Below are 57,166 nucleotides of genomic sequence, written 5' to 3'. Positions count from 1 at the left end.
GGCCGACCTCTACGGCACGGACAGCGCCGAGTACAAGTCCGTCACCGACGCCTGGGCGGCCATCAACGTGGGCGCCCGCCCCGGCGGCGGCGGCAACACGGGCACGGTCTTCTCCAGCAACACCGTGGTCGCCATCCCGGACAACGGCCCGGCGGTCACCTCGCCGCTCGCGGTCTCCGGCATCACGGGCAACGCCCCGGCCTCCCTCCAGGTCGACGTGGACATCACGCACACCTGGCGCGGTGACCTGGTCGTGGACCTGGTGGGGCCGAGCGGTACGTCCTACCGGCTGAAGAGTTCCAGCGGCGGGGACTCCGCGCAGGACGTGGTGGAGACGTACTTCGTGAACGCGTCGTCGGAGACGGCGAACGGCACCTGGCAGCTGAAGGTGCAGGATGTCGCGTCCCGGGACACCGGCCGGATCAACGGCTACAAGCTCACCTTCTGAGCGCGGGCAGCCCCTGCCGCACCGCACACCCGAGCCGTCCGGGGCGTCACACCGCCCCGGACGGCTCCGCCGCGTGGATGAGCTTGCGCAGCGCGTCGTAGTACACCTCGTGGTCCACGGTGGCGGGCAGCAGCGCGGCGATGTGCCCGGTGAGCACCGGGAAATCCGCCGGATCCAGGGCCGCCAGGGCGGTACGGGTCAGGGCGACGGCCGCCCCGGGGTCCCGGTGGTCGACGAAGGTGGCGCTGCCGAGGGTGAGCAGATAGAGCTGGCGGTAGACCACCATGGCCTGCGCGGGCGTCATCCCGGCCGCGACGCTCTGCGCGAGCTGCGGCTCCACCAGCTTCGCCAGCAGTTCCGGCCCCAGCCACGGCCGCCCGCCGCGCAGGGCGAGCAGCCCGGGGCGGGCAGTCAGCGCCGCGTACAGCCCGCAGAAGCGCGCCTCGGTGGCCGAGGCCCAGTCGCTGCCGGGCGGGATGCCGGGCAGTTCGGCGGCCAGCTGGTCGGCGCAGAGGTCCAGCAGCCCCGCGAGGTCGCCGCAGCGGCGCTGCACCGTGGCGTGCGCGACACCGAGGCGGGCCGCGACGGTACGGAAGCTGAGCGCGCCGGGGCCGTCCTCGTCGAGGAGCGAGAGCGCGGCGGCGGCGATGCGCGCGGGGGCCGCGGCGTCGGGGGAAGCGGATTGCCCGGTCATGCGAGCCATCGTACGATACAGCGTATCGGAGACCGGGACGGCACCAGGGAGCGAGCGCGGACATGTCCGAACTGACCTACGGGGAGATCAAGCGGGCGGTGGACCGCACGGCGGGCCGGGTGCGCGCGGTGACGGTGACACCGGCCGAGCCGGTGGACGGCGCGAGCGGTGTCCGGGCCCATCTGGCGCTGGAGTATCTCCAGCACACGGGGTGTTTCAAGGCGCGTGGCGCGGTGAACTTCCTGCGCGCGCACGCGGAGTCGGGCACGCTGCCGGACGCCGGGGTCACGATCGCCTCGGGCGGCAACGCCGGACTGGCCTGCGCGTGGGCCGCGCGCGGTACGGGGACGCGGGCGACGGTGTTCCTGCCGGCGACGGCCCCGGAGGTGAAGGTCGCGCGGCTGCGTTCGTACGGCGCCGAGGTACGTCTCGTGGGCACGGCGTACGCCGAAGCGCTGGCCGCGTGCGAGGAGTTCGCCGCCACGACGGGCGCGCTCGCCTCCCACGCGTACGACAACCCGCTGATCGCCGCCGGGGCCGGCACGCTGATGGAGGAGATCCACGAGCGGCTCCCGGACCTGGACACCGTGGTGGTCGCGGTGGGCGGCGGCGGTCTGTTCGCGGGCGTGGCCACGGCCGCGCGGCAGCACGGCGTGCGGATGGTGGCGGTCGAGCCGGAGAACAGCCGCGCGCTCCACGCGGCCGTCGAGGCGGGCGCCGTGGTGGACGTCGCGGTCGCATCGGTCGCGGCCGACTCCCTGGGCGCCCGGCGCGCCTCGGCCGCCGCGCTGGACGCGGCCCGGCGGGACGGCGTGCGCGCCGTCCTGGTCCCGGACGAGGAGATCGTCCGCGCCCGCCGGCTCCTCTGGGACGACCGCCGTATCGCGGTCGAGCACGGCGCGGCGACGGCGCTGGCGGCGCTGAACGGCGGGGCGTACCGGCCGGCCCCGGACGAGAAGGTGTGCGTGGTGCTGTGCGGCGCGAACACGGATCCGGGGACGCTGGCCTAGGAGGGCTGAGGGCGCTCCCCGCGACCGGCGGCGAGCGTCAGGACCCGGCTCGCGGCGCGTGGTCCCCGCCGTGCAGATGAGCCATCTCGCCCTCGTGGTTGAGGATGGTGAGGATCTCCACCGGCCCGTCGTGGGCGCCGATGACGTGCGGGACCATGGTCGAGAACTGGGCCGCCTCGCCGGTGGGGACGAGGACGGTCCGCTCCCCCAGCTCCAGGCGGGCCGTCCCGGAGAGCACGGTGAACCACTCGCGGCCGGGGTGCACACCCCGGTGGCCGGGTCCGGTCGGCCGGTCACCGGTGATGCGCATCTTGGCGACGGTCACCCCGTGGAGGGAGTCCTCCCGGGACAGGAGCCAGGTCGTGAGCCCTCGCGAGTGCTGGGGCTGCGGCCGGATCACCACGTCCTCGTCGTCGGCGGACTCGACGAGCTGGTCGAGTGTCGTGTCGAGCGCCCGGGCGATGGGCACCAGCTGGTCCAGCGCGATCCTGCGGTGCCCGGTCTCGATCCGGCTCAGATTGGAGGGGCTGAGATGACAGCGGGCGGCGAGCGTGTCCAGTGACCAGCCCCTGGCCAGCCGCAGACCCCGGATGCGCTGCCGGATCACACTGTCCAGGTCCGATTCTTGCGTCATGAGCAAGAGTGTATGCCGTCACAGCATGCCCCGCTTAGCGTGGAGGGCATGGCTCATGACACGCACCACCACCAGCAGCAGCACGGACACGGCCACGGACCCGGCCATCAGGACGGGGACGCGCCCCACGACGAGGCGCGGATGGCGGAGATGCTCGACCTGGACGCCGAGGTGCTCGGCACGTACCTGGACGAGCTGACCGCATGGGTCGGGCGGCACGCGCCCGACGCGGTACGGACCGTCCTGGACATCGGCGCGGGGACGGGCACCGGCAGCCTGGCGCTGGCCCGGCGCTTCCCGGCGGCCGAGGTGATCGCGGTCGACCGCTCCCCGCTGATGCTCGAACGCCTCCGGGCGACGGCCGACCGGCAGGGGCTGGGCGGACGGCTGCGGGCCCTGGCGGCGGACGTCGACACCGCGTGGCCGCGGACCGGGCCGGTCGACGTGGCATGGGCGGCCCTGTCGATGCACCACTTCGCCGACCCGGACCGGGTGCTGTCCGACGTCCACGCCGCGCTGAACCCCGGCGGCCTGCTGACGGTCGTCGAGATGGACAGCCTGCCGCGCTTCCTGCCCGACGACCTCGGCCTCGGCCGGCCGGGGCTGGAGTCCCGCTGCCACCGGGCGATGCCCGAGGCGCCCTGGAGCCAACACCCGGACTGGCGCGGCCCGTTGGAGCGGGCGGGCTTCGAGATCGTCGAGCAGCGCGTCATGCCCGTCGCGCTGGATCCGGCGCCGGCGGGCGCCGGCCGCTACGCGCGCGCCTTCCTCAGCGGTGTACGCGGGGCGCTCACGGACCGGCTGGGCGCCGACGATCTCGCCACCCTCGACCGCCTCCTGGCCGACGACGGTCCCGACGCGCTGGTGCGCCGCACCGATCTGGCCGTACGGGGAAGCCGCACCGCGTGGGCGGCCCGGCGCCGCCCGGACCGGCCCTCGGCGTAGGGGGCGGCGGTCCGTCGTCCCGGCGGAGCCGGGCGGCCTTCGGCCGGTGGCCCCCGACCGTCTTGCTGTTCCGGCAACAATAATTGCCTCCCGCGCGGCTCCAAGCGCACCATCGGCCATGAAACGGAGGTACCGCGCATGGCTACGCGAGAAGAATCGAGCACACGAGGACCGCGGACCGCGGACCGGTACGACGCCGTGGTCATCGGCGGCGGGGCGGCCGGGCTCAGCGGGGCGCTGACGCTGGCCAGGGCCCGGCGTTCGGTGCTGGTGATCGACGAGGGGCGGCCCCGGAACGCGCCCGCGTCGGGGATCCACGGCTATCTGGGGCTGGACGGCACCCCGCCCGGGGAGCTGCTGGCCGCCGGGCGCCGGGAGGTGACCGGGTACGGCGGCGAAATCGTCGCCGGGACGGTGGTGGCGGCGGAGCGCCGCGCGGACGACGCGGGGTTCCGGGTCGCGCTGGCGGACGGGTCCTCGGTCACGGCGGCCCGGCTGCTGGTGACGACCGGGCTGGTGGACGAACTGCCCGACGTGCCGGGGCTGGCCGGGCGGTGGGGGCGCGAGGTGCTGCACTGCCCGTACTGCCACGGCTGGGAGGTACGCGACGAGCCGATCGGCGTCGTGGCGAGCGGGCCGCTCGGGGTGCGTCAGGCGCTGATGTGGCGGCAGTGGAGCAAGGACGTCACCCTCTGCCTGCACACCGGGCCCGAACCGACCGACGAGGAGTACGAGCAGCTCGCCGCCCGGGAGATCGCCGTGGTGGACGGCGAGGTGACCGGCGTCGAGGTGTCCGGCGACCGGCTCTCCGGGCTCCGTCTGGCCGGCGGCCGGACGCAGCCCTGCCGGGCCGTGGTGGTCGGCCCCCGGTTGACCACCCGCGCGGGCTTCCTCGGTGACCTGGGACTCGACGTCACCGACCAGGAGATGTCGGGCCAGGTCATCGCCACCTACATCGCCGCCGACCCCGTCGGCGCCACCGAGGTGCCGGGCGTATGGGTGGCGGGCAATATCGCCAACCCCACCGCCCAGGTCAACGCGGCGGCCACCGGCGGCACGCTCGCCGCCGCGGCGATCAACGCCGATCTGACGGCCGAGGAGACCCGCCGGGCCGTCGCCGAGCGCAGGGCCCCCTTCTCCGCCCGGCAGGAACGGGAGGCGGCCGAACAGCGCGCGCGCACCCGCCCGTACGACCACCGACCGGGAGGAACCCGATGACCACCGAGACCACCACCCACGAGCAGGAGTGGGACGACCGTTACAACGAGAGCGAGCGGATCTGGAGCGGCGAGCCCAACCCCACTCTGGTCAAGGAGGTCGCGGGGCTGAAGCCGGGCACCGCGCTGGAACTGGGCTGCGGCGAGGGCGGTGACACGGTCTGGCTCGCGCGGCGGGGCTGGCACGTCACCGCGACCGACATCTCCGGCGTCGCCCTCGGCCGCACCGCCGAGCACGCGGCGCGTGCCGGCGTCGCGGACCGGGTCGTCCCGGAGCGTCACGACCTCGCCGAGTCGTTCCCGGCCGGCTCCTTCGACCTGGTCTGCGCGCACTTCCTGCACTCGTACCGGGACATGCCCCGCGAGCGGATCCTGCGGACGGCGGCCTCGGCCGTGGCGCCCGGCGGGGTGCTGCTCGTCGTCGGCCACTCCGGCTTCCCCAGCTGGATGGAGGAGCCGCCGGCCGATGTGTCGCTGCCGAGCGCGCGGGAGGTTCTCGCCTCCCTCGAACTGCGGCCCGACGCGTGGGAGGTCCTGGTCACCGAGGAGCACCGGGCGCCCTCGACCGGTCCCGAGGGGCAGCGGGGCTTCCACGCCAACAACACCGTCAAGGCGCGGCGCCTGGCGTAGCGTCCGGGCGGCGCACCGCGCCCGGCGGCCGTGAGCGGGCCGCCGGGCGCGGTGGCGTCAGCGCATCAGCACGCCCGCGCCCTCCCCCGTCGCCTCCGTGGGCAGCGCGACCAGTCCCAGGTCGGCGCCGGTGGCGAGCCGCGGATGGGCGGGCAGGACGCGGACGGTGTAGCCGTAGGGGCCCGTGCGGTCGAGGGCGAGCGGGCCCTCGTACACCCAGCGGCCCTCCAGGTCGGCGCCGCCGGCCGGTTTGAGCGGGAAGGTCCGGGCGTCGGCGATCGTGTCGTCCGGGCCGACCCGGCCCGCGACGGCCTGGACCTCCACCGCCTCCGGGCGCAGCTCGCCGAGTCCGACGCGCACCCGCAGGGTGAGCGTGGAGCCCAGCTCGGCGCCGCCGCCGTCCCCGCCGTCGGCGCCGCTCGCGGCGACCGCCTCCACGTGGTCCACCGAGACGTGCGGCCAGAGCGTGCGCGTCCGGTACTTCCAGGCCGCCAGCTCCGTCGCGGTGTCCGCGTCCAGCGCGCGATGGGCTTGCGCCGCCGGGGCGTACAGCCGCTCCACGTACTCCCGCACCATCCGGTCGGCCAGCACCTTGGGTCCGAGCGTGACCAGGGTGCGCCGGACCATCTCGATCCAGCGGTCCGGGAGTCCGGCCTCGCCCCGGTCGTAGAAGCGGGGCGCGATACGGTCCTCCAGCAGCTCGTAGAGCGCGTTGGCCTCCAGTTCGTCGCGCCGGTTCTCGTCGGCGGACGAGCCGTCGGCGGTCGGGATGGCCCAGCCGAAGTCGGGCTCGTACCACTCGTCCCACCAGCCGTCCAGCACCGACAGGTTGAGACAGCCGTTGAGCGCGGCCTTCATCCCGCTGGTGCCGCACGCCTCCAGCGGGCGCAGCGGGTTGTTGAGCCAGACGTCGCAGCCCGGGTAGAGCGTCTGCGCCATCCCCATCCCGTAGTCGGGCAGGAAGACGATGCGGTGGCGCACCCGCGGGTCGTCGGCGAACCGCACCAGCTCCCGCACCAGCCGCTTGCCGCCGTCGTCCGCCGGATGGGCCTTGCCCGCGACGACGATCTGGACGGGCCGCTCCGGGTCGAGCAGCAGGTTCGTCAGCCGCTCGCGGTCGCGCAGCATGAGGGTGAGGCGTTTGTACGAGGGGACGCGGCGGGCGAAGCCGATGGTGAGGACGTCGGGGTCGAGGACACCGTCGATCCAGCCGAGTTCGGCGGCTTCGGCGCCGCGCTCCCGCCAGGACGCGTGGAGCCGGGTGCGCACCTCGCCGACCAGCCGCTCGCGGAGCGCGCGCCGCACGTCCCAGAGCCCGGCGGCGGGGACCTCGTCGGCCGGTCCGAGCCGGGTGACCTCGGGCGCGGTCCAGGTCGGCGCGTGCACGCCGTTGGTGACGGAGGTGATGGGCACCTCGTCCGGGTCGAAGTCCGGCCAGAGTCCGGCGAACATCCGGCGGCTGACCGCGCCGTGCAGGGTGGAGACGCCGTTGGCGCGCTGGGCGAGCCGCAGGCCCATCACGGCCATGTTGAACAGGTGGGGCTCGCCGCCGGGGTAGGTCTCCACGCCGAGGCCGATGACGCGCTCGGCTGGCACGCCGGGCAGCTCGCCGTCGTCGCCGAAGTGGCGGGCGATCAGGTCGCGGTCGAAGCGGTCGATGCCGGCCGGGACGGGGGTGTGGGTGGTGAAGACCGTTCCGGCGCGTACCGCCTCCAGCGCGGCCTCGAAGCCGAGTCCGCCGTGGCCGTCCGGTTCCGGTCCGCCCGCCATGAGTTCGCGGACGCGCTCCAGGCCGAGGAACCCGGCGTGGCCCTCGTTGGTGTGGAACACCTCGGGCGCGGGATGGCCGGTGAGCCGGCAGTACGCGCGTACCGCCCGGACGCCGCCGATGCCGAGCAGCATCTCCTGGAGCAGCCGGTGTTCGCTGCCGCCGCCGTAGAGCCGGTCGGTGACATCGCGCTCGCCGGGCCCGTTCTCCTCGACGTCGGAGTCGAGGAGCAGCAGCGGGACGCGGCCGACCCTGGCCTGCCAGACACAGGCGCGCAGCGAGCGGTGGCCCGGCAGGGTGAGGGTGACGCGGACGGGTGTGCCGTCGTTCTCGCGGAGCCGGGTCAGGGGCAGTTCGTCGGGGTCGAGGACCGGGTAGCGCTCCTGCTGCCAGCCGTCGCGGGAGAGCGACTGGCGGAAGTAGCCGTGCCGGTAGAGCAGTCCGACGCCGATGAGCGGCACGCCGAGGTCGCTGGCGGCCTTGAGGTGGTCGCCGGCGAGGATGCCGAGGCCGCCCGAGTACTGCGGCAGGGCCGCCGTCACCCCGAACTCGGGGGAGAAGTAGCCGACGGCGGCGGGCAGCCGCGCGCCCTCGGCGTCGCGTTCCTGGTACCAGCGGTCGCCGTGCAGGTAGGTGTCGAGGTCGGCGGCGACGGCGGTGAGCCGGTCGAGGAAGGCGCGGTCACCGGCCAGCTCGGTGAGGCGCGTGGCGGAGACGGCTCCGAGCAGCCGTACGGGGTCGGCGCCGGAGGCCCGCCAGCCGCCCGGGTCGACGGCCTCGAAGAGTTCGCGGGTCCCCGGGTGCCAGGACCAGCGGAGGTTGCGGGCCAGTTCGCCGAGCGGTCGGAGCGGTTCCGGCAGAACGGGGCGGACGGTGAACCGACGGATTGCCTTCACGTTGTTCCACCTTCGCAGGGGGCATACGGGCCAAGAGGGGCGCACCACGCTGTGCGGCCCGCCGTCCCTGACGACGGTAGCCTCACGGCGCCCTCCACGACCACGGCGCACACGCGCACTCACCCGTGCGCCTCCGCGCCGCGCCGGAGTGCGGAGGCGGACGATGGCACGACAGATGTCGTACGTGTTGCGGGCGGTGTCCGCGCGCCGGGGCGGTTCTCCGTACGCCCCAGTAGTTAACAATCCGCCGGATTGCCCACCCGAAGAGAGTGGGAAGGCTCATGCGGTACGCACGACCCGTACGCACGACCTGTGCTCATGGCACTCGCACGGCACGTACTTACCGCACACGAGCGCGTCTCCACATGATTCCAGCGCTATTCGAGTGAACGCGGACAGGAGCGGCCATGCTCGCAGCCTCCCAGTCGTCCTCAGAGCAGCTACAAAGAACGTTCGAACCGTCACAATTCGGTAAAAGCATCCGAAACCTAACCGCTTCATCCGATCGTTCCGGTCACTCCGGCCGGAACGGCCGGCCTGCCCTGCCTGTCACGCCCGCACAGCCTCATCAGGTGATCCAGTGAAACCGCTGATTGGTCGTATCCCCGTCCTGGACGTACAACCGCTCGTCGATTGCGGCAGACGCCCCACGAAGGCGGTGGCCGGTGAGTCCTTCCAGGTCACCGCCGTTGTCTTCCGCGAGGGCCACGACGCCGTCGCGGCCAATGTCGTCCTCTTGGACCCCGGTGGCCGGCCGGGCCCCTGGACCCCCATGGCAGAACTCGCCCCCGGCACCGACCGCTGGGGCGCCGAGGTGACCCCCACCGAGGAAGGCCGCTGGACCTACACCGTCGAGGCGTGGAGCGATCCGGTCGCCACCTGGCGCCACGCCGCCTCCGTCAAGATCCCGGCGGACGACGACCCGAGGGACATCGCGCTGGTCCTCGCGGAGGGCGCGCAGCTCTACGACCGGGCCGCCGCCGGGGTGCCCAAGCGCGACGGCAGGGAAGCGGTGCTGGCCGCCGCCGACGCCCTGCGCGACACCTCGCTGCCCGCCCGCGCCCGGCTGGACGCGGCGCTCGCCCCCGAGGTGGACGCGGCGCTCGCCGGCCATCCGCTGCGCGACCTGGTCACCGCCTCGCGCCCGGTCCCGCTGCTGGTGGAGCGCAGACGCGCGCTGTACGGGTCGTGGTACGAGCTGTTCCCGCGCTCGGAGGGCGCCGTCGTCAAGAAGGGCGAGCCGCCGGTCAGCGGCACCTTCAGAACCGCGGCGAAGCGGCTGCCCGCCGTCGCGGCGATGGGCTTCGACGTCGTGTACCTGCCGCCGGTCCACCCCATCGGCACCACGCACCGCAAGGGCGCGAACAACAGCCTGACCCCCGGCCCCGACGATGTCGGCGTGCCCTGGGCGATCGGCTCGGCCGACGGCGGCCACGACGCGATCCACCCGGAGCTGGGCACCATCGAGGACTTCGACCACTTCGTGGAGACGGCCCGCGACCTGCGGATGGAGGTGGCGCTCGACTTCGCGCTCCAGTGCTCCCCGGACCATCCCTGGGTCACCAAGCACCCCGAGTGGTTCCACCACCGCGCGGACGGCTCGATCGCCTACGCGGAGAACCCGCCGAAGAAGTACCAGGACATCTACCCGATCGCCTTCGACAGCGATCTGCGCGGGCTGGTCCGGGAGACCACCCGGGTGCTGCGCCACTGGATGTCCCACGGGGTACGGATCTTCCGCGTGGACAATCCGCACACGAAGCCGGTGGTCTTCTGGGAGAAGGTCATCGCGAACATCAACCGCACCGATCCCGACGTGATCTTCCTGGCCGAGGCGTTCACCCGGCCCGCGATGATGCGCACGCTCGGCGCGGTCGGCTTCCAGCAGTCGTATACGTATTTCACCTGGCGGAACACCAAGCGGGAGCTGACGGAGTACCTGACGGAGCTGTCGGGCGAGTCCGCCGCGTCCATGCGGCCGAACTTCTTCGTGAACACGCCGGACATCCTGCACGCCTACCTCCAGGAGGGCGGCCGTCCGGCGTTCGAGGTGCGGGCGGTGCTGGCGGCGACGATGGCGCCGTCGTGGGGTGTGTACGCGGGATATGAACTCTGCGAGAACACCCCCGTCAGGCCCGGCAGCGAGGAGTACCTTGACTCCGAGAAGTACCAGCTGAGGCCCCGGGACTGGGAAGCGGCCGAGCGCGAGGGCCGCACCCTCGCTCCCCTGATCACCCGGCTGAACCGGATCCGACGGCGGCATCCCGCCCTCCAGCAGCTGCGTGACATCCTCTTCCACCACGCCGACAACGACGCGGTCATCGCGTACAGCAAGAGGTCGGGCACGGACATCGTTCTGGTGGTCGTCAACCTCGACCCCCACCACACCCAGGAGGCGACGGTCTCGTTGGACATGGAGCGGCTCGGCCTCTCGTGGCACGAGACCGTTCCGGTACGCGACGAGCTGACCGGCCAGACCTATCACTGGGGCAGCTCCAACTATGTGCGCCTAGAGCCGGGCGCCACGCCCGCGCACATCGTGGTGCTGCGACCGTCCCCGCCGATCGGAGGGTCACCCACATCATGATCGTCAACGAGCCCGTCCACGACACGTTCGAGGACACCCCGGTCAAGGACCGGCATCCCGACTGGTTCAAACGAGCCGTCTTCTACGAGGTCCTGGTGCGTTCGTTCCAGGACAGCAACGGCGACGGCATCGGCGACCTCAAGGGAATCACCGCCAAGCTGGACTATCTCCAGTGGCTCGGCGTCGACTGCCTCTGGCTGCCGCCCTTCTTCAAGTCGCCGCTGCGCGACGGCGGCTACGACGTGTCCGACTACACCGCCGTGCTCCCCGAATTCGGTGACCTCGCCGACTTCGTGGAGTTCGTGGACGCCGCCCACCAGCGCGGCATGCGGGTGGTCATCGACTTCGTCATGAACCACACGAGCGATCAGCACGACTGGTTCCAGGAGTCCCGCAAGGACCCCGAGGGCCCGTACGGCGACTACTACGTCTGGGCCGACGACGACAAGCAGTACCAGGACGCCCGGATCATCTTCGTCGACACGGAGACGTCCAACTGGACCTTCGACCCGGTGCGCAAGCAGTACTACTGGCACCGCTTCTTCACCCACCAGCCGGATCTCAACTACGAGAACCCGAAGGTGCAGGAGGAGATCATCTCCGCGCTGCGCTTCTGGCTGGACCTGGGCATCGACGGCTTCCGGCTGGACGCCGTGCCGTACCTCTACCAGCGCGAGAACACCAACTGCGAGAACCTTCCGGCCACGCACTCCTTCCTCAAGCGGGTACGCCAGGAGATCGACGCGCACTACCCCGACACGGTGCTGCTCGCCGAGGCCAACCAGTGGCCGGAGGACGTCGTCGACTACTTCGGCGACTTCCAGAAGGGGGGCGACGAATGCCACATGGCGTTCCACTTCCCGGTGATGCCGCGCATCTTCATGGCCGTACGGCGCGAGTCCCGCTATCCGGTCTCGGAGATCCTGGCGAAGACCCCGGCGATCCCGACCGGCTGCCAGTGGGGGATCTTCCTGCGCAACCATGACGAGCTGACCCTCGAAATGGTCACGGACGAAGAGCGCGACTACATGTACGCGGAGTACGCGAAGGACCCCCGGATGCGCGCCAACATCGGCATCCGGCGCCGGCTCGCACCGCTGCTGGACAACGACCGCAACCAGATCGAGCTGTTCACCGCGCTGCTGCTGTCGCTGCCCGGCTCCCCGATCCTCTACTACGGGGACGAGATCGGGATGGGCGACAACATCTGGCTGGGCGACCGGGACGCGGTGCGCACCCCGATGCAGTGGACGCCCGACCGCAACGCGGGCTTCTCCTCCAGCGATCCCGGCCGGCTCTATCTGCCGACGATCATGGACCCGGTCTATGGCTACCAGGTCACCAATGTGGAGGCGTCGATGGCGTCGCCGTCCTCACTGCTGCACTGGACCCGGCGGATGATCGAGATCCGCAAGCAGAACCCGGCCTTCGGACTCGGCTCGTACACCGAGCTGCCCTCCTCCAACCCGGCGGTGCTCGCGTTTCTGCGCGAGGCCCCCTCGGAGCAGGGGGACGGCGACGACCTGGTGCTGTGCGTGCACAATTTCTCCCGGTTCGCGCAGCCGACCGAGCTGGATCTGAAGACCTTCAACGGGCGTCACCCGGTGGAGCTGATCGGCGGGGTGCGGTTCCCCGCCATCGGGGAGTGGCCCTATCTGCTGACGCTGGCGGGGCACGGCTTCTACTGGTTCCGGCTCAGGAAGGACAGCGCGCCCGTGTGACGCGACGCTGATCGGCGGCCCCGTGCGCGGCGGTTTCTTCCGCACCGCACGGGGCACCCTTCTCCACATCCCGTTCGATTCCATACCTAGTTCGATCGATTCGATCAAACTCGTATCAGATTCGTACGACAAAGATCCGTACGGATCATCCTCACCCGACACGTCCCGCACAGCCGGACAGCCATCGCCGCAATCCGGGACACTCTGCGCATCCTGTGGTGTGCCCGGGGAAAGGACGCGCTGCCATGTCGAAGGCTGCATCCACCCGGATCACCCCGCGCCTTCTCGATGCTTCGCCCGCCGACCTGCCCGCCGTGTCGCCCGCTCTGTCGCCCGCCGACGCCAGGGCACTGATCGGCTCGCTCGCGCCGCTGCTCCACGACTGGCTGCCACGTCAGCGCTGGTTCGCGGGCAAGGGCCGCCCGGTCACCGGATTCCTGCCGGTCGCGGTCACGGAGCTGCTGCCGATGGCCGGGGGTGGTCCGGGGTTGCTGCATCTGCTCGTACGGGTCGAACAGCGCGGTGGCTCCGGCCCCGCGCCGTCGATCCCGCCCTCCACCGCCTCCTCGCCCCCCGCGACGGCCGGTGACTGCTACCAACTGCTGCTCGGCGTACGGAAGGCGCTGCCGCCGCACCTGGCGTCCGCGCTGATCGGCCACGCCACCCAGGGGCCGCTGACCGGCCTCACCGTCTACGAGGGCCTGCACGACCCGCTCCTTGCCGAACTGCTGCTGGAGCGGCTGCGCTCACCCGGTGGTCCGGGACCGCTGCGCTTCGACCGGGCGGACGCGATCCCGGCCGGACTCGCGGGCCGGCTGCTGGACGCCGAACAGTCGAACAGCTCCCTCGTATACGGAGACGGGGCCGCCGGAGACGGGGCCGCCGGGGGCGGGACCGCCGGGGGCGGGACCGCCGGGGACGCCTACATCCTCAAGATCCTGCGCCGGGTCTTCCCGGGGCCGCACCCGGATCTGGAGCTGCCGCTCGCGCTGGCGGCCGAGGGGTGCGAGCGGGTGCCGGCGCCGGTCGCCTGGTTCGAGGCGGCCGACCCCGCCGGCGGCGGCGACACCCTCACGCTCGGGGTGCTCCAGCCGTATCTGCGCGGTTCGCGGGACGGGTGGCAGCTGGCGCTGGCCTCGCTGGCGCGGGGCCGGGAGTTCACCGTCGAGGCCCACGCGCTGGGCCGGGCCACCGCCGAGGTGCACACCGCGCTGGCCGCGGCGCTGCCCACGGTGACCCTCGGCCGGCGCCAGACCGCGCAGTTGGCGACGGCCATGGCCGAGCGCCTGGAGGCGGCGGCCCGGGCGGTGCCCGCGCTGCTGCCGTACGCCCCCGGGCTGCGCACCGCCTTCGACGCGCTCGCCGGGCTCGACGAGGCGGGGCGCGGGCGGCCCGCGCAGCGGGTCCACGGGGATCTGCATCTGGGCCAGACCCTGCGCACCCCGGACGGCCGCTGGTCGGTGATCGACTTCGAGGGCGAGCCGGCGAGGCCGCTCGCCGAGCGCCGCCGCCCGCAGCCACCGGTCCGCGATGTCGCGGGCATGCTCAGGTCCTTCGACTACGTGGCCCGCTCGCACGAACCGTGGCGCCCCGACTGGTCGGCGCGCTGCCGGGACGCGTACTGCGACGGGTACGCGACGGCCTCGGGCACCGACCCGCGCGCGGAGCCGGAGCTGCTGCGCGCGTACGAGACGGACAAGGCGGTCTACGAGGTGCTGTACGAGGCCAGACACCGCCCCGACTGGCTCCCGGTGCCGATGGCGGCGATCCGCCGGCTGGCCGGCGGCGCCTGACCCGGCCGCCCCGGTCCCGGCCGCCGCGCCGCCCTTCCTCCCGCCGACCGGCCCGGCGCCCGAAGCGGTCGCGCTCCCCCGTCCGGCGTACCCCGTGCACGTCTCTTCCCCGCTCCCGCCCCCTGCTGCCCCACCCGTACCGACCGACCGTCCAGCCAAGCCCCGCGCCGAGGAGGCACCCCCGTGACCGCCCGCACGCCGTCCGACCGTCCGTCCGGTTCGCCGTCCCCGCCCGTGACGCCCGTCGCCGCCCGCCAGGTCCCGGCACCCGCCGCGGCCGTGGAGAAGCCCACGGGCAGAAAGGGGGCCAGGAGCCCCAAGGGAAAGAAACCCGCGCCCGGTACGGCCGAACGGGGGCAGGCACCGGCCGCCGCCACCCCTCCCCCCGCCGGACCCGTCCCCCCTGCCTCCCCCGCAGGGACCGACGCGCCCGCCGCGCCCACGGCGCCCCGGCCGCGCGAGGGGGCCGCGACCGGCGGCGGGCCCGCGCCGTCCGCGGATGGGACTCCCGCCGTGCCGCCGCTGGCCGACGGTGACCGCGAGCGGCTGCTCAGCGGCGCGCACCACGACCCGCACGGGGTGCTGGGGGCGCACCCGGTCGCGGGCGGGGTGCTCGTGCGGGTGCTGCGCCCGTACGCCCGCGCCGTCACCGTGGTCAGCGGGGGGAAGCGGACGGGGCTGGCCGACGACGGGGACGGCTTCTTCTCCGGGGTGCTGCCGCTGGACGCCGTACCCGAGTACACCCTGCTGGTCCGGTACGGCGACACCGCCGAGAACCCGGACGAGCTGGAGGTACGGGACCCGTACCGCTTTCTGCCCGCCCTCGGCGAACTCGATCTGCATCTGATCGGGGAGGGCCGGCACGAGGAGCTGTGGAAGGCCCTCGGCGCGCTGCCCATGGTCCATCAGGGCATCACCGGCACCCGCTTCACCGTCTGGGCCCCCAACGCCCGGGGCGTGCGGATCGCGGGGGACTTCAACTACTGGGACGGTACGAGCCTGCCGATGCGCTCGCTCGGCTCCACCGGGGTGTGGGAGCTGTTCGTCCCGGGGATCGGTGACGGCGCGCTCTACAAGTTCGACATCACCAGGCCCGACGGCACCCACACACTGCGCGCCGACCCGATGGCCCGGCGTACCGAGGTGCCGCCCGCGACCGCGTCGATCGTCACCGAGTCGCACCATGTGTGGCGCGACGGAGAGTGGCTCGCGCACCGCGCCGACCGGCCGGTGCACGAGGCGCCCTTCTCCGTGTACGAGGTCCATCTCGGCTCCTGGCGACCGGGCCTGACGTACCGTCAACTCGCCGCGCAACTGCCCGCTTACGTCAAGGATCTCGGCTTCACCCATGTCGAGCTGATGCCGGTCGCCGAGCATCCCTTCGGCGGCTCCTGGGGTTACCAGGTCACCGGCTTCTACGCGCCGACCTCCCGCATGGGCACCCCGGACGACTTCCGGTATCTGGTGGACGCGCTGCACCGGGCCGGTATCGGGGTGCTGGTGGACTGGGTGCCGGCGCACTTCCCGAAGGACGAGTGGGCGCTGGCCCGCTTCGACGGCCGTCCGCTCTACGAGCACGCCGACCCGCGGCGGGCGGAGCATCCCGACTGGGGCACGCTGGAGTTCGACTACGGGCGCACGGAGGTGCGCAACTTCCTGGTCGCCAACGCGGTGTACTGGTGCCAGGAGTTCCACATCGACGGGCTGCGGGTCGACGCGGTCGCCTCGATGCTCTACCTCGACTACTCGCGCGAGGAGGGCCAGTGGTCGCCCAACGAGCACGGCGGCCGGGAGAATCTGGACGCGGTGGCCTTCCTCCAGGAGATGAACGCGACCGTCTACCGGCGCTGCCCGGGCGTGGTGACCGTCGCCGAGGAGTCCACCGCCTGGAGCGGCGTCACCCGCGCCACCCACCATGTCGGGCCCGACGGCTTCGGCGGTCTGGGCTTCGGGCTGAAGTGGAACATGGGGTGGATGCACGACTCGCTGGAGTACGTCGCCAAGGAGCCGGTGCACCGCAAGTACCACCACGGCGAGATGACCTTCTCCATGGTGTACGCGTACAGCGAGAACTACGTCCTGCCGATCTCGCACGACGAGGTCGTGCACGGCAAGCGGGCGCTGGTCTCCAAGATGCCCGGCGACTGGTGGCAGCAGCGTGCGAACGAGCGGGCCTATCTCGGCTTCATGTGGGCCCATCCCGGCAAGCAACTCCTCTTCATGGGGCAGGAGTTCGCCCAGGGCGCCGAGTGGTCCGAGAGCCACGGCCCGGACTGGTGGCTGCTCGACCCGTCCTACGAGGCGGAGCCCGACCACCGAGGGGTACGGGACCTGGTCCGCGACCTCAACAGGGTCTACGGCGCGACGCCCGCGCTCTGGCAGCGCGACACCGTGCCCGAGGGGTTCGCGTGGGTGGACGGGGACGCGGGCGAGGACAACGTCTTCGCGTTCCTGCGCTTCGACGCGGCGGGCGCGCCCCTGCTGGCGGTCTCGCACTTCTCGCCGGTGGTCCGCGAGGGGTACCGGCTCGGGGTGCCGGAGGAGTGCGCGGAGTGGACCGAGGTGCTCAACACCGACGCGGCGCGCTACGGCGGCGGGGACGTGCGCAACGCGGAGCCGCTGAAGACGGAACCGGTCGGCGCGCACGGCCGCCCGGTCTCCCTGCGGCTGACCCTGCCGCCGTTGGCGACGGTCTGGCTGCGGCCCGCCTGACGCACTGACGTACCATCAGTTCAGGCGCGGTCAGCGCCGGTCGAGGCCCTGCCGGATCCGCTCCGGCGGGGCCTCGCGCACGCGAGGCCGCGGGCCGGGCGGCGGCCGGAACGAGCGGGAGTCCGGATACGGGCAGCGGTGTTCGGTCGGCGCTCAGGCGCCGGCCGTGACGGCTTTCAGTTCGGTGAGCGACTCGCGCATGAGGCGCGGGAGACCGCGCTCCTCGCCGTCGGCGATCCAGCGCTCGAACGCGACCTTGAAGACGGCGATGCCCGCCTCGGCGGCCAGGCTCGCGGCCGGGTCCGGCACTCCGCGGGCGCGCAGGGCGCCGGCCGTTCCCGCGGCCAGTGACGCGAGCTTGATCAGCTCGCGCTCCCGCAGCTCAGCGGTGGCCACGATGATGGCGTGCCGCTGCCGGGCGAAGTCGCGGCGCCCCTCGAAGAGGACGGTGACGGCCTCCAGGGCTTCGGCTATCGCGTCCATCGGCGAGGCAGCGCCGGGGGCGTCCGCGACACCGGCCACGAAGACGTCCTGAAGCGTGTCGGAACCCCCGAACAGCACTTCGCGCTTGTCGGCGAAGTGCCGGAAGAACGTCCGCTCCGTGAGCCCCGCCCGCCGGGCGATCTCGGCGACCGCCGTCCGCTCGAAACCCCGCTCGCCGTACAGCTCCATGGCCGCCTGCGCCAGCCGCCCGCGCGCGTTGGGCTCCCATCTGCTCATATGCCCGATCCTACGTGACGGCAGTCGCTGACATGGAGTGCTACGGTCGATGACAGCAACTGACATCGACTGTGCCGCGCGGCGCTCCCCTCGCGCGACGACGCGGACGGTCGGCTCACCGGGAGGTCCCTCATGCGTGTTTTCGTCACCGGAGCATCCGGCTGGATCGGCTCCGCCGTCGTTCCCGAACTGATCGGCGCGGGCCATCAGGTCGTCGGGCTCGCCCGCTCGGACGCCTCGGCGGACGCCCTCGCCGCCGCCGGGGCCGAAGTGCACCGCGGCTCGCTCGACGATCTGGACGCCCTGCGGGAGGCCGCCGCCGCCTCGGACGGTGTGATCCACCTCGCCTTCAAGCACGACATCGCGTTCACCGGGGACTTCCAGGGCGCCTCCGACGCGGACCGCCGCGCCATCGACGCCTTCGGCGAGGTGCTCGCCGGCTCCGACCGGCCGCTCGTCATCGCCTCCGGGACGCTCGGGCTCAGTCCGGGACATGTGGCGACCGAGAAGGACACCGCCGCTGCGGGCTCGCCCCGGGCCGCCAACGCCGAGGCGGCGCTCGGCCTCGCCGCCGACGGCGTGCGCTCGTCCGTCGTCCGCCTGTCGCCGACGGTCCACGGCGACGGGGACAAGGGTTTCCTCGCGAGCCTGGTCTCCATCGCCCGCGACAAGGGCGTCTCCGGGTACATCGGCGACGGCGCCAACCGCTGGACGGCGGTGCACCGCCTCGACGCCGCCACACTCTTCCGGCTGGCCGTGGAGAAGGCCCCGGCGGGGTCGGTGCTGCACGGGGTCGCGGAGGAGGGCGTACCGCTGCGCGCGATCGCCGAGGCGATCGGCCGCCACCTCGGCCTGCCGGTGGTCCCGGTCGCTCCCGAGGACGCGGCCGGGCACTTCACCTGGATGGCCGACTTCCTCGCACTCGACAGCCCGGCCTCGAACACGCTGACCCGCGAGCTGCTCGGCTGGCGGCCGACGCACCCCGGCCTCATCGCCGACCTCGACGCGGGGCATTACTTCGACGGGTCGTGACAAGCCGGTCCGCCGAACGCGCGGCGGACCGCGCGTTCGGCGACGGCGCGCGACCCGGCCTACGGCGCCAGCGACTTGAGCCGGGACGGGACCTCCGCGTCCCGTACCACCGCGAGCCTCTGGGTCGCCCGGGTCAGGGCCACGTACAGGTCGTTGGTGCCGCGCGGCGAGCCGTCCATGATGGCCTCGGGATCGACGACCACGACCGTGTCGAACTCCAGCCCCTTCGCCCGCCGGGCGTCGAGCAGGACCACCGGACGGGTGAGGTCGGGGGTGTCCCCGCCCGCAGCGTCGGGGAGTTCGGCGGCGAGGGCGGGCAGCAGCGGGGTGGGCGCGATGATCGCGAGCCGCCCCTCCCCCGGTTGGTCCGAGGCCAGTGAGGTCGCCATCTCCCCAGCCCTGCGCGCGAGTTCGGCGGTCAGAGCCGACCGTACGACGGGCCCCTCGCCCGTCGACCGCACCGAGGCGGGGGGCTCGAAGAGCGGGTCCGCCGTACGCCGCACCTCGGCCGCGACCTCCATGATCTCGGCGGGCGTACGGTAGTTGACACCGAGCCTGGTCAGCTCCCAGCGGTCCTGCACGTACGGCTCCAGGATCTGGCTCCAGGAGTCGCAACCCGCCGCGTCACCGGTCTGGGCGGGGTCACCGACCAGCGTCATGGAGCGGTTCGGGGAGCGGCGCATCAGCAACCGCCAGGCCATGGCGGACAGTTCCTGCGCCTCGTCCACCACGATATGACCGAAGGCCCAGGTGCGGTCGGCGGCGGCCCGCTCGGCCGCGGTGCGGGTGTCGGCCTCCTCATGCCGGTCGGCGAAGCGGTCGGCGTCGATGATGTCGTGGGCGGCGAGCACCTCGGACTCGTCGTCGTCCTTGTCCTCGAACTCCTGGGTACGGGAGCCGTACGACAGCTCCAGCACCCCCCGCGCGTAGTCGATCCGCTCCTGGCGCTCGCGTGCCGCCACCGCGCGGGCCGCCGAGTCGTCCTCGCCGAGGAGTTCGGCCGCCTCGTCCAGCAGCGGCACATCGGCGGGCGTCCAGTCGTCCGTACCGTCCGCGCCGGTGCGCGGACCGGCCCGGCGCACGGCGGCGGCGTCGGCGGGGGCGAGCCGGCCGGGGTCGGCCAGGAAGTCACCGACGAGCTGCCGCGGGGTGAGCGTGGGCCAGAGCGAGTCGATGGCGGCCTGCACATCGCCGCTGGTGGCGATGGACTTGCCCAGCTCGGCGATGTCGGAGGGGTCGAGGAGGTTGGGGCCGCCCAGAGGGTCGGCGCCGATCCGCTCCGTGAGCTGTTCGGTCAGCGCGTCGATGATCCGGAAGGCGAAGACCGGCCGGGCCTCATTGTGCGGCAGGCCGGTGTCCCGGGCGCGCCGGCGGGCCTCGTCCGCCGTGTCCCGGTCGAGCGTCAGCGTGCCGTGGTCCTCGTGCCGGATCTCCAGTACGGGGTCGGGCAGGGTCTGCCGGCCGCGCACCTCCTCGGCCAGCACCCGCGCCATGTCGGCCCGCCCCTTGACCTCGGCCGCCCCGGGGGTGTCCGTACCGGTGGCGACCACTCCGGGGAACAGCTCCCCGACCGTCGCCAGCAGCACCCCGCTCTCGCCGAGCGAGGGCAGCACCTCGCCGATGTAGCCCAGGAAGGCCGGGTTGGGCCCGACGATCAGCACCGCCCGGCGGGCGAGCTGCTCGCGGTGGGCGTAGAGCAGATACGCGGCCCGGTGCAGCGCGACGGCGGTCTTGCCGGTGCCGGGCCCGCCCTCGACCACCAGGACTCCCTGGTACGGGGCCCGGATGACGCGGTCCTGCTCGGCCTGGATGGTCTGCACGATGTCGCTCATCCGGCCCGTGCGCGCGGAGTTGAGCGCGGACAGCAGCACGGCGTCGGCGTCCCGGTTCTCGTGACCGGTGCGGGTGGTGTCGTCGAGATCCATGATCTCGTCGTGCAGCGCGGTGACCTCGCGCCCCCGGGTCGTGATGTGGCGCCGTCTGCGCAGCCCCATCGGAGTGTGGCCGGTGGCCAGATAGAAGGGGCGCGCCACCGGGGCCCGCCAGTCGATCAGCAGCGGGGTGCGTTCGCGGTCGTCCCGGCGCATGCCGATGCGGCCGATATGCCGGACCGCGCCCCTGCCCGTACCGTCGTCCGCCTCCGTACCGTCGGCCGCGAAATCGAGCCGGCCGAAACAGAGGCCGGATTCCACCGCGTTCAGCCGCGCCACCAGGCCGGACTGTTCCGCGACGCTGATGTCGCGCTCGACCCTGGCCTGGCGCACCGTGGTGACCTGGCCCGTCGCGGACTCGACGGCGGCCTCCGCCCGCTCCCTGAGAACATCGAGCCGCTCATGGAGAAGGGAGACGAATTGCTGCTCGTTCCGCAATTCCTCGGTTGACAATTCAGCCCCTGTTCGATACGCTGTTGCACAGAGAAGTGAATCCTTTTGACCTGATTCATTTCATGGAAACAAACAATATAGCCAGCAGCGCACCCCGGCCGTCAATTCGGTTCCGGGGTTTTTTGTGCGCGCGCGACGGCGGAGCGGTGCCGGGGCGCTTCGGTATACTCGCTGTATGCAAGCCCCGGAAGCCAGGGGCGGGTCGACTCAGGGGGGCCGTGGTGACGTCGGGCCGGGAGAAGGCGTACGCGTACCTGAAGGAGAACGTCCTCACCGACCCGGACCGTCAGGACGAATTCCTCTCCGAGCAGGAGCTGGCGGACCGCCTCGGGCTCTCCCGCACCCCCATCCGCGAGGCTCTGCTGCTGCTCGCCGCCGAGGATCTGGTGCGGCTGGTGCCCCGGCGCGGCGCGCAGATCGTCCCGCTGTCGGGGCGTGAGATCACCGAGCTGATGGAGCTGCGCGGGATCGTGGAGCGATACGCGGCGGAGCAGATCATCCCCGGCGGCCGGGCCCCCCTCGCCGAGCTGACCGAACTGCTCGACCGCCAGCGCGCCTTGAGCGGGCCCGAGCACGCCAAGGAGTTCATCGCGGTGGATCATCTGTTCCACGCGACGATGGTCGCCGCCGCGGGCAACACCCTCCTCAGCCGCCACTACGACGGCCTGCGCAGCCGGCAGATCCGGGCCGGGGTGGTCGCGCTGTACAACCAGCACGGCCGCCAGCAGTCCGTACTGACCGAGCATCAGGCGATCGTGGCGGCCATCGCGGCCGACGACCGGCAGGCCGCCCGCACCGCGATCGACACCCATCTGGAGACGACGCTCAAGGTGCTGCTCGCCGGTTAGCCCCTGCCTTCCCGGGTCGGGTCCTCCGGGTCGGGTCCCTCGGGTTCAGGCCGACGGCAGCCGGCGGTTGGCCAGGACCGGGATCGTGCGGCGGACCGAGTCGACCTCGTCCAGGTCCAGGTCGGCGAGGAGCATCCCCGGTCCGTCCGCCAGGCTCTGCCGTACCGTTCCGTCCGGTCCGACGACCGCGCTGCGGCCGATCCCGGTCGGCGCGTTCGACGTGACGGGGATACCGGAGGCCGCGGGATCGGCCTGGCCCACGGCGGCGAGCCAGAGCGTCGCGTCGAGTGCCCTGGCGCGGGTCAGCAGCTCCCACTGCTCCCGCTTGCCGGGGCCGGCGCCCCAGGAGGCGAGCAGCAGGGAGAGCCGGGCGCCCGCGTCGGCGTGGGCCCGGAAGAGTTCGGGGAACCGCACGTCGTAGCAGGTGGCGAGGCCGATGCGGGCACCGTCGACCTCGATGGTGACGATCTGCGAGCCCGGCTCCACGGAGTCCGACTCGGCATAGCCGAAGGCGTCGAAGAGGTGGATCTTGTCGTAGGCCGCTTCCACCCCGGGGCCGGTGGCGAGCAGGGTGTTGGCCACCTTTCCGGCCGGGGCCGGGGTGAACATGCCGGCCACCACGACCAGTCCGGTCTCCTCGGCGATCCGCCGGACGCCGGTCGCCCAGGGTCCGTCGAGGGGCTGTGCCAGGGGGGCCAGGGGGGTGCCGAAGCAGGCCATCGCCGCTTCGGGGAAGACGACGACGCGGGCGTCCCCGTCCGCCGCGCGGCGGGCCTTTTCCCGCAGGAGGGTGAGGTTGTGCTCGGGGTCGGGGCCGGTGGTGATCTGGCTCAGGGCGATACGCATGGGCTGGTCGGTTCCTTGTCCCACGCCGCCCATGACCGCGCCTGCGGGTGCGGCCGGGGGGCGTGACGGGTGCGGGTGACGGGTCGCGGGTAGCGGGTCCGGGTCAGGCGGTGGTGGCGGTCGACGAGGGGACGGAGGGCCGGCCCGCGGCGCCCCCGGTCCCGGTCACGTCGTCGTCCTCGCGGCCGTCCCGGCCCAGACACAGGCCGGTGACCGTCAGCACTGCGGTGACCGCGACGTACAGGGCCAGCGGGATCCACGAGTCGTAGGAGTCCAGCAGCGCGGTGAACAGCAGGGGCGCGATGGCGCCGCCCACCACACCGGCCAGGGTGTACGCGAGGGACGAGCCGGTGTAGCGCAGCCTCGGGGAGAACTGCTCGGCGATGAAGGCCGCCTGCGGCCCGTACATCAGCGAGTGGATGGCCAGCGCGACCACCACCCCGACCGCGAGCAGCGGCCAGCTCCCGCCGCTCGTCATGGGGAAGAACAGGAACGGCCACACGCCCGCCGCGACGGCCGAAACCCCGTACAGCAGGCGCCGGTTGATCCGGTCGGAGAGCGCCCCGGCGAGCGGGATGAGGAAGATCTGGAGCGAGGAGCCGATGAGTACGGCGGCCAGGGCCGAGCCGCGTGACATGCCGAGTTCGCCCGTCGCGTAGGTCAGTACGAAGACGGTGAACAGCGCGTACAGCACGTCGGGAGCGATCCGGCTGAGGATCGCGGCCACCAGCGCGCGGGGGTGCGTGGTGAAGACCTCGCGCAGCGGCGCCTCGGGCCGGGTCTTCTCGGCCTCCATCGTCTGGAAGACGGGGGTCTCCTCCAGCTTCGCGCGGATCCACAGGCCGAAGAAGACCAGCACCCCGGAGAGCAGGAACGCCACGCGCCAGCCCCAGGAGATGAACTGACTTTCCGTCAGGAGAGCGCCGAGGAGGGCCAGTACGCCGTTGGCCATGAGGTTGCCGGCCGGCGGGCCGATCTGGGCGGCCGAGGCGTAGAAGCCGCGCCTGCGCGGATCGCCGAACTCGCTGGAGAGCAGTACGGCCCCGCCCCACTCGCCGCCGACCCCGACGCCCTGCGCGAAGCGGAGGATCACCAGGGCGACGGGCGCCGCCACGCCGATCGTGGCGTACGAGGGCAGCACACCGATCAGGAGGGTGGCGACCCCGATCAGCACGAGTGTCGCGATGAGGACCTTCTTGCGGCCGATCTTGTCGCCGAGCCGGCCGAAGACGAATCCGCCCAGCGGCCGGGACACATAACCGACGGCGTATGTGGAGAAGGCCAGCAGCGTGCCGGTGGCGGGGTCCTCGGAGGGGAAGAAGACATCGCCGAAGACCAGTGCGGCGGCCACGGAGTAGATGGCGAAGTCGTACCACTCCAGGGCCGTCCCGGTCAGGCTGGCGAAGAAGGCGCGGCGGACAGCGGACGCCCCGGGCGCCCGCTTGCCCCCGTCCGGGTTCTCGTTCATGCCCGCATCCGTACCCACATCTGTGCCTGTGCTGTTCTTCACGATGTCCGTCCTTCGGGAGGCGCACTGTCGACCTTCCGGCATACTTCTTGTATACAGGTCGTATGCGCAAGTCTTTCGCGCAAAGTTAAACCGACCGTCACAGGGAGGGGGTGGGCGACTCCGCCCCCTTGCCGGTCGGTTCGGCCCTCCCCGATACCGCGACCGATGTGGAGAAACCCATGGCGCTCCTGACCTTCGAACTTCCCGACGGCTCCACCAGGTCCGTCGATGTCGTCCAGGTGCTCAACGCCGGCTACGCCGGGCGCAGCCAGGACGATGTGGCCGCGCACGTCGCCGAGTTGGCCGAGCTGGGGGTGCCCGCGCCGTCCGTGACGCCCGCGCTCTACCCGGTGTCGCCCTACCTCGCCCAGCACACGGACCGGGTCAGCGTGCAGCACGGGCGTACGTCGGGCGAGGCCGAATGGGCGCTGGTGGTGGACGGCGGGGGCGAGCTGCTGCTGACGGCCGCCTGCGACCACACCGACCGCGAGCTGGAGGTGCACGGGGTGGCGTGGAGCAAGAACGCGAGCCCGGACGTGCTGGCCCGGCGCGCCTGGCCGCTGGCCGATGTGCAGGAGCGGCTGGACGAGCTGACGCTGCGGGCCTGGGTGACCCACGACGGCGAGGAGAGCGTCATCCAGGACGGCACCCTGGCGGAGCTGCTCACCCCGGCCTACTGGGCCGAGGTGCTGCGGGAGCGCGGTGACCTGGTGCCGGGGACGGTGCTGATCTCGGGCACGATCCCGATGGCGGAGGGCGTCGACCAGTTCGCCGACCGGTGGCGGGTGGAGCTGGCCGACCCGGCCACCGGGGACACGATCGGCCTCGCCTACGACGTGGTGCGGATGCCCGTGCCGATCGGCTGATCCGGGCCTGCGGCCGGGCGCGGCCCGTACCGTCCGCCCCGCGACGGCGCCCACCGCCGATCCCGTACCGCCGGGGCGACGTGGTCGGCCGTTCCCGGTACGGCGTCACCGCGTTCCCGACTGTCGCTTCCCGATTTGTTTCCCTGTCGGTTGTTCCCTGCCGCACCGTCACCCTGGGCGCGCATTCCTGGCGGGAAACGGAAAGAGGGGCCGGCGGCACCAGCCGCCGGCCCCTCTCCCCCTGTCGCGCGATCCGTCCTCACAGGCCGATACGGACCGGCCCGCCCTTCGGATCGACGTCGCGCAGCACGTTCCACGGCACCCGGAACACCCGGCCGGGAGCCGCCGGCCACGGCACCGTCCTGCGGTTGAGCGTCCGGGCCCCCTGCCGCACCGTCACCCTGGGCGCGCGCACCAGCCGGTCCGTCCAGAGCAGCAGCCGGCCGCGCGGCGGCGCGGGGTCGCCCGCCCGCAGCAGGCCGGGGGCCACCCAGCGGAACGGGGCGTCGGCGACGATCGGTACGGCGGTCTCGTGGGCCGTGTGCCCGTCCAGCCACAGCTGTACCTGACGGGCGGCGTGCCGGCCGTCCAGCGCGGCGATATCGGCCGTGTCCACCGCGTGCAGCAGGTTCCCGGCGGCGAAGACGCCCGGGCGGCTGGTCCGCAGCGCGGTGTCGACCAGCGGCCCCTTCGTGCCCGGGTCGAGGTCGAGCCCGGCCGCGCGCACCAGTTCGTGGTCCGGGATCCAGTCGCCGGTGAGGATCAGCGTGTCGCACTCGACGGTGCGGCGCCGTCCGGTGGCGATCTCCTCGACCTCCACGGCCCGCAGCCTGCCGCGGCCGATGATCCGGGTGATCCGGGTGCCGGTCGCCACCGGCCCGTCGAGCAGGGCGCGGCCCGGCAGCCGGAAGGCCGCGTACGCGTCGGGGGTCTCGTACTCGGTGGTCATGAGCACCGTCCGGCACCCCGCCTCGCGCAGGGTGAGCACGGCCGACCAGCTGACCAGCTCCGCGCCGACGACGACGGCCCGCCGGCCGACCTCGCGGTGGTGGAGGTGGACGAGGTTCTGGAGCTGCCCCGTCGTGTACACCCCGGCGGGCCGGTCGCCGGGGATGAGCCGGGCGGAGCGCGGGCGCTCCCTGGCCCCGGTGGCGAGGATCACCGCGCGGGCGTCGACGCGCAGCAGCCCGTCCGGGGTGGTGACATCGAGCGAACGGTCGCCGGACCAGCCGGTGACGGTGGCCTCGGTACGGATGTCGGCGCCCGCGGCGAGCGCCTTGTCCACGAGCGTACGGGCGTAGGCGGGGCCGGTGACCACCCGCTTGAGGTCGCGGATTCCGTAACCGGTGTGGTCGCTGTGGCGCGGGATGCCGCCCGCGGCGGGTTCCCGGTCGAGGACCAGGACCCGGCCGGGACGCAGCCGCGGCGCGAGTTCGGCGGCGGCGGTGAGCCCGGCGGGGCCGGCGCCGACGATCACGACATCGGGCGCCAGCAGGTCGGGGGCGGACGCCTCGGCCGCCGTCACGGCCAGCTCCGCTGCGAGCGCCGCGTAGTCGGCGGGCCCGGGGGTGTACGGCGTGCTCATTCGGCTGCCTCCTGACAGGTGCCGCCCTTGGTCGCCCGACAGGTGCCGCCCTTGGTCTCGACCAGGGCGTCGACCCGGGCTCCGCAGTAGAAGCCCTGGCAGCGGCCGTTCATCGCGCGGGTGCGGCGGCGCAGCCCGTCGAGTCCGGCGGGCGGCAGCGGTGAGAGGTACGCGTCGCGGATCTCGCCCTCGGTCACCCGCTCGCAGAAGCAGACGACGCGTCCGTAGGCGCTGTCCTCGGCGATCAGCGCCGCGTCCTGGTACGGCCGGACGAACGCCTCGCCCAGGTTGGGCATGCGCGGCGGCGCGGGCAGGTCGGGGCGTGGGGCCGGCCTGAGTCCGGCCTCGGCGAGTACGCCCCGGACGTGCTCGGCGATCGCGAGCGAGGCGGTGAGCCCGGTGGACCGGATGCCGCCGACCAGCAGATAGCCCTGCTCGGGCGAGGGCTCGATCAGATAGTCGCCGTGGTCGACGGCGGCGCGCAGCCCCGCGTACGAGGCGGTCACCTCCTCCTCCAGCAGCCGCGGCATCAACCGCGCGCCCTTGTCGAGGAGGAAGGCGAAGCCGGACTCCGAAGTCCCCGTGTCCGTGCGGTCGGTGAGGTCCTCGGCGGTGGGGCCGAGCATCACGTTGCCGTAGATGGTGGGGCTGATCAGCACGCCCTTGCCGCGCGAGCTGGGCACCGGCAGGACGATCCGGTCGGCCAGCGGCCTGGCCAGCTTGTCGTAGACGAGCAGCTCGCCCCGGCGCGGGGTGACGGTGAAGCGCTCGTGGCCGAAGAGGCCGTCCAGCACATCGGCGCCCAGACCGGCCGCGTTGACGACCCAGCGGGCGGTGACCGGGCCGCGCGGGGTGCGCAGGGTGGTGACCCCGTCGCCCCGCCCGGCCCCGGCACCGGCACCGTCCACGGGCCCGGCCCCTGCCACCCGCTCGACGCCTTCCACCCGGTGGCCCAGCAGCAGCGTGGTCCCCCGCGCCGCGGCGTCGGTGGCCAGGGCGAGGGTGGTGGTCCAGGTGCAGATGATCGACTCGTCGGGGACGGTGAGGCCGCCGAGGGCGCCGGGGCCGAGGGCCGGGACCTGCCGGTAGACCTCGTCGGCGGTGACGGGCTCGCAGTGCTCGTACCCGTTGGCCACCGCCTTGTCGCGCAGCCCCGGGAGGGCGTCCAGCTCCTCCCGGGTCCAGGCGACGAGGAGCGCGCCGGTGCGCTCGACCGGGATGCCGGTGTCCTCGGCGTAGCAGGAGAGCAGGGCGTAACCCCGCCGGACCAGCCGGGATTCGAGAGTGCCGGGCTTGGCGTCGAATCCGGTGTGCAGGATGGCGGTGTTGGCCTTGCTGGTGCCGTCCCCGACGTCCTCGCGGGCGTCGAGGAGAACCACGGACAGGTCGTGTCCCGACAGGTCCCTGGCGATGGCCGCGCCCACGACCCCGGCGCCGACCACGGCCACGTCGTACACCTGCTCGTAGGCGCTCCGCGCCTGCTCGTTCACCTGCTCGTCCACCTCCTCCCGGGCGACGGGGCCGGTGGGCGGGGGATGGTCAGTCATGCGGCTCCTCCTGCGGGAGTGTGGCGTCCACCGCCGCCCGCCAGCGGGCCCGGTGGTCCTGAGCCCGGTCCTCGGACCAGAGCGGTTCGAAGGTGGTGCCGGGCGTCCACGCCGGTACCGCCTGTTCCAGGGTGAGTTCCGGCTCGATCGCGAGCCGGCCCAGGGCGGCGGCGCCCAGCGCGGTGGCGTGCTGCGAGGGGTAGACGTCCACCGGCAGCTGCGCCAGGTCGGCCTGCGCCTGCATCAGCACCCGGCTGCGGGTGAGACCGCCGTCCGCGCGCAGCCGGGTGAGCGGGGCGCCGAAGTCGGCCGCGACCAGGGCGGCGAGTTCGGCGACCTGCGCGGCGATGCCCTGGAGCACCGCCAGCACCAGGTGTTCGCGGCGGGTGGAGAGCGTCATGCCGGTGAGCGCCGCTGTGGCGTCCGGGCGCCACCAGGGCGCCGCGAGCCCGGCCAGGGCCGGGACGAAGAGCACGCCCTGCGGGTCGCTCGCGGCCGTACGGTCCAGATCGGCGGCGGTGTCCACGAAGCCGAGGTCCTGGAGCCAGCGCACCGCGGAGGCGGCCGTGTACACCTGGCCGTCCACGCAGTACGGGGTCGCGCCGCGCGCCCGCCACGCCACCGACGAGGTGAGCCCCGAGGTCGAACGCAGCGCCCGGTCACCGGTGTTGGCGAGCAGGAAGGCCCCCGTGCCGTAGGTGCACTTGGCGGCGCCCGGGGTGAGGCAGCCCTCAGCGAGCAGGGCCGCCTGCTGGTCCACCACCAGTCCGGCGACGGGCAGCACCCCGCCGAAGGCCGTGGTGGTGCCGACGATCTCGTCGCTGCCGACGATCCGGGGCAGCTCCTCGCCTTCGAGGCCGAACAGCGCCGTCAGCTCCGGGTCCCACTCGACGGTGTCGATGGCCAGCAGCAGGGAGCGGCTGGCGGTGGACGCGTCGGTGACGAAGGCTCCGGTCAGCTGCCGCACGAGCCAGGTGTCGGTGGTGGTGACCACGCCGTCGCGGGTGACGTTCGCCCGCAGCCAGGCCATCTTGGGCGCCGAGAAGTACGGGTCGAGGACCAGCCCCGTACGCTCGGCGACCCACGCCTTGTCGTCGGCGAGGGCCGTACAGAGCGGCTCCGACCTGCGGTCCTGCCAGACGATCGCCGGCGAGAGCGGCCGGCCGGTGCGGCGGTCCCAGGCGAGGACCGTCTCGCCCTGGTTGGCGAGCGCCACGGCCCGGACGGCCCTGCCGCCGGCCCGGGCGAGGGCCAGCCGGCCGGCCTCCAGGACGGAGGCCAGCAGCTGTTCGGGGTCCTGTTCGACCCCGCCGCCCGGCAGGTAGACGGGGGTGACGGGCACCTCGGCGACCGCGACCACCCCGTCCTCCGGGTCGACGACCAGGGCTTTGGTCCCCGAGGTGCCCTGGTCGATGGCGAGGACGGTCACAGCTCCTCGGCTTCCAGGCTGGGCTGGGTCAGGAGCTGCTCCTTGCGGGTGAACCAGACGACCGCGAAGAGCAGACCGCCGACGACCAGGGTGGCGAGCGCGTACTGCTGGGCGCCCCGGAAGTCCGAGGGGATCATGAAGATGCACAGCTCCGTGACGAGCCACAGCACCGCGCCGACGACCACCGGCTTCTCCCACTTGCCGAGCTGGAAGTCGTCGGCCGCGGGGGTGTACTTGCGGCGGGTGGCGATGAAGAGGGCGACCGTGCCCGCGTACAGGATGGCCGGCATCAGCGTGCCCGCGCCCAGCAGCTGCGGCAGCGCGTCCTCGTTGCCCGCGAAGACGGTGACGATCGCGATGGATGCCAGCGCGACGGTGAGGGTGGCGAAGGTCGGGCCGCCGGTGGGGCGCGGGACCTTGCTCAGGGTCTCGGCGAACGGCACGCGGCCGTCACGGGCCATGGAGTGCACGAGGCGGCTGTTGCTGACCATGATGACCAGACCGCAGGCGAAGATGGCGATGCACACGACGACGAGCATGGCGGTGGCGACGGCGCTGCCGACGGTCGACTCGATGATGGAGGCGACCGGCGCCGAGTCGGAGGTGAGCTTCGCGACGTTGTCGCCGGCGCCCGCCGTGATCACGATGAGGAAGAGCATCCCGATGCCGCCGCTGAGCAGGATCGCGCGGACCATGGCCTGCGGGACGACCTTCTTGGGGTTGTGCGTCTCCTCGGCGAGGTTGGCCGCCGACTCCCAGCCGACGAGGGTGAAGGCGCCGAGCAGCGCGGAGAGCATGAACGGGCCGAGGAATCCGTAGTACCCGTCCGCCGAGATCGTGCCGTAGGAACCGAGGTTGCTCCAGTCGCCCTTGCCGAAGAAGATCACGGCGCCCGCGATCAGGACGGTCAGGCCGATCATCGCGATGACCTCGGCGCCCACCGCCAGGTTGTTGATCTTGGTGGTGAGGGGGGTGGACCAGATGATCAGCGCCATCTGGAGGAGCAGCACGATGATGGTGCCGATGGCGCCGCCGGTCGCGGTGTACGTGATGTCGAACAGCGGGAAGAGCGCGACCTGGGTGAGTCCGTAGTCGACGGCGACCACGACGATCGCGAGGAAGGCGAACGAGACCCAGCCGAACCACCAGCCGAGCACGGGCGAGGCCAGCCGGCTGGCCCACTGGTAGCTGTAGCCGGAGATCGGGATACGGCTGGCGAGCATGCCGTACACCAGGGCGACGAGGACCGTGCCGAGGGTGACCAGCGGCCAGGTCCAGATCCCGGCGGGGCCGGCCGAGCCGAGGACGGTGCCGTAGGTGGTGAACAGGCCGGTGGTGATGGAGATGAACGAGAACGCGACCGCGAAGGACTCGAAGCGGCTGAGCGTCCGGGCGAACTGGGGCTTGTAGCCCGTGGCGAAGGTGGCGGCTCCGGCGTCGGGGGTGACAGGGCCCGCGTCGGGCGCTTCCGACACCCCCGACCCCTTTCTAGCGGGTATGTCGGACTCGGATGGCGAAACCGTCGTATTTTCCGATGGCGTGGAAGACTGGGTCACGATCGACTCCTATGCGGTGAAAGGTTGGGATTTCGATCATGGCCGGTTGGCGTTGGCGCGCCAGCCGACCACGTGTGCGCCGGGCGGAGTCCGCTCCGCCCGGCGCTATGCGACGACGACGATGCCGCCGGAGCGCTCCATCCCCGACTCCAGGGTCGGGGACGGCCGGGCGTCGGTGATCAGCCCGTCGACGTCCTCCAGGCCGCACACGCGGTGCGGGGCGACCCGGCCGAATTTGCTGGCGTCCGCGAGGATGTAGGAGCGGACGGTGTGGGCGAGGATCAGCCGCCGGGTGGCCACCTCGTCCAGATGGAAATCGGTCAGCCCCGCCGAGGCGTCCACTCCCCCGGAGCCGAGGAACGCCACATCGGCGCGCAGGTCCGCGAAGAACGCGAGGGTCTGCGCGTTGGAGCAGACCAGGTCTCCGGCGCGCAACCGCCCGCCGCTGACCAGGACTTCGACGTTCGGCCGGCCCGCCAGCTCGGCGGCGACCAGCAGGGAACAGGTGGCGACGGTGCCCCGGTAGTCCGAAGGAAGGGCCCGGGCCACCTCCACCGCCGTGGTGCCGACGTCGATCACCACGGTCTGCCCCGGGCGCAGCAGCGCCGCCGCGGCGGCCCCGATGGCGACCTTCGCGCCCCGGTCCATCCCGGAGCGCTGGTCGAACGGCGCCTCCTCGCCGAAGCCGCCCGCGTTGTTGGTCGCGCCGCCGTGGACCCGTACGAGCAGTCCGCGCCGCTCCAGGGTCACCAGGTCGCGGCGGATGGTCTCGGCGGAGACGTCGAGCATGCGGGAGAAGTCCTCGGTCGATACGATCCGCTGCGCGCGCAACGCCTCGCAGATACGGCGGTGGCGTTCAGCGGGAAGCATCCGCGCCCGGTTCTGTGGATTGTTGCCCGTTCATGAGGAGGAGTGTGGATGTTCCCTCCAGGCGCGTCAAGGGTCCTGCGAGCGGGGCCAAACGTCGTAACCATGAATTAATCTCGCGGGTCGCCGCCACCGTACGAACGGGCCGTCCGGCGGCCGTTGACGGCCCCTCACAGCCCCTGACGGCCCCTCACGGCCCCTCACAGCCCCTCACAGCCCCGCCGCGAGAATGACGGGGGCGCTCTCACCCGGAGGTACGACGGCGGTCCGGAACGCCGTCGGCGGCGGCGCCGGCACGCCGGGCGGTGGGCGCCGGTCGGTGGGGCGCGTCCCGTTCGGCTGACCGCGCGGGCCGCCGGTCCGGGCCCGGACGCGCGAGAGCCGTACGTGGCGCGCGGGACACGCGCCACGTACGGCTCGGCGGGAGGGAGCACGTCACTCCCGCGACCGCATCGCCTCCAGGGGCCGGGCCCGCAGTATCCCGCGCGCCGGGACGCGGATCGACAGCACGGCCGTCAGCACCGCCGCCGCCACGATGGCCGCGAACACCCACGGCGGTCCGGACGGCAGCGGCCCGCCGGTGAGGGACAGGGCCAGCACCACCAGCGGTACGCCGGCCACCAGCGCGCCGAGCGCCACCGCGATGCCCGACAGGAGCGCCGTCTCGATGGCCAGCATCCGGGCGATCTGGCGGCGGGTACCGCCCACCAGGCGCAGCAGGGCGAGCTCGCGGGCCCGGCCGGTGGTGACGGTGACAAGGGTGGTGGCCACCGACAGCGCCACGTACCCCAGCAGCACCCCGAGCAGGAGCCGGTTCAGCCAGGCGTTGGCCTCCACCTCGTGGTCCTGGGCGACGAGCAGCGAGGCGCGGTCGCCGACGGTCAGCCCCGGATGGCGCCGCTCCAGCGCGCCCAGCCCGGCGGCGACGGCCGCGCGGTCCGCGCCGGGTGCCAGGGCGACGAGTACGGCGTCGGCGAGCCGGTCGGTGGTGTGCGGCAGCACCGTGGCCGCGGGCAGCAGCACATCGCCGAAGCCCAGGTTGGGGCGGTACACGGCGACGACGCGGGGCTTCGCGCGGGTCCCGTCGCCCAGGACGAGGGCGACGCGGTCCCCGACCCGCTTGCCGAGGTAGCGCGCCTCGGTCCCGCTGAGCGCGACGGTGTCGCCGCGCAGATCGCCGAGCCGGCCGGAGGCGACCGGGAGGTCGAGCGTGCCCGTGAGTCCGGTGGCGTCGATGCCGTGGGCGACGGACCGGGAGAGCGGTTCGTCGAGGAGGGTCCGCCCGACGGCGACGACCTCGGTGGCGACCAGCGGGGTCGTGGCGGTGACACCGGGTATGTCGCGGGCGGCGTCGGCGACTTCGGGCGCGACGCCGCCGCCCGCCCCGGAGACCACGAGATCGGCGACCGTGGCCGCGCGGGCCTGGTGCCGCGTCGCCTCGGCCAGGGTGGTCTGGCTGTAGAACTGGCTGGTCGCGAAGCCGATCGTCAGGACGAGCGGGGTGACGGCCGCCGCCAGCCGCCGCGCGGCGGCCCGGCTGTTGGCCGCCGCGAGGAAGCCCGCGGCGCCGCTCGGCAGCAGGCCGCCGCCGAGCCGGGTGAGCGTGGCCATCAGCCGGGGGCCGAGCATCGCGACACCGATCAGGGCCAGCATCGAGGAGAGCCCGGCGGGCACCACGGCGAGACTCGGCGGCAGGAACGGCACGGCCGCAACGGCCATCAGCGCCAGGCCCAGCAGCACGTGGCCGCCGATGATCCGGCCACGCCCCAGCTCGGCCGTCTCCACCACGGACTCCCGCAGCGCCTCCACCGGGCGCACCCGCACCCGGCGCCCGGCCGCCGCCCCCACCGCGAGCCGCGCGGCGCCCAGGCAGAGCAGCACCGCGACCACGCCGGGCACCGGGCCGATGGACAGCGCGAAGCCCTCCTCGATCACACCGATCCGGGCGAAGCCGTCCCGCAGCAGCCGGGCGGCGAGGTAGCCGGGCCCGACGCCGAGCAGCGCCGCGGCGCCCGACACCAGCAGTGTCTCGGTGGCGAGCATCCGGCGCACCTGGCGCGGGGTGGCCGCCACGGCGCGCAACAGGGCTATCTCGCGCCGTCGCTGATGGACCATCAGGGAGAGTGTGCCCGCCACCACCAGCACGACGATCATCAGCACGAATCCGGAGAACGAACCCGACACCACCGACAGCACGGTGCGCGAGCGCGCAGCGCCGAGGAACTCGACCTCGCCCCGGTCGTCGCCGGCCCGTACCACCGCGCGGCCCCCGTACCCCTGGTCCGCGAGGGTGCGTTCGATACGGGTGACGGCGGTGTCGGAGGCGGTCAGCGAGCGCACGAGTCCGATCAGCCCGTCCGCGCCGCCGGTCTCCACGCCGGGGTCGGTGAAGACGCCGATGGCCGCGAACGCGCCCGGATGCCCGGACAGTTCGCGGGCCCGCGCGTCGGTGAGGAACAGCGCGCTCTGGCGGAGCGGTCCGGCACCGTCCGGCGGGGCCGCCACACCGACGACCCGGTACGGTACGGCGCCCTCGGCCGTCGCGATCCGGATCCGCGCCCCGGTGTCCGCGCCCGCCCGCGCGGCGGTCCCCGCGTCGAGCACCACCTCGTCGGGGAGGCGCGGGGCCCGGCCCGAGCGCAGCGCGAACGGCGTCAGCCGCGCCGAACCCCAGCCGTGGCCCAGCGTCTGCCCGCCGCCGGGTGCGCTCACCACCACGCCGTCGCCCGTCACGATCGTCGCCGGGAAGCTGACCTCGCCCACGGCACCGCGCACGCCGGGGGTGGCGGCGATCTTCGCGACCAGCCCGGCGGGGAGCATCGCCCGCTCGGGCAGCGGCTCGACGACGTCCGGTCCTTCGTCCTCCGGCGCGACGACGGACTGCCGGGCGCCGACCACGACGGGGACGGCCCCGTACCGCTGGGGCGCGATCCCGGCGAAGAGGCCCGACTCCAGCAGCACCCCGCAGGCGGTCACCAGGATGGCGCCGCCGAGCACCGCGAGGAACGACGCGACGAACTCGGCGCGATGGGCCCGGATCGACTGTACGGCGAAGGACAGCCCGCTCATCGCTCCCCCAGCCCGGTCATCCGCGCGGCCACCGACTCCGCTGTCGGGGCATGGAGCCGGTCGACGATCCGGCCGTCGGCGAGGAACATCACGAAGTGGGCCCAGGACGCGGCGACCGGATCGTGGGTGACCATCACGACGGTCTGGCCGAGCGAGTCGACCAGCTCCCGCAGCAGCCCCAGCACCTGGGCGCCGGTCCCGGTGTCGAGCGCGCCGGTCGGCTCGTCGGCGAAGATCACATCGGGCCGGGTCACCAGGGCGCGGGCGATCGCCACCCGCTGCTGCTGGCCGCCGGACAGCTCGCCGGGGCGCCGCGTCAGCAGTCCGTCGATCCCGACCGCGTCCGTGATCCGGGCCAGCCACGCCGGGTCGACGGGCCGCCGCGCGAAGCGCAGCGGCAGGGTGATGTTGTCGAGGACGCCGAGCGCGGGAATCAGGTTGTACGCCTGGAAGACGAAGCCGATCCGCTCGCGTCGCAGCTCGGTCAGGGCCGTCTCCGACAGCCCGCCCAGATCGGTGTCCCCGAGCAGCACCCGGCCCGAGGCGGGCCGGTCGAGACCGGCCGCGAGGTGCAGGAAGGTGCTCTTGCCCGACCCCGAGGGGCCCATCACGGCGGTGAACGTGCCGCGCGGGATGCCGGCGGTCACCCGGTGCAGGGCGGTGACGGCGGCGGCGCCCGTTCCGTAGACCGCGGTGGCCGCCTCCAACCGGACGGCGAAGCCGGAAGCGCCGGCGTCCGTCACCGTCCGCTCCGCCGCTCGCCCCGACGCCCGTACCGGCCCTGCCGTCATGATCCGCTCCTTCACCGCCGCACCGCCGCACCCATGTGTTCGACGGAGCGACGGTAGGCCGGAGGCGTTGGCCCGAACCATCCCGTACATGCCATGATCGATGGTGGAGTCCGCTCCACCATCGGGCTCCGCCACGGGGCCATCGGGCCAGGGAGCAGACCGCAGTGACAGAGCGCAGACCCGGCCGATCACATGCCCGACTGCACGCCCGGCTGGGCGAGTTGAGGTTCCTCTCGGTCGGCGCGTGCACCGGCCTCGCCGCGTGGTTCCTGCTCGTCGGGCTGATGCTGAGCGTCGCGCCGATCGTCACCCTGCCGCTGCTGCCGCGCACCGCGCGGAGCGCCCGTCGGCTGGCCGCGTTCGAGCGCCGCCGTACCGGCCGCTATCTGGATACGGCGATTCCGGCGCCCCGGCCGGCCGACGGCGACGACATCGGGGCCGTACTGGCGAGCCCGGAGACGCGCCGGGACGTGGGCTGGCTGGCGTTCCACGCCGCGTTCGGCCTGCTGACCGGGTTGGTGGCGGTGGGGTCGGTCGCCGGTGTCGTGCAGAACGTGGCGGTCGCCGCGGTGTGGCCGCTCCTCCCCTCGGCCGCCACGACGCTGGACCAGCCGGTGGGGTCGTGGGGCGGGGCGGGCCTCGCGCTGGCGACCGCCGCCGGATACGCCCTGTTCGGGGCGGTCCTCTCGCCACCGCTGGCCCGGTGGTACGCGCGGCGCTCGGCGGCGCGGCTCGCGCCGCCTGAGCCGACCCTCGTCGAGCGCCTCGCCGAGGTCACCGCCACCCGGGCCGCCGCGCTCGAAGCGCACGGCACCGAGCTGCGCCGGATCGAGCGCAGCCTCCACGACGGCACGCAGAACCGTATCGTCGCGGTGGTCATGCATCTGGGCATGGTGGAACGCGCGCTGCGCCGCGACCCCGAGTCGGCGCTGCCGATGATCCTCACCGCGCAGGACGCCGCCACCGACGCGCTCAGCGAACTGCGCGAGGTGGTCCGGCAGATCTACCCGCCCGTGCTCACCGACCGGGGGCTGCGCGGCGCGGTGGCGGCGCTGGCAGCGCACTGCGCGATCCCCTGTGCCCTGGCGGCGGACGAGGAGCTGCCCCGCGCGCCCGCCGCCGTGGAGGCGGCGGCCTATTTCGTGGTGGCCGAGGCGCTCACCAACGCCGTCAAGCACAGCGGGGCCCGGCAGATCGGCGTCTCCCTGCGCGCCGAGGGCGGCCGGCTCACCGTCGAGGTCAGCGACGACGGCCATGGCGGCGCCGACGGGACGCGGGGCTCCGGAGTGGTCGGGATCCAGCGCCGCGTCGCCGCCTTCGACGGCACGACCCACCTCCACAGCCCGCCCGGCGGACCCACGGTCCTGCGGGCCGACATCCCCCTAGGAGCATGAAGCCGTGCGCATCGTCATCGCGGAGGACGACGCCCTGCTGCGAGCGGGCCTCACCCATCTGTTGCGCGCCGAGGGCATGGAGGTGACCTCCGCCGTCGACAACCCCACCGGTCTGCTGGCCGCCGTCGAGGCGGACCGCCCGGATGTCGCGGTGGTGGACGTCCGGATGCCGCCCACCTTCCGGGACGAGGGGCTGCGCGCCGCCGTCGAGGCGCGCAGGCGCCGGCCGGGGCTCGCGGTGCTCGTCCTGTCGGCGCACGTCGAGGACAGTTACGCCACCGAGCTGCTGGCCGACGGCGCGGGCGGGGTGGGCTACCTCCTCAAGGAGCGGGTCGGGAAGGTCGCCGACTTCCTCGACGCGCTGCACCGGGTGGTGGACGGCGGCACCGCCATGGACCCGGAGGTCGTCGCCCAACTGCTGCTGCGGCGCAGGGCCGACGACCCGTTGCTCAGCCTGACCCCGAGGGAGCGCGAGGTGCTGGGGCTGATGGCGGAGGGCCACTCCAACGCGACGATCGCCGGTCTGCTCACGGTGAGCGGCGGCGCGGTGCACAAACACATCGGCAACATCTTCAGCAAGCTGGGCCTGCCCGCGACGGACGCGGGCCACCGAAGGGTGCTGGCGGTGCTCGCGTATCTGAAGGCGTGAGGGGGCCTGCCGTATGCGGGGTGGGGCAGGCCCCACCCCGCATACGGCAGCTGCCGGGATTACGGCGCAGTGGGTGCCTCGCACATCCTGATGACCGGCCGATGAACGAGCGTCCGGCCTGTCCTCAAGGAGTACGCCCCATGTCCGACCACACCCCTGCCCCCGCCCCCGACGCCCCTGGCGCCCGCCGTGGGGCGGTCCGCCGCAGGGCCGCCGCGCTGCTGGCCCTCACGCTGGTCGCCGGCGCGGGGCTGCCCGCCGCGTACGCCACGGCGACGACCACCACCGCCGGCGCGTCGACCGATCACGGCACGAAGCCCGGCGACAAGGCGATGCGGAAGATAGTCGACGGGCTGGTGAGCGGGGACCAGCGACCCGCGGCGCTGGCCGGTACCCGCGAGCGCGACGGCCGTACGGGCGCCTTCACCGCCGGATACGGCGACCTGGCGGCCAGGACCCCGGTCCCCGCCGATGGCCAGGTGCGGATCGGCAGCAACACCAAGACGTTCGCCTCGGTCGCGGTGCTGCAACTGGTCGGGGAGGGCAAGATCGGCCTCGACGAGCCGATCGAGACGTATCTGCCGAACCTCATCAGGGGCGAGGGCATCGACGGCCGGAACATCACCGTACGGCAGCTGCTCCAGCACACCAGCGGGCTGCCCGAGTTCACCCAGCACATCGCGGTGGACTTCGCGGCTCTCCAGCACCGCTACACCGAGCCGCGCGAACTGCTCGACCTGGCCCTCCAGGACAAGGCGATGTTCGCGCCCGGCACCAAGTGGGCCTACAGCAACACCAATTACATCGTGGTCGGGCTGCTGCTCCAGAAGGTGACGGGACGGCCCGTCGCCGAGGTGGTCAACCAGCGGGTGGTCGACCGGATCGGGCTGAGGCACACGTACTTCCCGCAGGTCGGCGAGATGACGATCCGCGAGAAGCACCCGAAGGGCTACCACGCCGACGAGCCCGGAGCGCCGCTGCGCGACGCCTCGGTGACCGACCCGTCGTGGGGCTGGGCGGCGGGCGCGATGGTCTCCACCAACAGCGACATGAACCGCTTCTTCACCGCGCTGCTCGACGGCAGGCTGCTGAAGCCCGCCCAGCTCGCCGAGATGAAGACGACCGTGCCGGCCGAGGACCTGGCGCCCGGTGCGCGTTACGGCCTCGGCCTGATGCGCAAGCCGCTGTCCTGCGGCGGCGTCTACTGGGGACACGGCGGTGACATCCACGGCTACGAGACCCGGGGCGGCGTCACGGAGAAGGGCCGCTCGGTGAACATCGCGGTCACCGTCCTGCCGAACGACCTGTCCGAGGCGGAGGAGATGGAGAAGGCCGTGGACACGGCGCTCTGCCGCTGACGGGCGGGCGGAGCCCCGCCACCACTCGGCCGGGCGCGGGCGCCCCGGTCAGCCGGCGAAGCCCAGGACGTACCGCCGCTGCCAGGGCGTCTCCACGGCACGGGGGTGGTAGTGCCGCCGTACGAACGCCACGGCGTCGTCCGGCGGTACGCCGTCGAGGACGGCCAGGCAGGCCAGCGCCGTCCCCGTACGCCCGCGCCCGCCGCCGCAGGCGACCTCGACCCGCTCGCCGGCAGCCCGTCGCCATGCCTCGTCGAGCGCCTCCCGCGCGTCCGTACGGCTGCTGGGCAGCCGGAAGTCCGGCCAGCGCAGCCACCGCGCCTCCCACTCCACCTCGGGCGGCGGCTTGCCGAGCAGATACACCCCGTACGTGGGCACCGCGCCGCCGGGCAGCGGACGCCGCAGCCCCCGGCCCCTGACCAGGCGCCCGGAGGGAAGTGCCAGGACGCCGCTGTCGGTTGAGGTCCAGCTCTCGGTCATGGCGCCACCCTAGGCGGCGCGGAGGGCGGACGGAGTCGCGAGCGCGGTGGGCGGCAGACCCATCACCCGAAGCCCGGGAGTCGCTGAAGGCGTCGACATGGGCGGCGTCCACCCCGGAGCGCAGCACGCGAAGGGCCTCCCGATGCACGAGAGCGGGCAGTTGGAGGCGCCCGCGCCTCCGCCCGTACCGCAACCACATCCGTGGCTCGGTCCGGGGTCTTCCTACGGGAGCGCCGAACGTCGTGGACCGACGGGAAGACCGCACACAGGAGGAACAAGAGCGCCGGCCCCACCCAGAACCCTGGCGCCCCGGCCCGGTACTCGCGACGCCGGTTCATGTTGCGGCGGACCCGTCCGCGCCGGAATGCCGCGGGAGGGGCCGGCGCCACTCCCCGGCCGACCGCTGCACGGCGTCGATGAGTCATCCCCCTGCCCCTTCGTCACCCACAGCCTCAAGCCTGACGCAAGGGGAGGGTCAAGGGGACCCGCGAGCAGATCGTGTGCCCCACGTCGCGCACAACGGGACAGCGGACACACGACCCGAGAGCCCAGCCCATCCGGCACGGACACATCGAGCACACCACCCCCGGTGGATGCCGGACCGGCTGGGACGCCGGACATCCTCCGGCCGTTGGGCGCACGGCTCCCCGCACCCCGGGGCGCCCCACGGCAACGAACCCCGGACACGGGGCATGAGTCCCAGCAGACGGACGGCGGTCGGGCGCCGAGACCGGCCGGGCCACCCCACGCAAAGTGTGCGCACCCACCAAGATGCCAGTGGGCCGCACGGGCCGCCGGATTACAGGCGCGGCTCGTCGGTGAGGGTGTCGATGGCGCCGAGAGCGGCGACGAAGGCGGTCCACGCGGGGGCGGGGAAGACGAAGGCGGGGCCTTGGGGATGCTTGGAGTCACGTACGGCCATGGCGCCATCGGCGAGCCGAGCGCCTTCGACGCAGTCCCCCACGTGATCGTTGCTGTAGCTGGACTTGAACCACTTAACCCCGGTCGTCACGAGCGCATCTCCCCAGCGGCAACGGCATGCACGAAGGCTACCCATGCGGTTCCAGCGAAAACGAAGGCCTGGCCTTGAAGGTGCTTGGAGTCACGTACGGCTATCGCGCTGCCGCCGAGGCGAGCACCTTCGAGGCACTGCCCTCCCTGGGCATTGCTGTAACTGGACTTGAACCACTCAACCCCGGTCGTCACGAGCGCATCTCCCCAGCGGCAACGGCGTACACGAAGGTCACCCATGCGCTTCCAGCAAAGACGAAGGCCGGGCCTTGAAGGCACTTGGAGTCACGTACGGCTATCGCGCTGCCGCCGAGGCGAGCACCTTCGACGCATGCGCCACCCTGGGCATTGCTGTAACTGGACTTGAACCACTCGGCGCCCGTCAGCGCATCAGCCGTGGTCGTCATTGAGATCAATGCTCCTTCATTGCTTTCTTGATCATACTCAGGGACTCCTGCGGTCCCGGAGCAAGGGCTTGCAGCTCGCTGAAGGCTTCCTCGTGAAGCTCCACGTCGGACTGTCGTCGACTCACCCACGTGTCAGCCAGATTCTCGAAGTAGATGATCGGCTTGAGCGCGTCCCGGTCGTGGAACTGAAGCGTGTGGAAAGCTCCGTCCATCCCTGGATGGGCTCCAGCCGCGAACGGGACCACTTGGACCCGGACGTTGGGCAACGAAGCGATCTCAGCGATGTGCGCGAGCTGCCCGCGCGTGACCGCCGAGCCTCCCACCCGTCGACGCAGTACAGACTCGCTGAAAATCGCGGCGAACTTCAACGGAGATTCCCGGTGCAGCGCTTCCTGCCGTGTCATCCGCACCGCGATCATGCGGCTGATCTCTTCCTCGCCGAGCCCTTGGTGGGCCCGCTCGTAGATCGCGCGGACGTACGCCTCGGTCTGGAGCAAGCCGGGTACGTACTCGGATTCGTAGTTGTGCAACGTCGTAGCCGTTGCCTCCAGCCCCAGGTACGCCTTGAATCCCGGCGGGATGACCGGACGGTACTCCGATGACTGCCACCAGTCCCGCTTCGTCTTCGTGACCGCCGCGTACCCCTTCAGCATCGCCGTCGTCTCGGCGTCCGCCTCAAAGATCTGGCAGAGCGCCATGATGTCGGACGGCTCTACGACCAAGTTCTCACCCGTTTCCAGGCGGGTCAGCTTCGATGGACTCCAGAAGAGCTTCCTGACCACCTGAGTTGACGTCAGTCCGGCCCGGAGCCGGAGATTCCGCAGCTCCTTGCCAAGCTGTAGGCGACACAGAGCGGGTGTTGCCGACTCGACGTCCGTGTTCATCTGCTGTCCTCTCGGTGCACTGCCCAGTGTGTCGACGCTTGTTCTGCCTCCGCAAGGAACGTTCTGCGTCACAGCGGGAGTCACCGTCCGGCAGCGTGAAGCCCTCTCGTACGGACGGTAATTCACCGTGAGACCTGCACGCAGAATTCGGCAGGAACGTCCTAACGGTCGTACATCTGGTGCGAGGCTATACCTGCAACTCACTCATCGCAGCCGAAAGGCTGCACTCAGTGAGCACAGGGACCGACGGTAAGGACTCGCGATGCCTCCCTCGCCACACACCACAACACCCGCCCCGCCCGCCCCAGTCGGGATACGGGACATCGCTCTGCGCCTGACCATGTCGTTCAAGCCCCACACCCGCCGTGTCGAGCACACCCGGCGCATGGCCGGCGCCCTTCTCCGGCAGGGCGACGTGGCGAGGGAGGCCGTCGAGACCGTGCAGTTGCTGGTCAGCGAGATCCTCACCAACGCCGTGGTGCACGGGGGCGGCGACCGTGTCCGGTTCTCCCTCTCGTACGACCAGTGCGGCACCGTACGCATCGAGGTGGACGACCGGTCGCCCGCGCACGTGGTCGTTCGGCACCCCGGGCCGGACGAGGAGAACGGCCGGGGGATGTTCCTGGTGGACGCGCTCGCGCGCAGCTGGGGGCGGCGGGGGACGCGTACGTGGTGCACCGTCAGCGTCGGCCCTTCAGGGGAGGTGCGCGCGTGACCGGTATCCGCCGTGATCCCGGTTCGCACTGGCGCCGGGCGCCCATCCAGTTCGCCACGGATGCGCGGACGCTCCGGCGTCTGCTCGCCGGACTCGTCCTTCGACGGGCCGACCATCCCCAACTGCCCTTCCTCGCCCACGCGTCAGCGCCCACCCAAGGGCCGGTCCCCGCCCGGACACCCTCCCCCGTCGCGCCCAAGGCCACCGGCCAGGAGGCCGGAAGCGCAGGCAGCGACGGGGAGTCCGTACGGGACGGTCAGCACAGCCAGTGCGTACGAGACGCGCGAGATGAACCAGATGCACGAGACGTAAGAGACGTAAGAGATGTAAGAGATGTAAGAGACGCACCGGACGACACCCGGCCCATCGACCTCGTCACCATCTCCCAGACGGTCTCCGCCGCTCTCGAACCGCGACCGGTCCTCCCCGAGCGCACCTGGGTGGACACCACCACGTCGCAACTCAGGGGCCACCTCGAACTACTGCTGCGCGACTACGACGTCGACACCGCCCCCGCCACAACCGCCGACACCGACACTCCGGAGTACCTGGCCCTCCACCGTGACGCCTACCGGCTGCTCACCCTGTACAGGTCATGGAACGAGGACCGGACCACCCCGCCCCCCACGCGTACGAGCTGATGCGCGCCCTGGCCGCCACCACCCGGGACTTCGCCGCGCTCTTTCAGCGTCACCGGACGCCTCCCCCGCACCCGAGCACACAGGGGCCGCCCCCGTGACCCCCTTGAAGGCCCAGGTCCTCCACATCCTGGCCATCACGTCCGTCGGCGGCTCCATCATCCTGGCGCTCTTGCGCCGCCAGTGACACCGGGCCCGGTGCGCGGCATCCCGTCGCGCCCCGCTCCGTTCCACGCCTCACGTTCGCAATCTGCGGCAATCGCGCCCCGCGCAGGGGCCGGCCGCCGCATTCTGGATCTCCAGCCAGCCATTCAGGAGGAGGACGCCATGACTCTCAAGTTCATCGGCACCACATCCGACCACGGCAACTGCCCCACCCTGTACGAAGTGGAGGACACCGACAAGATCGTGGTCCAGGGCGAGCGTCTCACCGACCCTGACGATCTCGCCCAAGTGCGGGATGTCAAGGACTCGGAGACATTCGTCGTCGTCCCTCGCGCGTTGCTCACCCGCTTCGCGCCCAAGGAGTGACCTTGCCACCGCTGATTCCGTTCGAGGACATCACCCATCTGTTCACCGAGTTCGAACACACCGCCTGGCGGCTGGAGACCCAGCGGTTCTACGCCACGGACCGCGTCAGTCCCAAGTGGCGGCGGTGGAAGGACGGTGAGGACATCGCGAGCGAACCCGCCGACTCCTGGCGGATCAACGTGACGCGGCAGACAGCGCTGGGCAAGCGCTTCGAGCGCGTGCGCCTGGTGGACGAACCGGCGAGCGAGGGGCAGATGTTCCTCCTGGCCTCCGGCCTCGGCAACGTCGCGGCCGGTGAGGACATCCGAAACCTTCGACGCGCGGATGCCGCGCGGATCGGGCTGCCGGATTACGACTTCTGGCTGTTCGACTCACGCACGGTCGTCAAATTCGCCATAGACGACCAGGGAACGACGCTCGGAGTTCACGTACTCGACGACGCCGAGAGTGTCGTACGGGCCTGCCAGGCGCGCGACGCCGCCTGGCATCACGCGGTGGCCACGGCGGAGTTCCAGGCGGGCGTAGCGTCTGCTCCGTGACCACCGATTTCCAGGCCGGCCGGGTCGCTCTCGGTGCGCGGCTGCGCCAGCTGCGCACCGAGGCGGGGCTGAACGGCAAAGGCATCGCCGAGCGGCTCGGCTGGCAGCGTTCCAAGGTCTCCCGGCTGGAGCACGGCAAGCAGACCGCGAGCATGGACGATCTCGACGCGTGGGCTCGGGCGGTCGGCTCTCCCTCCGCCGCTGCGGATCTGAAAGCCCGACTGCTGGGGCTGGAGTCGCAGCAACGCTCGTGGCGCCGCCAGCTTGCCGCCGGGCACACGGGAGTTCAGGAACGGTACGTCGCCGAGTTCCGGGGGGCGTTCGTGGTGCGTGGATACGAGGCCACCGTCATACCGGGCCTCTTCCAGACCCCGGAGTACGCTCGGCACCTGCTCACACACAACGCGGACCTCCAGCAGACCCCCCGCGACACCGACGCGGCCGTGGGTGCTCGCATACGACGGCAGGATGTCCTGCATGAGCCCGGCAGGGCCTTCCGTGTCCTTCTGTGGGAGGGCGCACTTCACGCACTGCCCTGTCCTCGTGAAGTGATGACGGGGCAACTCGACCGGCTTGTGGAGCTGATCGGCGTGGGCACGGTGCGTCTCGGCATCGTGCCGTTCGGAACCCCGCTACGGCTTACCCCCAAGCACGGATTCTGGATCTTCGACGAGAAGCGGGTTGTCGTCGAGACCATCAGCGCCGAGTTTCAACTCGAGTCGGCTCACGACCTGGCTCTCTACGGGCGCACATGGGACCGGCTCGACGAGAGCGCCGTGTACGGCCCACGGGCGCACCGCCTCATCGCCCGCGCGCGTACCTCCCTCGGCTGATTCGTCAGCAATCTCCCACAATCGACTGGCAGCCGTCAGTCCCCCGCTTCTAGCTTCGAGTTCGCAGCACAACACACCTCGATTCACCGGAAACAGAGGAGACCCGACATGGGCGGACAGCACAGCGGCGGCACCGGCGACGGCCAGGGCGGCGGTCAGCAGGACGACTCGAACAGCGGCGCACGGCACGGCGGGGGCGGGTCGGACGAAGGAGGCAACACCAGTGACGGCTCCGGCCCCGCGACCGGCAAGTAGCGGTGGGGCAAGGAAGCCGGGGAAGCGATGACATCGTGCACTGAAGAGGCGGGCCCCCAGGGGCTCGCCTCCGCGCTCGTGGCGGCGGGTGCGCTGACGACCGACTGGTTGCCGGCGTTCGGGGCGGTGCTCCGTGAGCTGTTCGTGCCGGACAGGATCTGGCCGGGCATCGCGGAGGGGACCCGGCAGTCGGCACTCGTCAACCGTGCGGACGCCCCGGACGCCTGGCGATCCGCCGTGTACTCCGACATTCCGCTGACCACGCAGTGGGACGACGGGCGGCATCGAGGGACCGGGCTCGGCGCCACGCCCACCAGTTCCAGTTCGATGCCACGCATGGTGTTCTCGATGCTCGCGGATCTCGACGTGGCCGGGGTACGCGGGCGCGGTCGGGTTCTGGAGGTCGGCACGGGCACCGGCTGGAACGCGGGGCTCCTCGCGTACCGGCTGGGTGACGAGAACGTGGTCAGTGTCGAGTACGACGCCACTGTCGCGCTCGCCGCTGTCGAGAACCTGCGCCGGGCCGGCCTCCGGCCCACGGTCGTGGTCGGCGACGGCCGGCTGGGGCACACCGGGGGCGCTCCGTACAGCCGGGTCGTCGCCACGTGCTCGGTCCACGACGTGCCGTACAGCTGGGTCCGCCAGACGGAGGAGGGCGGCATTGTCGTCGCGCCCTGGGGTACGGGGTACGGCGGTGAGGCGATCGTCCGGCTGGTGGTCGAAGGGGGCGTGGCCCGCGGCCGGTTCACCCGGTCGTCCGCGTTCATGCGGCTTCGCCAACAGCGCCCGCCCAGGCCGCCGTTGGCTGCCTATCTCGGAGGGGCGGTCTGGCCCGCCGATGGGGTGCGGAGCGCTACGGTCCTCTCCCCAGCCGCGACCGGGGACTGGCTCGCCCAGTTCGTCATCGGGCTGCGGGTGCCGGGGGTGTTCTGGCGGGCCGAGCGGTACGAGGACGGTGCCTACACACTCTGGCTCTACAGCGACGACACCTTGTCATGGGCCACGGCCGATCATGTGCCGGGAGAGGTGGCGGAGTTCGAGGTTGTCCAGTCCGGACCGCGCGAGCTGTGGAGCGAGGTCGAGGCGGCGTTCAGGTGGTGGGAGCGCCGTGGCCGGCCCGGATTCGACCGGTTCGGGTTGACGGTCGGCCCCGATGGGCAGCGTGCGTGGCTGGATGATCCGGGGGACTCCTGGCCGGTCTGAGGGGCCGATGGACCCACCCATCCGCCCACCCGACCGGGCACCACCGCCCCTCCCGGACGGCCGCCCACCCCGCCCCGGACGGCCGTCAGCCCCGCCCCGCACGGCCGCCCGCCCCGCCCCGGACAGCCGCCGGCCCGCCCGGTCGGCCAGCAGCACATGGCCGGTCCGCCGTCAGCCGTGGCCGGTCGGCCCCGACCCGTGGCCGATCGGCCGATGCGACCGGGGCTCCCGCCCGCCTAGCGTCGGGGGCACGCCGTACCGACCAGCGGGGAGACCTACCCATGAAGCAGCAGTCGCCGACCGTCACCACCACCGAATTCGCCGCCGACGCGGTCGAGTTGCTGGCGCGGACGATCCGTTACTCGATGAGGTTCGACGGCGGGACCACCGGGACCGAGCACCTCCTCGCCACCCTGCTGGACGACAACGAGAAGCCCGGGGCGGCCCTTGTTCCCGGCATGCGGAACTCCGCGGCGGTCTCCGGGCAGATCCGGGGGCGGGACGATCGGCACTGGGTGCACGACGACGCCTTCCACGGCGAGCCGGTCGCCGCCGACGCGCCCGGCGAGGCGGACAACAGGTTCGAGGCCGGGGCCGCTTGGCGGGAGGCGCTGTGGCTCGCGGCGCGGAAGTACGCGCGCAAGCTCCCGGACGGGGCGGTGTGGCCCGCGCGGCCGTCTGGGGCGCTCCGCGAGTCGCTGGTCGGGGCGGTGCGGCTGACGCGTGCGGAAGGTACGTACGAGGTGCGCGAGCGGCATCTGGCGCGCGCCCTCCTGAATGTGGGCGCGTGCCGGGCGGTGGAGGCCATGGCGATGCGCCGGGTGGATCCGGCGGCAGCCGCCTCGGCCCTGGACGCGCGGGCGGAGGCCGTGCGCGACGGGGCGGAGCCGTGGTGGTCGGAGGCCGAGGCCGAGAGCGGGAGTGTGAAGCTGCTGAGGACGTCCGGGCTGCTGGGCGAGCGCGGCACGTGGTGGATGCGGGGCATGATGTCCCTGATGTCACGTTCGGCGGGCGACGGTGACCCCGTACTGCTGGTGCTCTCCCACGAGGCGCGGCGTCAGGCCGCACGGCACGGCAGGAGCGCGGCGGAGCAGGAGGATCTGCTGCTGGCCATACCCGCCCTGGACCGGGCGCTCACGCTGGCGGGGGCGACTTCGTCCGGGACGCCGCGCTCGATCGGCTCGGTTGCCGGGCTGCTGCGGTCGCACGGCATGGATGACGCGCTGGTGACGCGGGCGGCGGACTCCGCCGGTCAGTCGGCCGGGTCCGTACCGGAGGACGACGCCGCCATCGCCGCCGACGCCGACGCCGCCCTCGCCGCCGACGCCGACCGGACGCTGGCCAAGGCCCGGCTGCTCTGCGCCGAGCGCGGCGCCGGTCCGGTCGGGGCGGAGCATCTGCTGGCCGCCCTGCTCGATGACGCGGACGGCCGGGCCGTCCGGCTGCTCCAGGACAATGGCGTGGACCTGACCGGGGTGCGCGACGGGCTGGACCTCCTGCTCGGCGCGTGACACCCGGCGGGCGTGCGACTCCGGCGACGGAGACGGTGGAGTGGTGGAGCGGTGGAGCGGGTGGAGACGAGAGGGGCGCGACCGGTGGCGGCGCTGGCGAGCGGGGCGGTACGGGTGCTGCTGCGCCGGGTACGGCGGACGACGGCGCGCGGTGCGGCGCTCCGGGCGGGCGCCGTCGCGGCGGGCGTCGTCCGGGAGGCGCGCGCGGCTCTCGCGGCGGTCCGGGCGGCTCCACGCCGTACCCGGGTGTTCGAGGCGGCCGTCTGCCTGCTGACGGCGGCCGCCGGGCTGCTTCCGCTGCTGTTCGTCCCTCCTGGCCGGCCCGTGCTCGCGGTGGCCGAGGCGTGCTGGGCGGCGTTCCTGGTCCCGGCCCGGCGGCGCTGGCCCGCCGGGGTGGTGCTGGGGGCGGTGCCGCTGCTGGCCGGGGACAACGTGTGGTCGCTGTCTCTGCTCCCGCTGACCATGCTGTTCGCCACCCGCAGGATCACCCCGGTCCGCCGGGCCTGGGCAGCGGTTCTGGCGGCCTGCGCGCTGGCGGTGTCCCTGTCCGCGCTCGTCCCTCTGCTCGCCCCGCGCGACTGGTTCGAGACGCTCGCGGGTACCGCGCTCAGCTCGGTCTTTGTGCTGCTGCTCCCGGCCCTGTCCGGCACGTTGCTGGGGCAACGGCGGCCTCTGGTACGGCTGTTGCGGGAACGCAACGCCTATCTGGAACAGGCGCGGGCGCTGACCGCCGCCACCGCGCGGATGGAGGAACGGGCCCGGATCGCCGGGGAGATGCACGACATGCTCGGCCACCGGCTGAGCCTGATCTCGGTGCACGCGGGCGCGCTGGAACTGGCGGCGGCCCGGCAGGCCCCGCCCCTGGCCGGGCGGGCGGAGCTGCTGCGTACCACCGCGGGCACCGCGATGGAGGAGTTGCGGGAGATCCTGGACGTGCTGCGCCGCGAGGAGATCGCGCCCCTGTCCCCGACACCTGACGAGGCCGACCGGGAACCCGAGGCGGTACGCGGTACCCGCGCGGACCTCACCGCTCTGGTGGCCGAGTCCCGCCAGGCGGGCGTGGCGGCCGAACTCGCCTGGTCGGGGCCGGATTCCGACGCCCTGAGCCCTCGGGTCCGGCAGGCGCTGCACCGGGTGGCGCGGGAGGGGCTGACCAATGTGCACAAGCACGCGGCGGGCGCGCCCACCCGCGTGGAGGTGGTCCACTCCGGACACCGCGTCGAGGTCACCGTCACCAACGAGGCACCGCGCGCGCCTTGGCGGCCGATGGCCGGGAACCGCAGCGGGCTGGCGGGGTTGGAGGAGCGGATCACTCTGATCGGGGGCTCGTTCACGGCGGGTCCGGTCGGGAACGCCGGGTTCCGGATAGCGGCGGGGCTGCCGTGCCGGGTGGGTACGGAGACGGCGCCGCACCCCGCAACCGCCGTACCCACGCCGCGCCCCGCAACCGCCGTACCCACGCCGCACCCCGCAACCGCCGTACTCACACCGCGCCCCGCAACCGCCGAACCCACGCCGCACCCCACGACCGCCGCACCTCCCGAACCCGCGCCGCGCCCCGTAACCGCCGTATCCGCCCCTGCCGCCCCCTCCGCCCCTCCCGCTCCGTACACGCCCTCGGATCTGTCGGCTCAAGCCCTCACCTGGCCGAGACTGCTCGGCGGGGGGTGCGCGGCGATCATGGTGATCCTGCCCACCGGGGTCTTCACGGCCTTCGTCCTGTTCAGTCAGGTCCTACGATGAGACGGTGATCCGAGTTCTCATCGCCGACGACGAAGCCCTGATGCGTACGGGAATCCGGCTGGTCCTGGAGAACGCCGGGGACATCGCGGTGGTCGCCGAGGCGGGGAACGGGAACGAAGCGGTCTCCGCCTGCCGGGAGCAGGACGTCGACGTGGCCCTGCTGGACATCCGGATGCCGGTCAAGGACGGTGTCGCCGCCGCCGAGGACATCGCGCTCGCCTCACCCCGTACCCGGGTGGTGATGCTCACGGCCTTCGGGGAGGAGCGGAGCGTGACCCGGGCGCTGCGCGCCGGCGCGAGCGGGTTCCTGCTCAAGGACACCGGGCCCATGGAGCTGATACGAGCGGTACAGACCGCCGCCACGGGCGAACCGGTGCTGGCGCCCCGGATCATGCGACGGCTGATGGACCGTCAAGTATCGGGCGGCGAACGGGCCGAGGCGGCGAGACACCGTGTCGAGCAGCTGACCCCGGCGGAGCGCGATGTGCTGCGGCTGCTCGGCCAGGGCCTGTCCAACGCGGAGATCGCCGGGGCGTTGCACCTGAGCACCAGTACCGTCAAAGCCCACATCAGCCGCGTCCTGACCCGTACGGACTGCACGAACCGGGTCCAGGCGGCCGTCCTGGCGCACGACGCGGGGCTGCTCGCAAGCTGAGGCGCTCCCGGTCGCCGCGGCTGCCGAGCGGCGGTCCGGGCGGTCCCGGCGGTAGAATCGGGCACCGCTCGGGTAGCGCGTCCACAGTGGAGCCACAGTGGACACAGAGGGTGAGGCATGGCCCTCTCGACCCTGGAGAAGCAACGATGCGACATGTCGGAAGGCCGGCCCTCCTCCTGAGCGGCGCTCTCTTCCTGCTGCCGCCGCTCACCCCGGCTCATGCCGCTCCTCCCCCGCCGCCCGCACCGGCCGCCGGCTCCGCCACAGACGCGGATACGGACGCGGATACGGCCGCGAATACGGATACGGATACGTACTGGACCGCCGACCGCATGCGGGCCGCGCAAGCCGTCCGGGCCGAACCGGCGAGCCGCGCGGGACGCGCCGCTGCCGCCGCAGTCGCCACCGCTCCGAGCAAGCCCTCGGCCGGGTTGCCCCTGGTCGGAACGTTCTTCTGGAGCGACGCGAAGGGCGCCGGGCACTTCTGCGGCGGCACCGTGGTCAACAGCCCCGGCAGGAATCTCGTCATGAGCGCCGGCCACTGTTTCGACGGGAAGACCGCCCGGCCGAACCTCGCCTTCGTCCCCCAGTACGACGACGGGAAGAAGCCCTACGGCTCCTACGCGGTCAAGCCGGGCGGCGTCTTCATCGACCAGCGGTACCTGACCCGGGGGCGCGACGCCGCCGCCGGTCTCGACTTCAACTTCATCCAGCTCGCACCGCGCGACGGAAAGAACGTGCAGGACGCCGTCGGCGGCGCCGACCCGCTGTTCGACGCGGGCTACGAGCACGACCCCGTCCGCCTCGTCGGCTACCCCGCCGACCAGTCGCACCCGCTCGAATGCACCGACAGGACCGAGCGGTTCGACAGTCCGTCCCCCGGCATCCCCGGCAGCTTCCTGCGGATCGAGTGCGACGCGTACTCGGGCGGTTCCTCCGGCGGCCCCTTCCTCGTCAGGAGCGACTCCGGCTGGGGAGTCGTCGGGGTCATCGGCGGCTGGAAGACCGGCGGCGACACGGACGACGTCTCGTACAGCCCCTACCTCGGCGAGGACGCCCGGGCGCTGTACGACCGGGCCACCGGCGGCTCTCCGGCTACGCCGTCCGGTGCGCGATGACGGCCGCGAGAGCCGCCGTCACATGGGCCTCGGTGGTGGTCTTGTCGACACCGAGGTCCGCGAGCACGCCCGTACCGTCCTCCAGCTCCAGCAGGGCCAGCAGGATGTGCTCGGTGCCGATGTAGTTGTGGCCCAGGCGCAGGGCCTCCCGGAAGGTGAGTTCCAGGACCTTCTTGCCGCGCTGGTCGTACGGGATGAGTTCCGGCACGGTCTCGACGGACGCCGGGAGCGTCGCGGTGACGGCCTCCCGGAGGGCCTCCGGGGTGACGCCCTGGTCGGCGACCGCCCGCGCGCCCAGCCCGTTCGGTTCGCTCAGCAGGCCGAGCACCAGATGCTCCGGGCGGATCTCCGCGTTGCCCGCGGCGCGGGCCTCGATCTGCGAGGCCACGACCACGTTGCGGGCGCGGTCGGTGAAGCGGCTGAACCCCTGGCTCGCGTCGAGGTCCACCACGCCGCCCGAGTCCTTGGGGACGAACCGCTTCTGGGCCGCCTGCTTGGTGACGCCCATGCTTCTGCCGATCTCCGTCCAGGAGGCGCCCGAGCGGCGCGCCTGGTCGACGAAGTGGCCGATCAGATGGTCGGCGACCTCGCCGAGGTGGTCGGCGGCGATGACGGCGCCGGAGAGCTGCTCCAAGGCGTCGGGGTGGACCTTCTTGATGGCTTCGATCAGGTCGTCGAGACGGACGGCATGAGGATCCTGGAGTGGATTGGTCATGCGTCAACCATAGGTTGACGGGCGTTAATCGTCAACCCTGGGTTGTCGACGAACACGCCTTCGACTCGTACCCGTTTGCCGCGCTTCATGCATATAGGTGAACGCGGAGAGGTACGTTTCCCTCACCCACCGTCTCCACCCGGCCCCCACGTCCAGCGCCCGAACGCCAACGCCCTGCCGCACGCCCCATGCCCCACCGCGCCCGTCCGCGCCCGACCGCGCCCCACCGCGCCCGTCCTGGAGTACGCGATGACCGAGACGACCGAGACCGAGACCGGCCCCACGCCGCCCATCTGCCCGTTCGACTTCAACGAAGCACTGGACTTCGACCCCGCGCTCGCGGACCTGATGGCCCGGGGGCCCGTCACCCGGATCCGGCTCTCGCACGGCGACGCGGACGCTTGGCTGGCCACCGGATTCGAGGCGGTGCGGCAGGTGACGACCGACCGCAGGTTCAGCCGGGCGGCAGTCGTGGGGCGGGACTTCCCCCGGATGACCCCGGAGCCGATCTTCTCCCCGGAATCGATCAACGTGATCGACCCGCCCCGGATCAGCAGGCTGCGCCGGCTGACCTCGCAGGCGTTCACCAAGCAGCACGTGGACCGGATGCGGCCCGCCATCGCGGCCATCGCCGACCGCCTCTTCGACGAGATGGCCGAGCACGGCCCGCCCGCCGATCTGGTGCACCACCTGTCGGACCGGCTCCCCCAGGAGACGATCTGCGAACTGCTGGGCATCGCACCGGCCGACCGGCCCTGGCTCCAGCGCTCCGCGCTGCGGATGCTGTCCATGGCGCCGGACAGCCGCCGGACGGCGGCGGAGGCCAAGGCCGAAATCATCGGCTACTTCCGCGAGTTGACGGCCCAGCGGCGCCGCTCACCGGGGGACGACCTGATCAGCCTCCTGGCCGCCGCCAAGGACGGCGACGACATGCTGGACGACGAGGAACTGGCCGTCATGGCGGAGACGCTCATGCTCAGCGGCCATGACACGGCGACCTGTCAGATCAGCGACATCTCCTATCTGCTGCTCACCCGGCCCGAGTTGACCGACCGGCTGAGAAGCCGACCCGAGGAACTCACCCGGTCGCTGGACGAACTGCTGCGCTACATCCCGTTCCGCAACGGCGTCGGCATCCCGCGCGTCGCCACCGAGGACGCCGAGATCGCCGGCGTCCCCGTCCGCGCGGGCGACTTCGTGCACGTCTCGTACCTGACGGCCAACCGCGACCCGGAGCGCTTCCCCGAACCCGACGTCATCGACCTGGACCGTCCGCCCACCCCTCATATGACCTTCGGCTGGGGCGGCCACCGCTGTATCGCCGTCCCGCTCGCCATGGCGGAGCTGGAGACCGCCATCGGCCTGCTGCTGAGCCGCTTCCCCGGACTGCGTCTCGCGGTGCCCCCCGAGGAGGTGCGCTGGGACACCACCACCATCCGCCGCTTCCCGCACGAACTCCCGGTGTCCTGGTAGGCGTGTCCTGGTAGGCCCTCATCCGCCCGCGGCGGCGCCGCTCACAGCCCGGCGCCGCCGTGGACCATGTAGTGGTCGAGGAGTTTCGTACGGGCCACTTCGAGGCGGCGGCCGAGGATCCGGGCGACCGTGCGGGTCAGGGCGTAGCCGAGGACCGGGTCGTCCTCGCAGAGGGCGCGCACGGCGGCGGCGTCGAACTCGTGGGCCCGTACCGGACTGAAAGCCTCCGCGCCGAAGTGCCACTGGTGCGGAGGGAAGACCCAGGACCAGCCGAGCAGGTCGCCGACGCCGAGCGTGTCGACGGTGACCCGGCGCCTGCCGGGGACATACAGATCGAGGGCGACCGTTCCCGTGTGGATGATCCAGAACGTGTCGGCCTGGCTGCCCTCTTCGAAGATCCTGGCATCCTGCGGAAAGTGGACATCGTGCGACAGTCTCATCAGCATGTCGCCGCGGCCGGCCGGAAGCCCTGTCAGCAAGCGCATCGTGGACGTCATGGCGAGAACCTCCTTGCCGAGTAACCGTGGAGTGACCCAGGAGGAACGCGGTGTGACCGTGGGGCACAACGGCTATATATACGATCGTATCCCCAGCGGCACTTTTCACCCCCGTCCGCAACTTCCCGGCCGGAGGCCGCCCTTCACCCCGGCCGACACGCCCGGCCACGGCACGGGCCCGCGCCCGGCCACCCCTCCGCGCAGCCGCCCCGCCGTCACGCCGTCACGCCGTCACGCCGCCCGCCACGCGCGCCCTCGCCACGCGCCCGCGCCACCGCCCCGGCGCCACCGCACCCCTTCACCGCACCCCTTCACCGCACCCTGGCGGCCACCGAGTCCAGGATCAGGGAGAGCCCGTACGCGAAGCGCTCGTCGAACGACGGGTCCTTCAGGTGGGTCCCGACCCGGCTCAGCGACGGGTAGCGCCCGGCGTCGAGCGCCCTGGTGAACCGAGGCCCGTCCACCCCGGGGAGCGCCTGCTCCTCCTGGGCGAGCCCCAACACGAAGTAGACGATCGTCCAGCAGGTCCAGGCCGCCTCGCGCTCCGGCAGCCCCGCGTCGAGCAGCCCCCCGACCAGGGCCTCGGCGAGACCGAGCGTGGCGGGCTCCGGAGCGTACGTACCCGCCACGATCGCGGCGCCGTCGCGGTGCGCGAGCAGCGCGCGGCGGTAGCGGCCCGCCAGCTCCCGCACGCGCTCCTCCCAGGGCTCGGGCAGGTCCTCGGCGCGGGCCCCGGCGACGATCGCGTCCGCCATCAGCTCCAGCAGGCCCGCCTTGGTCTTGACGTGCCACAGAACGGTGTTCATGCGCACCCCGAGCCGGTCCGCGACGCCTCGGACGGACACGGCGTCCGCGCCCTTGTCGTCGAGCAGCGCCAGCGCGGCGCGGGCCACGGCTGCGGGGTCGAGGGGGGTCCGGGGAGTGTCGCCCGACCCGGTTCCGGGTTGCCTTTTGGTCACTGACCCAGTCTACTGGGGACCAACATTCATTGGTCACTGACCAAGGAGGAATCATGGAACAGGTCGTCATCGCGGGTGGCGGACCGGTCGGGCTGTGGCTCGCCGCCGAGCTGCGGCTCGGCGGGGTGGAGGTCACCGTGCTGGAGAGCCGGCATCGGCCCGATCCGCACTCGAAGGCGCTCACGATCCACCCGAGGACCATCGAGATCCTCGCCCTGCGCGGGGCGGCCGGCCCGTTCCTGGCGGAAGGCGCGCGCATCCCCAGCGGCCACTTCGGCGGGCTGGACGACCGGATGGACTTCGGGGTGCTGGACACCCCGTTCCCCTTCACCCTGGCGCTGCCCCAGGCCCGTACCGAGGAGCTGCTGGAGGAACACGCGGTCGCGGCCGGTGCCCGGATCCTGCGCGAGCACCACGTGACCGGGCTCGCCCCGCACGCGGACTCGGTGACGGTGGCGGTGCAGGGGCCGGACGGCGGCGCGTACACGCTGGAGGCCGCCTATGTCGTCGGCTGCGACGGCACGCGGAGCACCGTGCGCACGGCGGCCGGAATCGAGTTCCCCGGCACGGACGCGACGGCGTGGGGCTGGCTCGGCGACGTCGTCCTGGAGCGCCCGCCGTCGGGTCCCGGCATCAGCGTGTCGAACGCGGCGGGCTCGGTGATGGCCGTACGGCTGCCGGGCGGCCTGCACCGGCTGGTGGGCAGTACGCCCGAGGACGTACGGCCGGAGCGGGGTGGCGAGCTGACCCTGGAGGAGCTGCGGGCGAAGACGGTACGGATCACCGGGGACGACTTCGGGATGCGCGACCCGGTCTGGCTCTCCCGTTTCGGCAACGCCACCCGGCAGGCCACCCGCTACCGGGAGGGGCGGGTCCTGCTGGCCGGGGACGCCGCCCACATGCACTTCCCGACCGGCGGCGTGGGGCTCAACGTCGGCCTCCAGGACGCCACCAACCTCGGCTGGAAGCTGGCGGCGACCGTCCGGGGCGACGCGCCCGCCGGTCTGCTGGACAGCTACCACGCCGAGCGCCACCCCGTCGGCGCCGCGCTGCTGGAGAGCACCCGGGCGCAGACGGCGCTCATGACCACGTACACGACGGAGGGGCAGGCACTGCGGGCGTTGCTGAGCCGGCTGATCACGACCGTACCCGCGTTCTCCGCCGAGCTGGCCGGGCGGCTCTCCGCGCTCGATGTCGCCTACCCGGCGACGGGCCCCGGCGCGGCCGACGCGCATCCGCTGACCGGGCGGCGCGCGCCCGACCTCGCGTTCGAGGGCTCGGGGAGCGGGTTGTTCGCGCTGCTGCGCGAGGGGCGCCATGTCCTGCTGGACCTCACCGGCGGGGCCGGTGACCGGCTGACGGATCTCGCCCCCGGGGTCGCGGTCCACAGCGCGCCGCTGGCCGGCACGCGCGCCGCCTGGTCCGGGGTGCGCGCCGCGCTCGTACGGCCCGACGGGCATGTGGCGTGGGCGAGCGCGGAGCCGGACGACGAG

General features: G+C 72.7%; 50 protein-coding genes (2 of these 50 running past the window's edge). 28 read left to right on the top strand and 22 right to left on the bottom strand.

What is annotated here, in order from left to right; all coding sequences use genetic code 11:
• Positions 1-448: the final stretch of a M4 family metallopeptidase gene (locus ACFY6S_RS25290; protein WP_388817825.1), read on the top strand. The gene continues 1,595 nt to the left of window position 1, outside the view; only the last 448 of its 2,043 coding nucleotides appear in the window; its start codon lies off the left edge, out of view; the stop codon is at positions 446-448.
• A 46-nt stretch (positions 449-494) separates the two neighbouring features.
• Here ACFY6S_RS25290 and ACFY6S_RS25285 read toward each other — a convergent pair whose 3' ends face one another.
• Positions 495-1,142, bottom strand: a complete 648-nt coding sequence (locus tag ACFY6S_RS25285; protein ID WP_389462595.1) for a TetR/AcrR family transcriptional regulator — start codon at positions 1,140-1,142, stop codon at positions 495-497.
• 62 nt (positions 1,143-1,204) lie between these two features.
• On the opposite strand from ACFY6S_RS25285, the gene ACFY6S_RS25280 reads away from it, so the two are divergent.
• Entirely contained in the window at positions 1,205-2,152 is a 948-nt protein-coding gene (locus tag ACFY6S_RS25280; protein ID WP_388814775.1) for a serine/threonine dehydratase, read from the top strand.
• A gap of 37 nt (positions 2,153-2,189) precedes the next feature.
• Here the strand turns inward: ACFY6S_RS25280 and ACFY6S_RS25275 are convergent, their stop codons facing one another.
• Positions 2,190-2,786: a helix-turn-helix domain-containing protein gene (locus ACFY6S_RS25275; RefSeq protein ID WP_388814777.1), complete on the bottom strand. Its 597-nt coding sequence runs from the start codon at positions 2,784-2,786 to the stop codon at positions 2,190-2,192.
• A 48-nt stretch (positions 2,787-2,834) separates the two neighbouring features.
• Here ACFY6S_RS25275 and ACFY6S_RS25270 point away from each other — a divergent pair, with 48 nt between their 5' ends.
• The 3 genes from ACFY6S_RS25270 to ACFY6S_RS25260 all read left to right on the top strand — a co-directional run bounded on the left by ACFY6S_RS25270 (position 2,835) and on the right by ACFY6S_RS25260 (position 5,578).
• A complete protein-coding gene (locus ACFY6S_RS25270; protein ID WP_388814779.1) occupies positions 2,835-3,731 on the top strand; it encodes a class I SAM-dependent methyltransferase in 897 nt (298 codons plus the stop codon).
• Positions 3,732-3,869: 138 nt separating this feature from the next.
• Positions 3,870-4,949: an NAD(P)/FAD-dependent oxidoreductase gene (locus ACFY6S_RS25265; protein ID WP_388814780.1), complete on the top strand. Its 1,080-nt coding sequence runs from the start codon at positions 3,870-3,872 to the stop codon at positions 4,947-4,949.
• Positions 4,946-5,578, top strand: coding sequence for an SAM-dependent methyltransferase (locus tag ACFY6S_RS25260; RefSeq protein WP_388814782.1), 633 nt, complete (start codon positions 4,946-4,948; stop codon positions 5,576-5,578). Before ACFY6S_RS25265 ends, ACFY6S_RS25260 begins: the two co-directional genes overlap by 4 nt.
• A 57-nt stretch (positions 5,579-5,635) precedes the next feature.
• On the opposite strand, the gene glgP is transcribed toward ACFY6S_RS25260, so the two are convergent.
• A complete protein-coding gene (gene glgP / locus ACFY6S_RS25255; protein ID WP_388814784.1) occupies positions 5,636-8,242 on the bottom strand; it encodes an alpha-glucan family phosphorylase in 2,607 nt (868 codons plus the stop codon).
• A gap of 589 nt (positions 8,243-8,831) precedes the next feature.
• On the opposite strand from glgP, the gene ACFY6S_RS25250 reads away from it, so the two are divergent.
• The 4 genes from ACFY6S_RS25250 (at position 8,832) to glgB (ending at position 17,055) form a co-directional block, all read left to right on the top strand.
• Positions 8,832-10,829: a maltotransferase domain-containing protein gene (locus ACFY6S_RS25250; protein ID WP_388817827.1), complete on the top strand. Its 1,998-nt coding sequence runs from the start codon at positions 8,832-8,834 to the stop codon at positions 10,827-10,829.
• Positions 10,826-12,550 (top strand): maltose alpha-D-glucosyltransferase, encoded by a 1,725-nt coding sequence (gene treS, locus ACFY6S_RS25245; RefSeq protein ID WP_388814785.1) that lies wholly within the window; start codon positions 10,826-10,828, stop codon positions 12,548-12,550. Before ACFY6S_RS25250 ends, treS begins: the two co-directional genes overlap by 4 nt.
• 245 nt (positions 12,551-12,795) lie before the next feature.
• Positions 12,796-14,343, top strand: coding sequence for a phosphotransferase (locus ACFY6S_RS25240; protein WP_388814787.1), 1,548 nt, complete (start codon positions 12,796-12,798; stop codon positions 14,341-14,343).
• A gap of 183 nt (positions 14,344-14,526) precedes the next feature.
• Complete coding sequence (gene glgB, locus ACFY6S_RS25235; protein ID WP_388814789.1) at positions 14,527-17,055, top strand: 1,4-alpha-glucan branching enzyme; 2,529 nt, start codon at positions 14,527-14,529, stop codon at positions 17,053-17,055.
• A 153-nt stretch (positions 17,056-17,208) separates the two neighbouring features.
• Here glgB and ACFY6S_RS25230 read toward each other — a convergent pair whose 3' ends face one another.
• Positions 17,209-17,775, bottom strand: a complete 567-nt coding sequence (locus ACFY6S_RS25230) for a TetR family transcriptional regulator (RefSeq protein WP_388814791.1) — start codon at positions 17,773-17,775, stop codon at positions 17,209-17,211.
• A 132-nt stretch (positions 17,776-17,907) separates the two neighbouring features.
• Here ACFY6S_RS25230 and ACFY6S_RS25225 point away from each other — a divergent pair, with 132 nt between their 5' ends.
• Positions 17,908-18,807, top strand: coding sequence for an SDR family oxidoreductase (locus ACFY6S_RS25225; protein ID WP_388814793.1), 900 nt, complete (start codon positions 17,908-17,910; stop codon positions 18,805-18,807).
• A 59-nt stretch (positions 18,808-18,866) separates the two neighbouring features.
• Here ACFY6S_RS25225 and ACFY6S_RS25220 read toward each other — a convergent pair whose 3' ends face one another.
• Positions 18,867-21,191, bottom strand: coding sequence for a HelD family protein (locus ACFY6S_RS25220; protein ID WP_388814795.1), 2,325 nt, complete (start codon positions 21,189-21,191; stop codon positions 18,867-18,869).
• 221 nt (positions 21,192-21,412) lie between these two features.
• Here ACFY6S_RS25220 and ACFY6S_RS25215 point away from each other — a divergent pair, with 221 nt between their 5' ends.
• Positions 21,413-22,039, top strand: a complete 627-nt coding sequence (locus ACFY6S_RS25215) for a GntR family transcriptional regulator (RefSeq protein ID WP_388814796.1) — start codon at positions 21,413-21,415, stop codon at positions 22,037-22,039.
• A gap of 45 nt (positions 22,040-22,084) precedes the next feature.
• Here the strand turns inward: ACFY6S_RS25215 and ACFY6S_RS25210 are convergent, their stop codons facing one another.
• On the bottom strand, positions 22,085-22,885 hold the full coding sequence (locus tag ACFY6S_RS25210) for a carbon-nitrogen hydrolase family protein (protein ID WP_388814798.1): 801 nt from the start codon (positions 22,883-22,885) through the stop codon (positions 22,085-22,087).
• Between the two features lie 103 nt (positions 22,886-22,988).
• Positions 22,989-24,353 (bottom strand): MFS transporter, encoded by a 1,365-nt coding sequence (locus tag ACFY6S_RS25205; RefSeq protein WP_388817830.1) that lies wholly within the window; start codon positions 24,351-24,353, stop codon positions 22,989-22,991.
• Positions 24,354-24,574: 221 nt separating this feature from the next.
• Here ACFY6S_RS25205 and ACFY6S_RS25200 point away from each other — a divergent pair, with 221 nt between their 5' ends.
• On the top strand, positions 24,575-25,261 hold the full coding sequence (locus ACFY6S_RS25200; RefSeq protein WP_388814800.1) for a DUF2848 domain-containing protein: 687 nt from the start codon (positions 24,575-24,577) through the stop codon (positions 25,259-25,261).
• Between the two features lie 259 nt (positions 25,262-25,520).
• On the opposite strand, the gene ACFY6S_RS25195 is transcribed toward ACFY6S_RS25200, so the two are convergent.
• The 7 genes from ACFY6S_RS25195 to ACFY6S_RS25165 form a co-directional block, all read right to left on the bottom strand.
• The gene (locus ACFY6S_RS25195; protein ID WP_388814802.1) at positions 25,521-26,846 is read right to left on the bottom strand and encodes an NAD(P)/FAD-dependent oxidoreductase; all 1,326 of its coding nucleotides are present in this window, start codon (positions 26,844-26,846) and stop codon (positions 25,521-25,523) included.
• A complete protein-coding gene (locus tag ACFY6S_RS25190; protein WP_388814804.1) occupies positions 26,843-28,393 on the bottom strand; it encodes an NAD(P)/FAD-dependent oxidoreductase in 1,551 nt (516 codons plus the stop codon). The genes ACFY6S_RS25195 and ACFY6S_RS25190 overlap by 4 nt, the downstream gene beginning before the upstream one ends.
• A complete protein-coding gene (locus ACFY6S_RS25185; protein WP_388814806.1) occupies positions 28,386-29,822 on the bottom strand; it encodes an FGGY family carbohydrate kinase in 1,437 nt (478 codons plus the stop codon). The genes ACFY6S_RS25190 and ACFY6S_RS25185 overlap by 8 nt, the downstream gene beginning before the upstream one ends.
• Complete coding sequence (locus ACFY6S_RS25180; RefSeq protein ID WP_388814808.1) at positions 29,819-31,297, bottom strand: amino acid permease; 1,479 nt, start codon at positions 31,295-31,297, stop codon at positions 29,819-29,821. The genes ACFY6S_RS25185 and ACFY6S_RS25180 overlap by 4 nt, the downstream gene beginning before the upstream one ends.
• A 186-nt stretch (positions 31,298-31,483) precedes the next feature.
• A complete protein-coding gene (locus ACFY6S_RS25175) occupies positions 31,484-32,248 on the bottom strand; it encodes a DeoR/GlpR family DNA-binding transcription regulator (RefSeq protein ID WP_388814810.1) in 765 nt (254 codons plus the stop codon).
• Positions 32,249-32,680: 432 nt separating this feature from the next.
• The gene (locus tag ACFY6S_RS25170) at positions 32,681-35,314 is read right to left on the bottom strand and encodes an FtsX-like permease family protein (RefSeq protein ID WP_388814812.1); all 2,634 of its coding nucleotides are present in this window, start codon (positions 35,312-35,314) and stop codon (positions 32,681-32,683) included.
• A complete protein-coding gene (locus tag ACFY6S_RS25165) occupies positions 35,311-36,105 on the bottom strand; it encodes an ABC transporter ATP-binding protein (protein ID WP_388814814.1) in 795 nt (264 codons plus the stop codon). Before ACFY6S_RS25165 ends, ACFY6S_RS25170 begins: the two co-directional genes overlap by 4 nt.
• A 164-nt stretch (positions 36,106-36,269) precedes the next feature.
• On the opposite strand from ACFY6S_RS25165, the gene ACFY6S_RS25160 reads away from it, so the two are divergent.
• The 3 genes from ACFY6S_RS25160 to ACFY6S_RS25150 all read left to right on the top strand — a co-directional run bounded on the left by ACFY6S_RS25160 (position 36,270) and on the right by ACFY6S_RS25150 (position 39,506).
• Positions 36,270-37,499 (top strand): sensor histidine kinase, encoded by a 1,230-nt coding sequence (locus ACFY6S_RS25160; protein ID WP_388814816.1) that lies wholly within the window; start codon positions 36,270-36,272, stop codon positions 37,497-37,499.
• A 4-nt stretch (positions 37,500-37,503) separates the two neighbouring features.
• The gene (locus ACFY6S_RS25155; RefSeq protein WP_388814818.1) at positions 37,504-38,148 is read left to right on the top strand and encodes a response regulator transcription factor; all 645 of its coding nucleotides are present in this window, start codon (positions 37,504-37,506) and stop codon (positions 38,146-38,148) included.
• Positions 38,149-38,288: 140 nt separating this feature from the next.
• Positions 38,289-39,506 carry a serine hydrolase domain-containing protein gene (locus ACFY6S_RS25150; protein ID WP_388814820.1) on the top strand — a complete coding sequence of 406 codons (1,218 nt, stop codon included), beginning with the start codon at positions 38,289-38,291 and terminating at the stop codon, positions 39,504-39,506.
• A 48-nt stretch (positions 39,507-39,554) separates the two neighbouring features.
• Here the strand turns inward: ACFY6S_RS25150 and ACFY6S_RS25145 are convergent, their stop codons facing one another.
• The 5 genes from ACFY6S_RS25145 to ACFY6S_RS25125 form a co-directional block, all read right to left on the bottom strand.
• Positions 39,555-39,986: a protein phosphatase gene (locus tag ACFY6S_RS25145; RefSeq protein ID WP_388814822.1), complete on the bottom strand. Its 432-nt coding sequence runs from the start codon at positions 39,984-39,986 to the stop codon at positions 39,555-39,557.
• Positions 39,987-40,785: 799 nt separating this feature from the next.
• Positions 40,786-40,998, bottom strand: a complete 213-nt coding sequence (locus ACFY6S_RS25140; RefSeq protein ID WP_388814823.1) for a DUF397 domain-containing protein — start codon at positions 40,996-40,998, stop codon at positions 40,786-40,788.
• Positions 40,995-41,237, bottom strand: coding sequence for a DUF397 domain-containing protein (locus ACFY6S_RS25135; RefSeq protein ID WP_388814825.1), 243 nt, complete (start codon positions 41,235-41,237; stop codon positions 40,995-40,997). The genes ACFY6S_RS25140 and ACFY6S_RS25135 overlap by 4 nt, the downstream gene beginning before the upstream one ends.
• Positions 41,189-41,404 carry a DUF397 domain-containing protein gene (locus tag ACFY6S_RS25130; RefSeq protein ID WP_388814827.1) on the bottom strand — a complete coding sequence of 72 codons (216 nt, stop codon included), beginning with the start codon at positions 41,402-41,404 and terminating at the stop codon, positions 41,189-41,191. The genes ACFY6S_RS25135 and ACFY6S_RS25130 overlap by 49 nt, the downstream gene beginning before the upstream one ends.
• Positions 41,405-41,409: 5 nt before the next feature.
• Positions 41,410-42,288 carry a helix-turn-helix domain-containing protein gene (locus ACFY6S_RS25125; RefSeq protein ID WP_388814829.1) on the bottom strand — a complete coding sequence of 293 codons (879 nt, stop codon included), beginning with the start codon at positions 42,286-42,288 and terminating at the stop codon, positions 41,410-41,412.
• A gap of 262 nt (positions 42,289-42,550) precedes the next feature.
• Between ACFY6S_RS25125 and ACFY6S_RS25120 the strand changes: the two genes are divergently transcribed.
• The 11 genes from ACFY6S_RS25120 to ACFY6S_RS25070 all read left to right on the top strand — a co-directional run bounded on the left by ACFY6S_RS25120 (position 42,551) and on the right by ACFY6S_RS25070 (position 52,029).
• A complete protein-coding gene (locus ACFY6S_RS25120; RefSeq protein WP_389462594.1) occupies positions 42,551-43,003 on the top strand; it encodes an ATP-binding protein in 453 nt (150 codons plus the stop codon).
• A gap of 440 nt (positions 43,004-43,443) precedes the next feature.
• Positions 43,444-43,644, top strand: coding sequence for a hypothetical protein (locus tag ACFY6S_RS25115; RefSeq protein ID WP_388814832.1), 201 nt, complete (start codon positions 43,444-43,446; stop codon positions 43,642-43,644).
• Between the two features lie 324 nt (positions 43,645-43,968).
• Positions 43,969-44,172, top strand: coding sequence for a hypothetical protein (locus ACFY6S_RS25110; RefSeq protein WP_388814833.1), 204 nt, complete (start codon positions 43,969-43,971; stop codon positions 44,170-44,172).
• A 2-nt stretch (positions 44,173-44,174) separates the two neighbouring features.
• Entirely contained in the window at positions 44,175-44,711 is a 537-nt protein-coding gene (locus tag ACFY6S_RS25105; protein ID WP_388814834.1) for a DUF6879 family protein, read from the top strand.
• Positions 44,708-45,544 carry a helix-turn-helix domain-containing protein gene (locus ACFY6S_RS25100; protein WP_388814836.1) on the top strand — a complete coding sequence of 279 codons (837 nt, stop codon included), beginning with the start codon at positions 44,708-44,710 and terminating at the stop codon, positions 45,542-45,544. Before ACFY6S_RS25105 ends, ACFY6S_RS25100 begins: the two co-directional genes overlap by 4 nt.
• A gap of 108 nt (positions 45,545-45,652) precedes the next feature.
• Complete coding sequence (locus ACFY6S_RS25095) at positions 45,653-45,799, top strand: hypothetical protein (RefSeq protein ID WP_388814838.1); 147 nt, start codon at positions 45,653-45,655, stop codon at positions 45,797-45,799.
• Between the two features lie 27 nt (positions 45,800-45,826).
• A complete protein-coding gene (locus ACFY6S_RS25090) occupies positions 45,827-47,002 on the top strand; it encodes a methyltransferase domain-containing protein (RefSeq protein ID WP_388814840.1) in 1,176 nt (391 codons plus the stop codon).
• A 281-nt stretch (positions 47,003-47,283) separates the two neighbouring features.
• The gene (locus ACFY6S_RS25085; protein WP_388814842.1) at positions 47,284-48,513 is read left to right on the top strand and encodes a Clp protease N-terminal domain-containing protein; all 1,230 of its coding nucleotides are present in this window, start codon (positions 47,284-47,286) and stop codon (positions 48,511-48,513) included.
• A gap of 60 nt (positions 48,514-48,573) precedes the next feature.
• Positions 48,574-50,256: a sensor histidine kinase gene (locus tag ACFY6S_RS25080; protein ID WP_388814845.1), complete on the top strand. Its 1,683-nt coding sequence runs from the start codon at positions 48,574-48,576 to the stop codon at positions 50,254-50,256.
• 4 nt (positions 50,257-50,260) lie between these two features.
• Positions 50,261-50,911, top strand: a complete 651-nt coding sequence (locus ACFY6S_RS25075; protein ID WP_388814847.1) for a response regulator — start codon at positions 50,261-50,263, stop codon at positions 50,909-50,911.
• 146 nt (positions 50,912-51,057) lie between these two features.
• Entirely contained in the window at positions 51,058-52,029 is a 972-nt protein-coding gene (locus tag ACFY6S_RS25070) for a trypsin-like serine peptidase (RefSeq protein ID WP_388814849.1), read from the top strand.
• On the opposite strand, the gene ACFY6S_RS25065 is transcribed toward ACFY6S_RS25070, so the two are convergent.
• Positions 52,007-52,744 carry a Clp protease N-terminal domain-containing protein gene (locus ACFY6S_RS25065; protein ID WP_388814851.1) on the bottom strand — a complete coding sequence of 246 codons (738 nt, stop codon included), beginning with the start codon at positions 52,742-52,744 and terminating at the stop codon, positions 52,007-52,009. The two genes, ACFY6S_RS25070 and ACFY6S_RS25065, sit on opposite strands and share 23 nt — an antisense overlap.
• Before the next feature lie 249 nt (positions 52,745-52,993).
• On the opposite strand from ACFY6S_RS25065, the gene ACFY6S_RS25060 reads away from it, so the two are divergent.
• Positions 52,994-54,217 (top strand): cytochrome P450, encoded by a 1,224-nt coding sequence (locus ACFY6S_RS25060; protein ID WP_388814853.1) that lies wholly within the window; start codon positions 52,994-52,996, stop codon positions 54,215-54,217.
• Positions 54,218-54,258: 41 nt separating this feature from the next.
• Here the strand turns inward: ACFY6S_RS25060 and ACFY6S_RS25055 are convergent, their stop codons facing one another.
• Positions 54,259-54,714 (bottom strand): cyclic nucleotide-binding domain-containing protein, encoded by a 456-nt coding sequence (locus ACFY6S_RS25055; protein WP_388814855.1) that lies wholly within the window; start codon positions 54,712-54,714, stop codon positions 54,259-54,261.
• Between the two features lie 311 nt (positions 54,715-55,025).
• Positions 55,026-55,673, bottom strand: coding sequence for a TetR/AcrR family transcriptional regulator C-terminal domain-containing protein (locus ACFY6S_RS25050; RefSeq protein WP_388814857.1), 648 nt, complete (start codon positions 55,671-55,673; stop codon positions 55,026-55,028).
• 53 nt (positions 55,674-55,726) lie between these two features.
• Here ACFY6S_RS25050 and ACFY6S_RS25045 point away from each other — a divergent pair, with 53 nt between their 5' ends.
• Positions 55,727-57,166, top strand: the 5' portion of a protein-coding gene (locus ACFY6S_RS25045) for an FAD-dependent monooxygenase (protein ID WP_388814859.1). 90 nt of this gene lie beyond the right edge of the window; 1,440 of the gene's 1,530 nt are visible here — the first part of the coding sequence; its start codon is at positions 55,727-55,729; its stop codon lies beyond the right edge, outside the window.

The organism is Streptomyces sp. NPDC012835 (assembly GCF_042900885.1).
GTDB lineage: Bacteria > Actinomycetota > Actinomycetes > Streptomycetales > Streptomycetaceae > Streptomyces.
This window is presented reverse-complemented; position numbering and strand designations above follow the sequence as displayed.

Coding starts and splice junctions, on each gene's coding strand:
- ACFY6S_RS25285 (WP_389462595.1), bottom strand. CDS start 1,142: ATGACCGGGCAATCCGCTTCCCCCGACGCCGCGGCCCCCGCGCGCATC.
- ACFY6S_RS25280 (WP_388814775.1), top strand. CDS start 1,205: ATGTCCGAACTGACCTACGGGGAGATCAAGCGGGCGGTGGACCGCACG.
- ACFY6S_RS25275 (WP_388814777.1), bottom strand. CDS start 2,786: ATGACGCAAGAATCGGACCTGGACAGTGTGATCCGGCAGCGCATCCGG.
- ACFY6S_RS25270 (WP_388814779.1), top strand. CDS start 2,835: ATGGCTCATGACACGCACCACCACCAGCAGCAGCACGGACACGGCCAC.
- ACFY6S_RS25265 (WP_388814780.1), top strand. CDS start 3,870: ATGGCTACGCGAGAAGAATCGAGCACACGAGGACCGCGGACCGCGGAC.
- ACFY6S_RS25260 (WP_388814782.1), top strand. CDS start 4,946: ATGACCACCGAGACCACCACCCACGAGCAGGAGTGGGACGACCGTTAC.
- treS (WP_388814785.1), top strand. CDS start 10,826: ATGATCGTCAACGAGCCCGTCCACGACACGTTCGAGGACACCCCGGTC.
- ACFY6S_RS25240 (WP_388814787.1), top strand. CDS start 12,796: ATGTCGAAGGCTGCATCCACCCGGATCACCCCGCGCCTTCTCGATGCT.
- ACFY6S_RS25230 (WP_388814791.1), bottom strand. CDS start 17,775: ATGAGCAGATGGGAGCCCAACGCGCGCGGGCGGCTGGCGCAGGCGGCC.
- ACFY6S_RS25225 (WP_388814793.1), top strand. CDS start 17,908: ATGCGTGTTTTCGTCACCGGAGCATCCGGCTGGATCGGCTCCGCCGTC.
- ACFY6S_RS25210 (WP_388814798.1), bottom strand. CDS start 22,885: ATGCGTATCGCCCTGAGCCAGATCACCACCGGCCCCGACCCCGAGCAC.
- ACFY6S_RS25205 (WP_388817830.1), bottom strand. CDS start 24,353: ATGAACGAGAACCCGGACGGGGGCAAGCGGGCGCCCGGGGCGTCCGCT.
- ACFY6S_RS25200 (WP_388814800.1), top strand. CDS start 24,575: ATGGCGCTCCTGACCTTCGAACTTCCCGACGGCTCCACCAGGTCCGTC.
- ACFY6S_RS25195 (WP_388814802.1), bottom strand. CDS start 26,846: ATGAGCACGCCGTACACCCCCGGGCCCGCCGACTACGCGGCGCTCGCA.
- ACFY6S_RS25190 (WP_388814804.1), bottom strand. CDS start 28,393: ATGACTGACCATCCCCCGCCCACCGGCCCCGTCGCCCGGGAGGAGGTG.
- ACFY6S_RS25175 (WP_388814810.1), bottom strand. CDS start 32,248: ATGCTTCCCGCTGAACGCCACCGCCGTATCTGCGAGGCGTTGCGCGCG.
- ACFY6S_RS25170 (WP_388814812.1), bottom strand. CDS start 35,314: ATGAGCGGGCTGTCCTTCGCCGTACAGTCGATCCGGGCCCATCGCGCC.
- ACFY6S_RS25165 (WP_388814814.1), bottom strand. CDS start 36,105: ATGACGGCAGGGCCGGTACGGGCGTCGGGGCGAGCGGCGGAGCGGACG.
- ACFY6S_RS25150 (WP_388814820.1), top strand. CDS start 38,289: ATGTCCGACCACACCCCTGCCCCCGCCCCCGACGCCCCTGGCGCCCGC.
- ACFY6S_RS25145 (WP_388814822.1), bottom strand. CDS start 39,986: ATGACCGAGAGCTGGACCTCAACCGACAGCGGCGTCCTGGCACTTCCC.
- ACFY6S_RS25135 (WP_388814825.1), bottom strand. CDS start 41,237: ATGGGTGACCTTCGTGTACGCCGTTGCCGCTGGGGAGATGCGCTCGTG.
- ACFY6S_RS25130 (WP_388814827.1), bottom strand. CDS start 41,404: ATGACGACCACGGCTGATGCGCTGACGGGCGCCGAGTGGTTCAAGTCC.
- ACFY6S_RS25125 (WP_388814829.1), bottom strand. CDS start 42,288: ATGAACACGGACGTCGAGTCGGCAACACCCGCTCTGTGTCGCCTACAG.
- ACFY6S_RS25120 (WP_389462594.1), top strand. CDS start 42,551: ATGCCTCCCTCGCCACACACCACAACACCCGCCCCGCCCGCCCCAGTC.
- ACFY6S_RS25110 (WP_388814833.1), top strand. CDS start 43,969: ATGACTCTCAAGTTCATCGGCACCACATCCGACCACGGCAACTGCCCC.
- ACFY6S_RS25095 (WP_388814838.1), top strand. CDS start 45,653: ATGGGCGGACAGCACAGCGGCGGCACCGGCGACGGCCAGGGCGGCGGT.
- ACFY6S_RS25090 (WP_388814840.1), top strand. CDS start 45,827: ATGACATCGTGCACTGAAGAGGCGGGCCCCCAGGGGCTCGCCTCCGCG.
- ACFY6S_RS25085 (WP_388814842.1), top strand. CDS start 47,284: ATGAAGCAGCAGTCGCCGACCGTCACCACCACCGAATTCGCCGCCGAC.
- ACFY6S_RS25070 (WP_388814849.1), top strand. CDS start 51,058: ATGCGACATGTCGGAAGGCCGGCCCTCCTCCTGAGCGGCGCTCTCTTC.
- ACFY6S_RS25065 (WP_388814851.1), bottom strand. CDS start 52,744: ATGACCAATCCACTCCAGGATCCTCATGCCGTCCGTCTCGACGACCTG.
- ACFY6S_RS25060 (WP_388814853.1), top strand. CDS start 52,994: ATGACCGAGACGACCGAGACCGAGACCGGCCCCACGCCGCCCATCTGC.
- ACFY6S_RS25055 (WP_388814855.1), bottom strand. CDS start 54,714: ATGACGTCCACGATGCGCTTGCTGACAGGGCTTCCGGCCGGCCGCGGC.